The sequence below is a fragment of the Photobacterium sp. ABD4_091 genome (genome assembly GCF_056160145.1).
Genome location: NZ_JBSWWQ010000002.1, coordinates 1,033,102 through 1,090,772, shown reverse-complemented (window position 1 = coordinate 1,090,772; position 57,671 = coordinate 1,033,102). Strand labels below are relative to the sequence as shown.

The window sequence follows — 57,671 nt, the reverse complement described above, 5'->3', positions numbered from 1 at the left end:
TTACCATTCATAATGCGGTGTTCAAGGGTTCGTTTAATTATGACCAGTACAGTTTGATCCCTGAACTGATCCAGAAACGCTACCTTCAGCTTGAAGATGGTGCCGCGAATATCAGCATGCTAAAAGCTGGGGTTGCGTTTGCCGATAAGGTAAATGCTGTAAGCCCGAACTATGCCAAAGAACTGCTGACAGAGCTTGGCTCCCACGGTATGGCGACAGATTTCCAGCACCGTTCTGATGTCCTTTACGGTATCGTGAATGGCTGCGACTATGGGGATTGGAGTCCGGAAACTGACCCGTACATCAAGCAGCACTTCAAGGCCAATAAAGTTAGCCTTGCTCGCGGTAAGAAAGCGTGTAAACGTGATTTGCAGCAGCAGGTAAACCTACCTCAGGATGATGTGCCTGTATACGGTATGGTTTGTCGCTTGACGGAGCAGAAGGGGATCCAGTACCTATTGCCTGTTCTTCGTGACTTCTTGGTTAACGATGTGCAGATTGTATTGGTTGGAAGCGGTGATCCTAAACTGGCTGATGCACTGCGTGAAATCAGTGAGGCGTTTGCAGAAAAGTTTGCGTTCATTGAAGCTTATGACAACCCACTGGCGCACTCTGTTGAAGCTGGCTCAGATTTCTTCTTGATGCCATCTCAGTTTGAACCTTGCGGCTTGAACCAAATCTACAGCCTTGCATACGGTACATTGCCGATTGTTCGCGGAGTAGGTGGCTTGAAGGATACGGTTATCGACTATGATGATACCCCGCAGTTTGCGACAGGTTTCGTGTTTGATACGCCGACACCAGAAGCACTGCTAATCAAGATGCAGCGCAGCTTGTTGCTATACTGCCAGCGCCCTCAAGAGTTTAAACGCCTTCAGCAAAATGCGATGGCATGCCGCTTTGAGTGGAAAGATGCTGCGGAGCAATACCTGCGCATGTATGCCGGTGAAGAAGAGTCTGTATTGGAAAAAAAGCAGATTGAGTGTGCCTAAACACTTCAATTAGGTATGCTGAAAAATAGACAAAGCCCTCAAGTTGAGGGCTTTTTTTTGGATACTACTTTGGGTTGTTATTTGGGGGTTGTTATTTTTGCTCCGCAATTTCTTCGGGAGCTTCCTCATCAACACAACATTCGTCTTTTAGGAAACCGATAACGCAGTCAAGCTGCTCGTATTCAGCTACGCAGTAAAGGGTACGACCCTCACGGCGTTGGGAAAGAAGACCAGCTGACACTAGGCTGGATATATGATGAGAAAGCGTAGACCCCGGTATGCCAAGCTTCTCCTGCAAGCTTCCGACAGGTGTACCTTGATAGCCTGCACGGACAACAGCTTTATAAATGCTTAGACGGGTAGGGTGGCCCAGCTCTTTGAGCGCCTTTGCGACAACTTCGATATTCATGATTGGTCATCCAAAAAGAATCTTAATTCGATATTACTGGAACAATACTCTGTCCGCCACCCTGACGTTATGAAATCTTACCTGTGCCGGGTGGTTTTTCGCCACACAGGTTCAAGGGTGTAGGTAAACCCACCATTGAGCTCTGAGTGATTTGCCTGCAAACAGCGAATAATATGCTGAGAAATCGTTGCTAATGGCTGTCGGAATGTTGTTAGCTGATAAGCCTCCCAGCTCGCTTGGTTAATATCATCAAAGCCAATGATGACAGTGTGTTGAGGGATCTTTATACCTTGTTGCTTTAAGCCGTCAATAAAACCACAGGCGAGTAGATCGGTAACGCAAAAGACACCATCAGGTATCTCTTTAAGGTTCTTAGCAATATGTTTCCCCGACTCATAAGATGTATCACCAAAACGGGCCACATTCACTGACAACCCGGCTTTGTTCGCGGCCTCAACAAACCCTTTTTCCCTTGCCACTAGCCCGGGAGAGCCAATATCAGAATTAACCAGCAAGAGATTTTTACATCCTTGTTGCTGGAGGATTGCCAATGCCTCAAAGGCGGCGGCATGGTTGTCTAGTCGAATGTTATAGGCATTGTCGTGAATTTGATTACGGTTAACCAGGATGACATGCTGACCATTGGCTATACATTTATCGATAAGGTCTTTATGTGGTTGGCCGGAAAGAACAATAGAGGCCTCGGCCCTGAAATTGAGCGTTTGTGTTAGCGCTGTATCGACATCCTCATCGCTGCCCTTGGTATTGACCACAAGCGCAATTTTATTAATTTTTTGCAATTGCTGGGTCAGTTCATCAATAAAGGCAGATTGGAATGGGCTACTGATATCCGTGGTGATCAGGCTGACAATATTGCTGGTGTCGTGAAGGCCACGGGCTAAGTGATTCACGTGATAACCGAGTTCCTTCGCTGCCGCTAGCACCTTTTCCTTGGTCTTAGGGGAAACACTGGCCCCTTCGGTAAACGTCCTTGAGACGGCTGAGCGTGAAACGCCAGCAAATTCGGCGACTTGTTGTGCACTAACAAAACGGTTTCCAGTACCAGCCATAAATATCTGTCCTGTTTATTCCTAAATCGGTAATGCCTGCAAGCGCAGGCATTGTATAACAAGGTAGTTAAGCGTATTGACTTAATGCAGCCAAGGTTCAGCCAAAGCCATGCTCTTCAAGTAGATTAAGCATCTGGTTCGCTTTTTCTATTGCTTCAATCAAGCTTGGCTTAGGCGTTTCAAACCATTCGTCAGGGCGAAGATCTCGTCTCTCACGAACGGCATCAATCGCAGCTTGCAGTGTTGGATACTGCTCTGGTTGCTTGCGGTGCATATATAGCGAAGCAATCGCTACAGAACGGCTACGTCCACCACGGCAGTGGATCAGCACATTGCCACGGTCGCGGTTAGGGTAGCTTGGCTTTTCAGGCAGTTGCTGGGTAAATGCGCCTTCGAGAAGGTAATAGCCAGCCAAGATCATATGGTGTGGGTTACCCGGGCCGTCTATTAAACCCATTTTATAAGTACGAATAACGCCACTGCCGCCAGATAGCTTATCACCCTCTTCAACAAGGTATGGATCGGTGACGTAGTTGATATCCAGGTTTACCGCACAGTTAACCAAAGTTGTAATGCCTAACTGCTTTTGTAGGCCCTGGTCGCGTGCAGAGTCGTATCCACCAAGGTAAAGGTCTTGGCCTTCTGGGCCAATATTGGTCGCAACAAGGTGGGCTGGGTCACGTTCGTAAACAGGTGCAATCTTCATGGTGTTCCTTGCTTGAAAATGTTTGAGTCTTAATTGATTTTAATTTCGGTTATATCGGCAATTGTTCTAGCAAATTGCGGGGTGCTAGCAAGTACGGCCCCGCCTTGTGGCCAGTTAGAATCAGAGGTAAACGGGTTGCTGACTCCCCCTGCTTCACTAACAAGGAGCAAGCCTGCTAGGCAATCCCACGGGTTCATATGGTGCTCGACATACCCATCAGTCCGACCAACAGCAACGTATGCCAAGGCTAGTGCGCCACAGGCGCTTCTGCGAACATTGGCGCCAAGCTCAAAAAAGCCTTGTAATGAAGTGAAGTAGCGCTCATTCGGCACACGTTGGCTCCAACCCAATTCGAGGTTGGCGGCAGCGAATGAAGATGTGCTGGCGACGTTAATTGCCTTGTCGTTCAATGTTGCCCCTTTGCCATCCTGCGCGACATATAGCTCGTTATGGCAAGGGTCATAAATGATTCCAATACGGGTTCTGTTCTGGCTGACAAATCCCAGCACAATACAAAAGTGGGGGATCCCTCGGGCAAAATTGGCAGTGCCGTCAATGGGGTCAATGATCCACGTATTCTCTTGTAGGGCACCACCGGCTTCTTCACCTAATATTCCGTCTTCAGGAAAAGCGTCACTCAAGCGTTTGCGGATCAATGTTTCCACTTCAAGATCGGTTTCCGTCAGGAAGTCTTGCGGCCCTTTGAAGGCAATTTTTTCAGGCGTCATTGCATTAAATGCGGTTAAGGCAATGTCTCCAGCTTCACGGACGATCTCAAGTGCAGTTTCTAATCGATTGTCTAGACAAGTTTCAGTAAGTAATGTCATAGGTCATTGTTAAAATTGGTTATAAACGCCAGCAACCGCTGGCGTTTAATGAAAGTGTTATCGTGAGAAATTAATGCGCCACAGATCGGCCCAGTCTTGGCGGTGATCGAAGTCATCAAGGCCGGTTTCAGCGTTGTACTGCAGAACATGCTTGTAGATCTTCTGCACACCAGAGGCTTCCTTCGGATGAGGAGCAATGGCTTGGTTACCAGAGACTTTACCGTCAACGGTCTGGTTGCTGATCCCTTCTTCCGTCATCAAGAAGTGCAGGAACAATTTCGCCGCATTCGGACTTTCTGTCTTGGTAGACATTACACCGTAACCCGGAGTTGACCAGCCAACAAACGGTTCTAGACCCTCACAGATTGCTAGGTGGACTTTGCCGCTGGCAACATCACGGTACTTGGCTGTCGACATCAAGCCCATGAAAGTGTCTTTTTGGCCTGGTGCGCCAACAGCGTCACCGGCTGCAGAATCAGAATCGGTTGGAAGCGGGGAGTTTTGTGCCAATGCTTTCACCCATGCCGCTGTCGCTGATGCTTCATCCGTTTCTAGAGGCTTGCCGTAATGCGCTTCATAGGCTTCAGCCACAGCCTCATCATGGTGTGCGGCAAGTTGGTTGAACCAATCTAGGTAAGCCGCTTTGTTAAGAGGATCTGGAATAGCGACTTTTCGCTGCCAGTTCTCATCTGTCAGTTCCCAGATGTTTGATACTGGACAAGTGTCATGTACTTCAGAGTTGTAGGTCCAAACCGCTGGGTCACCGTAAACAATTAGTGGGTTCTTGGCATTTTTAGGAATAGACTCTGCAACGACAGGCGATACCCAGCTTTCTACCACGCCCATCGGGACAAGTTGGGCCATTGTTGCCGATGCATCACCAGTGATCACAACGTCACCACGGATATTGCTGGCGCGGTATTCACGGATCAGCATTTCAACCTGCGCCGAGCTGCTTACCTTGTTACCTGTCGCTTTTACACCGTATTTTTCGGTGAAGTTGTTTGCTGTTTCGACAATCTTGCCAGACGGAGCATAAACAGTAATAGGCGCTTCCTGGCGAGCCGCTTCAATCAGTGCATTTAGGTCAAAATCATTGCTGTCGGCCGCTTGTACAGCACCGGTTAGCGTCAATGCCAGAGTGGCAGCTAAAGTTGTCGTTTTCATGGTGGTCCTTTTCACAATTAACTCCGAGTGAGCGGTTATTTTTGAAACTGTTGTTGAGGTGCTGATGACATGCACGGCATATCAATCGCTAAACCTTGGTTATCGAACAGGTGTAAATTGTCATTGCTGATAACCAATGAAAGTGACTCTCCCTCTTTGTAATGGGGTGGAGTCTGAGTGTTTACATGTAAGCGGTGATCCGCCACGCTGAATTCCAAAATCCAACTGCCACCTGTTGGCAAAATACCTTCTAGTTTCGCGTGAAGCCTGAACGCTTCACGGTTATCGATCTCAGCATCTGCCGCTGCGACTGACATACGCTCCGGGCGAAGGCCAATGGACCCGCCAGGGATATCGTGACCGACATAAGATCGAACGTGGTTGCGGGCAAGCTCGCTACACAGCGAGGCTTCGTCCAGCTCGATAATGTTGATAGGTGGAGTACCGACGAACTCAGCAACGAAGCGGTTGGCTGGGCGGTCGTAGATGTCGTTTGGTGTACCGACTTGCTGCAGCTCGCCGTCTTTCATGACCGCAATCTTGGTTGCCAATGCCATTGCTTCCCATTGGTCATGAGTAACAAATACGATAGTGGTTTTGAATGTATTGTGGATACGCTTCAACTCAGTACGCATTTCAAGACGCAGGCGGGCATCCAGGTTTGAAAGCGGCTCGTCCATCAGCAGGATCTCAGGTTGAACAGCCAGCATTCGGGCCAAAGCGACACGCTGTTGCTGTCCACCAGAGAGCTGTGAAGGGTAGCGGTGACGGTATTTTTCGATTCCAAGTGTTTCCATCACAGTGTGAATTGTTTTCTCGCGTTCGGCTTTTTCAACCTTACGTAGCTTCAGGCCGAAGTCGATGTTCTTCTCGACCGTGAGGTGTGGCCACAACGCATAGCTTTGGAAAACCAAACCGAGGTTACGTTTTTCAGGCGGAACAAAAACGCCATCTTGTTTCGAATCAACTAATTGGTCACCAAGGATTAATTGGCCGTCCGAGATGTTTTCAAGGCCTGCAATCATTCTCAGCGTTGTGGTCTTGCCACAACCAGAAGGGCCAAGAAGACACATGAATTCACCGTCATTGATCTCAAGGTCAACGGCATTAACGGCAGGGGCCGCGCCTTTTTCGTATTGTTTGCTGACGTTGTTTAGATGAATATTTGGCATTAGCTTCCTAGTCCTTCTGCAAGGTTAGTTTTGGTCATTTTTTGTGTGATATAAGTGCCGACAAAAGCAATAAGGCAGATAATCAGTACGACAGCGTTAGAGGCTTGGGTGTAGTTGTAATCAATAAGCCTTAGCGCATAGGTGGTTAATACATCCGTAGACGGTACAGCGAGGATGACAAACAGGCTCAGGCCGTTAATCCCAGAAATGAAAGGCAACAGAATACCGGTAACCAGCGAGCCTTTTTGAATAGGCATGACTATTTGGTGCATGCGGGTAAACCAACCAGCGCCTGCCATTTGTGCTGCTTCTTCAGGGTCTTTACCTAACTGCATCATGGCGGATATACCGGCGCGAGAAGCATATGGCATTTCATCGGCAATCAAGGCCAGGATAAGCAAAGTGACCGTACCGTACAGCGCAGGCATCGGGCCGCGTGGGACTGCGAACAGAGAGAGGTAAGCAGCGGCAAAGGCAACACCCGGCACCAAGTATGGGAAGAAGGTGATCTGGCGCAGCATACTACCCAGCGGACGAAGCGGGCTACGTACCACCACATAGCCGACTAGCAAACCAAGAATGCCCGAACAAATTGAAGCGATACCGACAATCCACAAGGTATTCCACACCGCACTCCACAGGTTGCTGCTTAGCAGGATACCGTTACTTTCTGCGATGGTTTCAAGGCCGGAGCCAATCCAGTAATCCAGTGTGAAGTTGCTGAGGCTGAAGTTGCCAGGCACTTTCATAATGGTCGAAAGGAACAGCACCAGCATTGGCATCACAACCGAAATCAGGAACACACCGCCAGCCAGCATAGTGGCAGGCATGCGCCATTTGCCTAAATCGTTAGTGCGGTGCATAACGCCTTTGCTGCCAACTGTGACAAACTTCCTGGCTTCTTTTAGCAAGGTGGCGTCAATCAGCAACGAAATGATGCCGAAGAACATGATGGCACCGGCCAGTACGGCAGCGACACCGGTCTGGCGTGACTCAATGCTGCGGTATAGCGAGGTGGATAACACTTCGTAGTTAACCGGTAGGCCAAGGATGTACGAAACACCAAACTCACCGAGAACCTTGGCGAAGATAAGCACACAGGCAGACATCAACGCCGGTAGCATCAGTGGCATGATGATTTTGAAAGTGATGGTGCGGCTAGGGGCGCCAAGGATCCGCGCCGAGTCTTCAAGTTGGGTGTCAAACGAGCGCAGCGCATTGCCCAGCAACAGAATCACGAAAGGAATATAGTTAAGCGACAGGATGATAATGATCGGCAGTTCGCCGTATGCCAACCAATCGGCAGGTTGTACTCCGATGCTTTCCAACCAGCCTTGCTGCCCGCCTGTTGAGCGGTTCTTGAAGATGGTTGTCCATGCCATGGCAAAAGTCCAAGCCGGCAGCATGTAAGGCACAATCAGCGCAGTAGCAAACCACTTTTTGCCAAACATGTTACTGCGACTTACTAGCCAAGCCAGCACACTACCCAGCGAAAGTGAGATAACGATAACACCCAATGCAACGCGCATGGTGTGTGAAAGGGGCTGCCAGAATAGTGACTGTGAAATAGGGGACAGCAGCGCACGGTTTATGTAGTAATCCGTCCAGCTTCCGGTGACATCTCCAATCCGCCTTTCATCGCCGAACTGTACTTGGAAAGCATCCAGCAGCAATGAAAAAACCGGTACAGCGATGAAATAGGCAAAAATCACCGCAAGTACAACACCAATTAGCGTTGTCGGTGTCTGCATCATTAACTGTAAGTGATAACGCAGGGCAAGCCAGCGTGAATATTGATTGGAAACAACCGTCCCTGTGGGCAAAGAGTTCAAAATACACCTCGTTCATTTATTTTGCACAGCTGTGCAATGGCGAAGAATACTAGGAGGGATTTATGTTGTTTTGATAGAAGAACGATGACATTGCAATGAAAAGCTGAACGGTTGCTGAATGTGCGCAGGCTGTCATCTAATTGAAAAATACCTTTTCCGAGGGGCTATTCATTTATAAAAGTTCTGTTATTATTTGCACTGCATTGACCAAAACAATAGGAGATAAAGATGATTGTATTACGCACCCACTCGGCAAAGATTGCGAAGCAAACACAATAAGCGTATTTGAGCTGATATTAACTGAATAAGCATCAGCGACACTGAACTAACCGCTTTACGACTTCCTTTCTCTTGCCCGGTGTTATTCAACCCGGGGTCTATCTATATTTATTTGACCCTAAATTCTCATTGATACGCATTATCAGAGCCAAAACTGATTAGTGGCTTGTGCGTGGGGAAAATAATGAATTCTACTATTACACTTAGCCAGCTTGGTTGGCAGCCAGTTTTTCAACAGCAACTAACACTTGAAGATTACGAACAAGCAAAAATTGCCCGTATTTTAGCGCATCACCGAAATGGCTACGCCTTGCAGACAGAGGAGGGTTCGGTCACGCTTAATATCCATCACTCGTTACCGGTAATGACGGTAGGGGACTGGGTACTGATTGACAGTGACAACCGCTTTGTTCGTTTGTTAGAGCGAGTATCGCTCTTTCGCCGTAAGGCCGCTGGAGCTAAAGTAGCAGAACAGTTTATTGCAGCTAATGTCGATACTTTGTTTGTGGTGTGCTCTTTGAATCAAGATTTCAATCTAAGTCGTATTGAGCGTTATCTAGCGATAGCAAGAGAAGCCAATGTCGAACCGGTTATAGTGTTAACCAAAGCCGATTTATGTGATGACAGTGACGACAAGCGTGAACTAGTACAAGCACTTGATCCCATGCTAATGGTTGAAGTAATCAATGCCCTTGATTCTTCATCGTATACGGCACTGGAAGCATGGTGTCGTGCGGGTAAAACTATTGCGTTCATGGGCTCGTCTGGTGTGGGTAAATCCACCCTTGTGAATGCACTCATGGGTGGCTCGGTTCAGCAAACCGGTTCAATCCGAGAGGATGATAGCAAGGGGCGTCATACGACCACATCGCGTTCACTGCACTTCATGCCGTCTGGCGCCGTGTTGATCGACACGCCAGGAATGCGAGAACTGCAATTGACTGATTGCGAAAGCGGGGTTTCTGAAACATTTGCTGATATAGAAGCATTAAGCCAGCAATGTCGCTTTAGTGATTGTCAGCATCAGTCTGAACCTGGCTGCGCTATTCAAGATGCACTGGAAACTGGTGAGGTAGATGAGCGTCGTTTGCAGAACTACTTCAAGCTACTGAGAGAGCAGGCCAGAAATACGGCAACCTTGAACCAGCTTAGAGACAAAGATAAGCAGTTGGGGAAAATGTATCGTTCTGTACAAAGCCAGAGTCGGCAGCGTAAGAAAGGCTACTGATCTGAGCTTAGAGATATCATGATGTTGTAACTTAAAGCCTTGCTAAGTTGTTTAGCAGGGCTTTTTATCAATTTTAAGGGCTACTGATGATAAACGTAGATGAGTCTACTATCTTTAATTCGATTAATACTATCTTCTAGGTCGTCAAACGGAATAGCAAAACACCCTTCGCTCCTACCTAGCGTGCCATTTTGGTTTATAAAAGCTTCGCTAACGTATTCAGCCCCGTGAACCACAATAAAGCGGCTCCGGGTATTGTCATTGATACCAGTTTCAAGACCATCAATACGAAGAGAGTAGCCGTTTATACCAAAATACGTTTCCCCTGTTTTAAAAAGGCCAAGAGAAGATTGGTTAGAGCCATTTATATTCGAGAAACTTGTTGGCAAGCGGTATCCCGATTGCTTGGCATGGGCGACTAAGCTTTGGTGCGTAATTCGACTAGATTCGATATCTACAATGAAAAGCCGCTCTATTTCAGATGGTAGGCTGTAGTCGATAATTGTTATTTTTGAAGGTGTCTCGCCGTGATTGACCGAGCTTGATAATGCCTTTTCAATCAATAGTGGTTTGAAATAAGAATGCTCTGATATTGGGACTCCATGTTGAAGGGGAGCAGTACAACCAGATACGAAAAGAATAATGGCAAGCCTTCTAGCAAGATTTACGGTATTCACATCTTACTCGTAATATTATTGATAAGTCCTATTGGGTTTAAACGACAATAATTTGGCATTTTTTAATAAAACTTAAGTTTGGTCAGCTGTGTGGGAGGTTGTAAAGGCCGTCAATCTTATAAGAAGGATTAGGCGCAGTACCGTTAGGCACTACGCCACTAAAGTTAACAAGCAGTCGATGCCTTCGCTTGTTTATCTTGTTTGCTGGCCCAGTAACCCGCTAATAGTGAACCCGAGATATTGTGCCATACCGAGAAAATGGTACCGGCAATGGCAGAGGCTGGAGAGAAGAATTTCATTGCCAGTGCGGTTGCCAGCCCAGAGTTCTGAAGGCCAACTTCAAAGGCAATTGTGCGACATGTTGATTCGTTGAAGCCTAGAAGGCGGCAACAGTAGTAGCCAGCCGTTAAGCCGAAGCCATTGTGAAGTATCACGGCCAGTGCAACCATCGGACCCACTTGGCTTAGATTTTCGGCGTTTAAAGCGACAACAATCGCGATAATCAATACGATGGCGATCATTGATACAAGTGGCAGTAAAGCATTCACCTTGGCAACAGCTTTATGGGCAAAAGTGTTGATGACAACCCCAAGCCCAACAGGAAAGAGAACTATTTTTACCAAGCTCATCAACATTGCAGATACCGGTACATCGACACTTTCGCCGACCAGCAACTCCACCAACAGAGGGGTCAGGATCACGCCAAGTAGCGTTGATATAGCAGTCATTGAGATGGAAAGCGCGACATTGCCTTTGGCAAGAAAAGCCATAACATTTGATGACGTTCCCCCAGCAACGCTTCCTACCAGTACCATACCGACGGTCAGTTCGGTGCTAAATCCTAATAGAAAGCTGATAAGCAAAGCTGTCAGGGGCATGATGATAAATTGCAACACCACACCGACACCCACAGCTTTTTTGTGCTGGGCAACATTGAGAAAGTCCCTTGCAGATAAGCTGATGCCCATCGCAAGCATGATGATTGTCAGCAAGGGAACGATTTGGGTTTTTAACCCGACAAATAAGCCGGGGGATATATAGGCTAATACGGCAAAGAGTATGGCCCATACGGGAAATAACTGGGTGATCCTTCCCATCATTACAACTTCCTTTTCAAAAAACAGTGCGGTTATTTTTTATGTGTGACAATTATATTTTCATAAAGCTTATTGATAAAAAAGACGAAAAAGGAATACGGTTATAGATTCTATCCTTGTTGTCACTTGGTTCTGTAAATGCCGTATTTTTCGGATGTTGGTAGAGATATATTTAATGTACACCCAATAAGTGCAGTGGTTAATTTTGCAGAGGCTAAAGATGGGGCGGGAAAGTGCCACTGTTTAGTGGCACTATGACTGGTTTAGATTGACTGTGATTAGATCTTGATACCCATGTTTTTATCGATGATCTTATCTAGCTGACCGCTTTTCTCTAGCTGAGATAATACTTCATTAATACGGGCCTTTAGCTCGTCGTCTTTTGGCATCATGGTAGCAATGGTGGATTCTGTAAACTCAAATCCAGGCATTGAACGGCACAGCTCATCATGGTGACGGGCACGGTAGTCCGCTTCCACTGAATCAGGGATCATCAAATCAACGGTGCCATCGAGAATACGGTCATACACATATTTGTTGGTTGGCTCGACATGCAGTTTGGCTTGTTTCAAGTTTGCACGTGCGAATATAGCGTTAGTACCACCTTCGTTAATGATCACTGTTGTTGCCGGTTGGTCAATTTCTTCTAACGAGTCAAATTTCTCAACGTCTTCACAACGTGTGATCGGCGTTTTACCGTAGTTGTAGTAACTAGTAGAAAAGTATGCGTACTCTTTACGTGCATCGGTAACAGAAATGCCGCTCATGCCAACATCATATTTCCCTGCTTGGAAATCTTCCATCAGCGTAGGCCAGCTGGTTGGAACGAGAGTGAGTTTTACGCCTAGCTCATCGGCAATAACGGCGGCAAGATCATGTTCGATACCGACATAGCTACCGTTACTGAGTTTTTCAGAAAATGGCATATAGTCACCCGTTACACCGATACGAATCTCCTGATTTTGTTTAATTCGATCAAGTGTTTCGCCCGCAAAAGCAGAAGAGGTAGCAAGGGCAAGTGCACTGAGCAGCGCAGTAGTAAGTAATCTTGGCTTCATGTTCGGTATCTTATGTTGTGTGATGTCAGTTCATATAAAAGATATAGCTGGGCCGTGGTGAGCCTCTGTTTGTTTTCCAGAACAACATAATCGAGCTGGATTCTCAGCGCAAGACAAAATGTCAATATTGCTGCTGTTTTTTGGTTTTTTGTCTTATGTAAAATATTATTTACAGTCTTCTGGTGGTATGTAGCTAAATTCCGCCTCTGAATGTTACCTGCATCAATGTTTATATATGTAAGCAAGAGAATGACATTTTTATTCGTTGATTCTATTGATAAATTTATGTTGTGTCAGAATGTGCTTGGCTAAATATTTGCGGGGATGGAATCGATGGGCGTGGCTGTGATTATGGTGGTAGGGCTGTTTGGAGCTTTTTCTGCTAGCTTCCTCAATCTACCGATGGGAGAGCTGTTTGGGGCCACCCTCATTGTGATTGCATGCTTAAAAATTACCGGTAAAACAGTCAGGTTACCTGGATGTGTTATTTTGCTCGTCCAAATCATCTTGGGCGTGAGTATTGGGATTACCGTACAGTTAAACCAATTAGTTGCAGCCTTTTCACCCATGCTGTTTATAGGTTTGGTGCTCTGTATGTTGTCCCAAACCATGGTGAGCTACCTGTGGTTGAATAAACGAGAAGGTTGGCGGCCTTTTGAGTCTCTATTGGGTGCTATTCCTGGTGCGCTAGGGGCGATTTTGGTTTTAAACGAGGAGCAGGAAAAGCCATCGTCTAAGGTCATTGTCTCTCATACCATGCGGCTGTTGATGTTGGTGGTATTAGCTGGCTACATTGCTTCACAGGGTGCAGAAGTCATTGCGAAAGATAGTGTGTTTCCCATGAGTTGGGCACTTCATTTGATCGCGATTGGCGCAATGAGCTTTTTACTTGGCAAGTTGACGGGCTTTCTTGGACTGCCGGCACCCTTTATGGTGATGGGGCTGTTTGTCAGCTTGGCTTATAACAATTGGCTACTTGGCGGCGCAATTGCGTTTGTTCCTAAAGAGCTAATTTTGTTTGCAACCTCGATGCTTGGGGTGTTGATTGGTGTGAGGCTAGGGGAGACGACACTGCGTGAAGCATTACGTTATTCTAGAGCCGGCCTAATTATAACCACCATGGGGATAGCGATCACTATTGGTTATGCCATCCTGTTTAGCTTTATAACGGCAAAAGAATGGGAGGTGTTACTGTTGGCATGGCTACCCGGTAGTGTTGAAGCTATGACCGCAGTAGCAATACTCATCGGCCTCGAACCTGCTTTTGTCGCCATTAATCATGTGATGCGATTGAGCCTGCTATATATGCTACCTAGTGTGTGTAAAACACCGCTGCAACAGTTGAGTAAGCGGTGAGCTTTCTAAGCTTCTATACCGCGTTATTGTTTCTTGATTTAGAGCCACTAGACCTTCAAAACAAAGCCTTGCCTTGCCTTGCCTATAAGCTTATAAACTCTCGTTGAACCAGCATCTTGAAGTAGCTTGGGTATATAGGCTTTTATTTTAGTCAGAACCGTGAAAGTAGGATTTTAGCAGCCGCTACTCAATACTGTATCAATCACCTACCTATCGAATTATCTATAATGTTGTGTCATTCTAGTGCGACTTATCAATACCTTTGTTGCATGGAACATGACCAGAACGATTTTTTTTCCCTTTCTTGCTCTTATTTTTTCAGCTTCCGCTGTTTCTGCCCCGAACAATTTCAGCCATGCCAAAGTGTTAGCGAAAGAACACGTCTACTTTGACCAAACAGAGAACGGTACGTTCTACTGCGGTTGTAACTATACCTTCATGGGGAGAAGTGGGGGGCGTGTTGATTTAGACAGCTGTGGATACGAAGTGCGCAAAAACCAAAACCGTGCCCAGCGGATCGAATGGGAGCATATTGTTCCTGCTTCTAACTTTGGCCGAGCGAGGCAGTGCTGGCAGGAAGGCGGGCGTAAAAACTGCGTAAAGAATGACCCTGTTTTTGCTGTTATGGAAGCAGATATGCACAACCTTACGCCTTCTATCGGAGAGGTAAATGGTGACCGTTCAAATTTCAATTTCAGCCAGTTCAATGCGCCCGCTAGCCAATACGGTCAATGTGATTTCAAAGTGGATTTCAAGAGCCGACTGGCAGAGCCGAGAGATGAAGTTAAAGGTCAAGTTGCCCGAACTTACTTCTACATGTTTGACCGCTATAATTTGTCGATGTCTACCCAGCAGCAGCGAATCCTTGTGGCCTGGGACCGACAGTACCCAGTATCGCAGTGGGAGTTAGAGCGTAACCAACGCATTGCCAAACAAATGGGACACGATAACCCGTTCGTAACCGGAAAGGCAGTTTGGAATGTAGGCCACAAAAACAGTGGTGCAGGGACAAACACAGACTTGAGCGCCAAACAGGCCAATAATAGTTCGGAGGCCATGAGCTTCATTAGGGGGAATAAGAATAGCAAGGTATATCACTTGCCTGCAGGGTGCCCGAGTTATGATCGTGTTAGCCCAAAGAACATTGTCAATTTCCATTCAGAGCAAGAAGCTTTATCTGCAGGTTATCGCAAAGCGGGTAACTGTTCATAATCCTATTTGTAAATCTGGCTGAGCGTGCTTGCTCAGCCAATCCTCCACCCAGTCCAACCCTTTCATGTGAATAACTGTAAATTCATCGTATTATATTCTTCAAAATAGAGAAATGAGATTCCATAATTTGCAGTTGTTGGCTATCTAACAGTGATAAGTGCTAAGTTGGCTGGGTGTTTCTAAATGTAATTATATATTTATCTGTGTATCCAGTTATTCGTATTGCAAAACTCTGACTGTTTTATATGCCGCTGCTGCACACCGCAATTATCAGCTTTTCGATAAGTATTCCTGATGGTAGTTTTAAATTTGTTTAGATTTGCTGATTCAGGTGAGTATGAAAAGTTTAGTGGTAATCATAGCGGCAATTTTATGGACGGCTGGGCGCTATAGGATCCATACTCCTGAGCAGTGGCGGTCTAAGCATTGGTTTATCAAAGGTCTTGCCATTACTTTGTCACTCTTCCCTGCAGTACTCTTCTTCTATTGGGATGATGTTGTAACTTCTGCTGCGTTTTTGTCAAAAAATCAGATCATCGCCTGTGAAATATCACTACGCCTCTTTCTTATTGTGATGGGAATTCAAAGTATGATGGGTATCGTGTTTATCGTGAGCTCATTGAAGAACAAAAATAAGTAATCCAAGCGCAGCCTTGGATTACTGTCAGGTTTTTACTCAGGATCAGATTCGGATGTTGATGGAATATTGATTAGGCCAGTACCAGCATCCCGGATTAGGTTAACAGGGGAAAGAAGTACACCTTTGACCGCACCCTGTGTCGCCTGCTGAGTTAACTGTTCGCTTTTCTCTACAATCTCATCTGTTTTTGCGAGGATAATAGGTACGTCTTGTCGTATTTTTTCAGACTCAGCAATCACTGCTGGTATTGTTTTCTGCCTATAAGCCTCAGTTTCAACCAATACTCCAGGTATAACTTCTGTCCGATACTGCTTTATTTCATCGAGTACAACAGGAAGTGTAGTACTGTTTACCGTGTCTACGGTTTTAAGTACAGCGGGTATGGTTTCACTGCGTATCGCATGGACTTCATCCAATAAGCGTGGCACTTTCTGATCAACGGAGGCTACCGTTTGGTTTACTTCCTCTATGGTCGTTTGTAGGTCATTCGCTAGCAAAAGCGCTTGTGGCGTCAGTTCTTCAAATGTTTTGGCCAATAACAACCACTGCTCAATTTCGAGTTTGTCAGCTGTTGAATTGATATCTGCCATCATCTGAGGGTAGGTATCAACGACTTTATTAATCGTGTTGGTGAACGAATAAATGGTGTATCCCAAGTAAAAGATCGCAACAGCCAATAAGAGTTGAATCGCTGAACTTAAACGGTTTTGCATGCCTATATCCGTATTTAGATGCTTATCTTCTCGAATTATATACTTGCGATGAGGCTTTAGAAGGAAAAAAAGCAGTAAGTGAGATACCTATTAGGCGTACTTTTCAAGTTACGGGTTTCCCAATTCACTGAATAGCTTGTTTGGCCCTATACGTAGGCGTAGGTCGGTGATGATAGCGGTGTTGATAGATAAACTGTGCAGCAAAGAGCTGCACAATTTAATCAAAGGAGCATTTGAGTAGGGGATTAGTGCTTATACCTAAAGGTATTACTATCATCGATAATTTCAATTTTGACCGGCGCTAAGCCTTTTTTGATGTCACCGATTTGTTCGAATGATGCTTGGGAAAGGTCAATAACTCGGCCTCTTGCAAAAGGACCTCGGTCGTTGATCTTCACGTTTACCTTTTTGTTATTGGTTGTATTGGTAACCCTCACGATAGTCCCAAAAGGCAATGTTTTATGAGCCGCTGTATAGGCTTTCACATCAAACCGCTCGCCACTTGCAGTGCGCTTTCCATGGTAATGTTTACCGTACCATGAAGCTTGACCTACAAGCGCATGGGACTTGGCGTATGTTCTTGTTTTTCCATTATCAACTGCTGTGGTTGACGAGCAGCCAGCAAGTAAAGTAAAGGTGAGAGCAGTAACAACGAGCTTTAATTTTCTGCTATTTGGATTGTTTATTATCTTCATGCCATGTTTGTCTGTTGATGAATTATACGGGTTATAAAAATTGCTCATTTTCTCATGAACCATATTCCGTTTGGTCAGGGGTAAGAAAGATTTTGGATGAGTAAGTTATGTTGAACACATAAAAAGCGGGAGCCATAATGGCTCCCGCTATCATATCTATTTACAGAAAGGCTTCTGTTGAATAATTGCAATGAATTACTCTTCAGGCTGCCTCATGCGTAATGTCCAGAAGTCGTTATTTACTAAAATGACCCAAGTACCATTAACTGCGTAGAGTTGGCCACTAGTTGGTATACCCCACATCTCTTCGTCTATGATCCATTCACCATCTTTATTAACTATCATTTGTGAATTACCATCCCCAGCTATCAACAATACCTCGCCTTCGAAATTTGGATTTACCAAAAATTTATCTTGGGCATCCATGTTGAGGTGTCTCGTCCTACCATACATAACCGAGCTATTAGAACCAGTTATCTGCAATGACTTCAGTGATGGGGCTTCGATATGTTTATGTTCATACTGATGAGTATTTAAATCAATGGTGGCGACAAAAGTATCTTCTTGTACGGGGTTAGTTCGCCTTCCTAGACCCATACTGACAAACAAAGTATCGCCGTATTTGTGGAAACTTACTGGTTGTGCTTGATTTTGTGAGTAACCTTCCGGCCAAGGTAAGTTAATCGGAAAATCTTCGCTGTGTGGCCAAACCATATTTTGATCATGGTCTTTTTCATTGCAACTGAAGATATAAGAACCTTCCTCCATCATCGACATACTGTAGTTGTATGTGTACGAGTGTAACGTGTCACGTTGACATTCGCGTGTCCCATTGACCAAGAAGTTATCAGACTGAACTGATTTTCCGGTATGTTTGTCAACAAGATAAGTTATTTCTGTTGCACCTTCTACATGGCCAGCTTCAATGGCTACGAAGTAGTCGCTGTGTCGTGTTTCAGCTATGTGTAAGTTGTTCTTGTTATGATTTGTTGCTGCTATCGTCGCAACGTGATTCCATGAGTCAGTACTGTAAGAATATTTGTGTGTATTAATTTGATAACGGTTTGTAGCTCCTTGGTGGGACCTATGCTTCATGACAATGATGTCACCGTTTTCTGTCACCCAGCTAACTTGATCACGATAACGGCTCGGCTCAAACATATTCCCATCGCCCCTATCGAGTGGTTCATAGATAGGTAAAGTTCTTAGCTCAGCTTTTTCGAAGTTGTATAAGAAGTTGTCGTATCCGTAAGTAGGGCTTCCTGCAGCGAATAAGAGATGCCCATTACCGCCCCCACTAAGAGAAGGGACAACTAGCGGTTGCCGATCGCTAAGATAGCTGACCTTTCGTGAAGTAACCTCTCCTGCAGGGGTACGTTCTGCCAGCCAGTATTCTGCCTCTCCGTTCGGACCTGAGCTGTTCATTCTATTAAGAACAAAAACCGAGTCATCTTGGACAAAGCGCTTCAGTAAAGTCTGAGAACTAGAACTAGGCATCTCAGCAGTGACTTTATCCCAACGGTATTGCGTTAAATCTACCTGTGAAGTGATATCAAGCTGGGCATAATTACCATACCGGGAATCGTTGGTTTTGATGATGTGAATGCCTAGAGACTCTAGATCAGGAACCAGCTCGTCAGGGATGTATGTCATTCTCGCGGTCGATTCACCTGAACGAAGGGCGCGAAGCTGGCATTCATTATCAACAAGGATACGCAGCCCTGACTCATCTTGCCCAATGCCTGCGTTTTTTAAACAACTGTCAGCGACTAAAACTTGAGAGCCATCAGAGTAGGTGAGGGTCATAGCCCCAGCGACGTATTCCCCTTCTCTAAGCGTTAGGTCATTGCCAGTAATATCAGGGGACACGGTGACAAGTTCAGGCTCGCCGACAATGAACGTACGTAGTGTACTGATACCGTTCCATGTTGCTATAACTGAAACGCTACCTACTCCTACAGCTTCCAGGTGGCCATTGTCGATAACGGCAATAGTTTCATCTGTAGATGACCAGTCTGCGTACTCTGTGACGTCACGATCTTCAATATCACTGCCATAATCTGCATAGAGGCGAATTTGTCGTGTATCGCCTTTACGGATACCAGCAAAGTTGCCTTCAAAGTAAACGCGGTCTGGAACAGGGTAGGTTATTGTGAGGTCTGTTTCTGCACGGTAGCCAAAATAGCGGGCTGAAATGGTGACCTGACCTGCGTTCTTGGCAACAATCTCATCCTGTTCAATAGCGGCTATATTGCTATCGGACGATGACCAATTGAGGTTATCTGTGATTTCCTCACGGCTCTCGTCTGCAAAGACACTGTAGGCCTTAGCCGCTTGCCTCTCGCCAATTTCCATTGAGCCAGAATCGAGGCTGATTTCAATATGGGTTGGGGATGGCGCATTGACGGTGACAGTGACGTTATGTTCAAACTCCCCATATGATGCAATTACAGAAGCTGTGCCCTGTGCAATGGCGGTGACTACTCCCGTCGAAACATTGATAACTGAATTGTCATTAGTGCTCCAGTTTACTAAGTCGGTGTAATCTAACTTTTGGCCATTATCGAAGTAGCCAAAGGCGTTAAAGCGCCATGCACCACCAATTGGCTGTGGGACGTTTTTGCCTTCGATTCTGATTGAGGTTAGTTCCGGTTCGGGCAGGTAAGCTTTAACTGTTACGTAGTTGCTAACACCGTCATAGGTTGCGCTGATATCCGCTGTACCCTCGTCATGAGTGTACACAAGGCCATTTCTTACTGTGGCAACAGAAGGGTTTGATGTCGTCCATACGGCGTTGTTGCGTAAGTTAACGGTACTGCCATTATCAAACCCAACCATGGCGTCTAACTGCCAGGTCTCACCAACTAGCTTGGGGCCATCGTAGCCTTGAACATCCATCGAGATGGCATCAGGTACTTCTTCATCCATTTCAGCCACCGTGATACGCACACTTTGGCTAAAACCATCAAGCATGGCTGAGATATCGGCATAGCCTGCGCTTAAAGCGAGTACACGCCCTTCAGTCACGCGGGCGACTTGGGTATTGGAGCTACCCCACGATGCCATATGGGTAGCATCACGTTTTTCACCATCACTGTAATGGGCTTGGGCAGAAAGCTCCCAGACGCCACCAGCTTCTTTAGGTAGAAGATCACCGTGGATCACCAAGAAATCAAGGGTTGGTGCTTCATCTGGCACTGACTTGACGTTCAAGTAAGCCACTGCGTCTTTGTCTTGATATGTGAAAGTGACTGAGACGTCACCTGCGGTATGTGCCATGACTCGGTTGTGGGAAAAGCTAGCTACACTATCATTGCTAGATGTCCATGCGCCTAAGTGATCGATACGCGTCATGGTGCCGTCAGACCAGAGACCGAGAGCTTTGACTTCTAGAGATTCACCCTCGTATAGCCATTCTGGCAAGGTGGCAATAACAACATCATTTAATTCAACGTCAGTATCTTCATTAACCACTGTCACATCAAAAGAATCAAAGCAAAGCTGCTCATGCTGAATGGCTTGCGCTGACAAGGTCCCTGAGCCAGGTGACTTAAGAAGTGCCACTCCTGACTGGTTGATATCGATGACATCAGGTTTATTCGTTGCCCAGCTTACGTCCCAGTCAACCGGGATACCCGTAGCTGCGTCAAAAACAGATGCTCGTAGTGCCCAGGTATCACCAACTTTACCGCGCCCAGACTCACTGCCATCGTTATGGATGATAGAAATAAAGCATGAATTTGTGTTTTCATCTAGGATCTCATCTGACTTATCATGCCAGTCGACCAGATCACTTTCACTGTTTGCAAGATCGAGCGCACGTTCAACTTCCAGTGCCATATCACCGACGAACAGGCTATCCCATGAGGAAGCAACTTCTTGCTCATTGTTTTCCAGCCACTGGTTCCAATTACGGTTGTCTTTAAGCTGGTTAAGCCACAGAGCATCTCCATCAACGATTGAGTTTCTTGCCTTTGAGCCTGAAATCAAATGATGCTGTAGAGCAGTAGCTAACTGCATAAGAGTGACATCAGATAACTCAGGTGAGCGGTACTCTAGATAGGCCTGCCACTTGTCAAAGTCTACCAAGCCCTTATCATCGGTATCAGCAAGGGAATATTCCGCTGAACTTAATGGGGAGAGTAAAATTTCGCTGAGTTCGTTATCAACAAAGTTAGACAGTTGTTGATTGGTGAAATGGCTCAATTCTGAACCATTAGATAACTTAGCCCGCACCGTAATAGGGAGATGACTAATAGGTTTGTACTGCTGATCTGATAGTTCAAAAGAAACCTGATATTCACTACCAGTTAATTCCAAATCTGTTTGGATTGTTTCAGAGCCAATAATTACATTTATATTGTTAGCAGAAATTGAGTTTGAAAGTAAATCTCCTGAAATAGCGAAGCTATATTTTACATCCGGTGTTGGGGGAGGTGGTGAATTATCACTACCACTATCAAAGCACCCCGTCAAAAACATGACCATAGGAATGCCTATCCATTTGAATTTCATAATTACCTCTAATGAATCACAATGCGTCGCGATGGTAACAGAAGAAAAAATCTATTTATATCATTGATTTAAAATTTAATCTTAAAGTAGTCAAACATAAACAAAATATAATGCAGTGACATACATGGAAACAATAAAGCTCAAGAAACGAGCTAAATTATTGAGGCTTAATTTATTTTGTTTTTATTTCTGTAACTTTTAATCTAAATCTCAAATAAATTTCCGTAAGAATGTTGTGATTATTAAAGACTAGTATTCTTACAGCCATATTGGCTTACCTAAAAGCACATACCTGCAATGACTGCAAAAAAATGATTTATTATGCTCAAGCAATTTATGGCTTCTGTTAATTCCAATAATTTCCTTTTGGTTATCTATATAAAAGCGGAATATTGACTTTTCAATTGGTAATCTGACGCTATTTAAGTAACGACTTCATAGCTAGATAAGACGCATAACTGACTATACGGTTTCGTACTAGAGCCAACCTTAAATCACTCTTAGTACTACGAGAAAAGCGAACTGATATTACAGCTGAAAAGGTATGCGTTAGCGCAACAATGCACTAGCCTAATGCTTACTAGGGGTGACGGTGTAACGGCATCGCTCTCTCAATACAGTCACTCACAATCTTCATGTTCTAAATATCCTATTTCCCAACCCGTTATCACTATCTAGGTATTCAGCTTTAGCGTTATATACTTTACTATATAACGGTGTTTTTGCTCGTAGGATCTGAAGATGAAGAGCTGGAAAGCGGCCATTGCTGCTGTTGTTATATCTGTATCGTCTTTTTCAACGGTTGCCGCTGAAAAGGTGACCGTATTTGCCGCGTCGTCATTGACCAATGCAATGAACGATGTAGTGTCTGCTTATCAGCAGAAAACTGGCGAGAAACCAACGGTTTCCTATGCATCTTCTTCGGCATTAGCACGTCAGATTGCCCAAGGTGCACCCGCTAATATTTATGTTTCTGCCAATGAAAAATGGATGGATTATCTTTCCGAGCAAGGTGTGATTGTACCGTCAACGAGAAAGCCCCTCCTTCACAACAGTTTAGTGATGGTGGCGCCTAATGATTACCCGCAGCAACATATCACCTTGGATGACTCATTCGATTTCAGCAAAGCTTTAGATGGCACACGTTTAGCCGTTGGTGATCCTAACCATGTTCCAGCAGGGATCTACACCCAAGAGGCTTTGGAAAATCTCGGCTTGTGGATTCAAGCGGAGCGCTTACTCGCAAGGGCAAATAATGTACGTGGTGCATTGTTGCTGGTTGAAAGACAAGAAGCATTACTGGGCGTGGTGTATAAAACCGACGCGCTGATCTCCAAAAAGGTAAAAATCGTTAGTCAATTCCCTGTAGAAAGCCATACCGCGATCAGCTACCCAGTGGCGATGGTTGAAGGGCAGCAAAACGAGAGTGCCAAAGCGTTCTATGATTTCCTTAGTTCTAAAGACGCTGCGGCCATTTTCTCTGAGTATGGCTTCGAAGACATTAACTCCGACGACATAAACTCCGAAGATATTAACGTCGAGGACGTGAACCTCGAGGAAGTGAAATAGTGCTAACCGAGTATGAAGTTCAAGCACTGTTGCTTAGCTTGAAAATTGCCAGTGTCGCTGTCGTTATTAGCCTGCCTTTTGGTATCATTTGCGCTTGGTTGCTGGCGCGCTGTCAGTTTGTCGGTAAGTCGCTATTAGATGGCCTAGTGCATTTACCTTTGGTTTTGCCCCCGGTTGTGATTGGTTATTTATTGTTGGTTGTCATGGGGCGACAGGGTGCAGTAGGCAAGCTGTTGTATGACTGGTTTGGCCTGACATTTAGTTTTAGTTGGCGTGGCGCTGTGCTGGCTGTGGCTGTAGTTTCTTTCCCGCTTATGGTGCGCTCGATCCGGTTGGCGCTAGAAAGTGTCGACTACAAGCTTGAGCAGGCTGCCCGCACATTAGGGGCGAGCCCGCTTAAGGTGTTTTTTACTATTACTTTGCCGCTGACGCTCCCGGGGGTGTTAACTGGGGCTATTTTGGCCTTTGCCCGAGCTTTGGGGGAATTTGGTGCCACCATTACGTTTGTTTCTAATATTCCGGGTGAAACGCAAACTATTCCCTTGGCGATGTATTCATTTATTGAAACACCAGGTGCAGAACAGCAAGCTGCACGGTTGTGTGTTATCGCCATCGTGATTGCGCTTGCGTCGATATTGGCTTCAGAGTGGTTGTCGCGCGCAGCTAGGCAGCGTTTGGAGGCGAGATGATAGAGATTGATGTTAAACAAAAGCTGGGTGATTTGGATATGGATATCCAGCTTCAGTTGCCCATGCAAGGCATCACCGCCATTTTCGGCCGCTCTGGTGCGGGCAAGACGTCATTGATTAATGTATTGAGTGGATTAGCAACACCTGATTCTGGTTCTATCTCACTTGGGCAGCATGTCCTATATAACCAGCAGGCAGGGATAAATTTGCCGCCTGAGAAGCGTCGAATCGGTTATGTATTCCAAGATGCCAGGCTTTTTCCTCATTATACAGTCGCAGGTAACCTAAACTACGGCTGTAAGGCGGAAGATGCTGAGCAGTTCCATTCAGTGACTCAGCTTTTGGGGATTGAACATTTACTAAAGCGCTATCCAGCCTCTTTATCCGGGGGGGAAAAACAGAGGGTGGCAATTGGCAGGGCATTGCTTTCCAATCCTTCAATGCTACTGATGGATGAGCCTCTCGCTTCGCTTGATCTCCCCCGTAAGCAGGAACTGATGCCTTATCTAGAGCGATTGGCTAAAGAGGTACAAATACCTATTGTCTACGTCACTCATAGCCTTGATGAGATCCTACGCCTCGCAGATCATATGGCAATGATCAACCAAGGCAAAGTGGTGGTGTCAGGGCACATTAATAGTGTATGGGGCTCACCCGAGATGCGGCCTTGGCTGCCAGCCAAAGAGCAGAGTTCACTATTGAGTGCGCGAGTTAATCACCACCACCCACACTATGCACTAACACAGGTGATGCTTAACCACGACTCGTATTTATGGGTAAACAGGTTGCAAAGCCTTCGTGGTGAGTGGGTTCGGGTGCGCGTGCACTCCAACGATGTTTCAATCACCAAGGTGAAATCTGAGCAAACCAGTATCCGAAATATTTTGGCCGCAAAGGTTGATAAGATTCACCCGGTTGATGAGCAAGAACGTATCGAAGTGCGTTTGAGAGTGGGGGAGGCGCAATTATGGGCCAATATTACGAAGTGGGCAGCTGACGAGTTGTGTTTGTCGATTGGTGATAAGGTTTTTGCTCAAATTAAAGGTGTCAGTGTGACCCAAGAAGATTTAGCTACAATGTAATACTACACCGGCTATATTTATTATACCCAAGTACCATGAGGTTACTTGGGTGTAATAAGTACCATTTTAAAATGGTACTTATTTTATTTTTATCTGTCGATTTTTAAAGATAAAAAAATAACATCTATAACTATTTTGTCTTTCAAAATAGTCTGTGAAATATACAGTCACTTATTTTTCCTGCCTAAATTTCTTTCAAAGATTAATATTGAATGAATAATGGTACACAAGAGTAAGAAAAACATTACATATCCAATTTCTCGTGTGATTATGATTAAGTTTAATTTTTTCATTATCTTAAATGAGTTTGACGGTTTTAAATAATACCTTTGCAATGTTAATTGTTTGTCAGGTCATTGAGAATATCAGCGTTGCATATTGAATCGTTAAGCATCGAGTCAGTATAGTGTGTCCCGTAAAAAGCGATTAGCAAAATTATTTATTGTGTTTTATTAAGCTAAATAAATACTACTTTTATTATATTATTTAGCGTAATATAGCACACCTAATGCAAACAAGGTCTGTTATGAAAGCTTTACCCGTATTTATGTTATCTGCGCTGTTGTTGGTTGGTTGTGGTTCTGGTGGTTCGTCATCAGGTGATGGCACGGGCTCTACGCTCCCAGATGGTGGTAATGGTTCTGGCGGTGATAACGGCTCCGGGGATGATAACAACTCGGGTGGTGATAACGGTTCCGGCGGTGATAACGGCTCAGGCGGTGGTGACGATGGAAACACTGAACCAGCACCAGGCCCAGGGGATACTTTCGCTGAGCAAATGCTATATGCAGTGAACCAAGCGCGTTCACAAGAGCAAAACTGTGGTGGACAAATCATGCCTGCAGTACCTGCACTGACTTGGGACTATGATCTAGAATCAGCTGCGTTCACGCATTCAAGCGATATGGCCAATAACAACTTTATGAGTCACACTGGCTCTGATGGTAGCTCACCAGAAGACCGAATTAATGCGACCGGCTATTCATGGTCTACATGGGCAGAAAACGTTGCTGCGGGCCAGAAAGATATCGATGCAGTAATGGCAGCATGGATGAGCAGTGCTGGCCACTGTAGAAATATTATGAATGGTACTGTTACTGAAATGGGTGCTTCCTACGTTGAGAACTCTTCAACACAGTACGGTATTTACTGGACTCAGGTGTTTGCTAAACCACGTTAATTCAGACACTCATTTAAAGCAAATTAAGCCGCCATTATTGGCGGCTTAGTCATATGCGTTGAATGATGGCAATATTCCCATCACTGAAGTAATGGTTAGATTTAGAGTAAGCGACGGGTTCTCCCAGCCTTTTTAATTGGGTTCTCCATCCTAATTTTTCAGCATTTATCAATAGTGTATCTCGCTCATTATCGATATCAGGGTCAATGCCATGCAAGATGGTAATTAACCCCTTATAGTGAGCTAACTTTAATCTGTCATCATAACTGATTGAAGCAAGCCAAATATCCTGATTTTTTTCTTCAGACTTACCTACGTACCACCATCGAATATGTCTTCGGTTAATCAAATCCCCTTTGATTTGATAGGCTAATAATTGCGGTTGTTGATTCCAATACAAGTCTGAAATTGGCGGCTGTTGATCTGCCATTAATTCAAGGTATTGAGATAAATCCAATTTATCGCGGGAAAAGGTTTTATTTTCAACCCAGCCTAACTCTGTCATCAACGCGCTAGGATGAGCCCCATACAGGATGATATTGATCGGCTGCGCTTTGTACACAGGTGATAACCCAGGGTAAACAGAGTAATCGAGCTTGCTCAGAGATACATTTTCCAACGCTGTTGCCTGGGGCGCTGCGGCTTGCGCCTGAGTGATCCACTCAATGCTATAGGCTTCACTGTGGAAGAAATGGTAGTAGTTGGCGGTGGTCATTGCCATTATCCAGCAGCTAGCCATAAGTAACCATTTTTTCCAGCGATAGATCCGGTAAAGGATCACCGATACAATCAGTGATACTAGGCAGGCGATGAGTAGCACACTGTGTTCTTGGAAAAATAGCCCGACAGACTGCCAGCTTGGCAGTATTTCAATCCCCTTGCCGATAAAGAATCCAGCCAGGGTAAATTGACCAACGCCAAGGAACAAACCAATGCTTGAGTACAAAGTAAATGTTGTCCAGCGCATGGTATAGCTACCAGCGAGAAAGGGCATTATCCAAGCAACAGGTCCTAGTAAACGTGAGGCTGTGACAATCCAAGGCCCCTTTCTATGTAAGATCAGACGCGTCTTGGCGATTGGACGTTTAGTTTTGCTGAACTTGCACATTAATAAACGACGCCCCTTCGGCCCGCATCGGCGACCAATCAAGAAGCTGATTTGATCGCCAATAAATCCACCGGCAAGCACGGCGAGTAAGCCGTATATGGCACCACTGCTTAGCAGATAGCCGGCAGCAAGCAGGAACGGCTCTCCTGGGAAAAATAAGTTAGGTCCAATCAGGGCATCAAGGAAGCTCCCTCCGAAATACCACCACCAAGCAACGTCATGCATGAATTACTTTGCATCCTTGTAATGATCAAATTGGTATTCCATTTCGTTGTTTCGCATTTCACCGAGGAAGAAGCGGCGAACATTGGCTTTAAGGTAGGTAAGCCCCATTTTGATAAAGCCTTCCTGCTCCAAGCGGCGCGGATCAAACCCAAAGCTCACAGGGATCATGCGATAGCGCCAGGTCTTGGCTGCACGTTTGGCATAGTCGCAGTCCTCACATAGCACTATGGTCTGGTCAAAGCCGCCGATTTCATTGTGGGCTCGCTTGGTTGAAAACATGCAGGCGCCAACAGCGGTTGGAAAGAAAAACGACGTGGTGAACAAGCCAGCGTTAAACAACCCATAACCCATTTTGTAGCCAATGGATAAGTCTTTGGCCGCCATATAGGCACCTGCAACTTCTAATTTGCGGTTGTCTAACTCATAGAGTGCATTGGTTAGGAACGTCGGGCTGAGCCTTACATCGGCATCAAGGAACAACAATCTTTCATGCTTGGCGAGTTGTGCGCCCGTATTGCGGCCAAGGCTCGTACCACGGTCATTCATTTTGTGAACGGTTAAGCTTGGTAGCGCTTGCTCAAAGCCTTTTGCCACTTCACAGGTGTTGTCTTCACTGTTTGAGTCGACAACGATGACTTCAAATTGCTGGTGGCTCTGTTTACTAAGGTCGTCCAGTAGGCGGCCGATACGTTTTTCTTCATTTAATGTGATGATCACAATGCTTACAGGTGTCATAACTATCTCCGGTTTTTGTCTTAACTGAGGATAGTTTGCAACCCTGTGATTGAATTAATGCTGAGAGCTTAATTCATATTGTATTCATGTTCTTGTAACGAGACTGTCTGGCGGTGAAAGAAAAGCTGTATTTTATCTAATAGCCAATTGGGGGCATCTGAGGGAAGATCATGCCCGGCATCGGGGTGGAGCATTAATGGGATATGCCAAGCAGATGCCAGTGCTTTGCTGCATGAAATATCAACCAGAGCATCATTTTGGCTGCCAATTAACAACGTTGTCGCAGAAGGCTTAGCATCATAACGAAATCGACTGGCTGCATAAAGTTGGCGCAGGGCATTTGTTGCTGATACAGGATTGGATAACCGCCACTCAAGCCACTTGTTTTTCACGTTGGGCTGAGTCTTTTTCGTTGTCATTTCAAATATGATGGATTCACGTTGCTTATCGGAGGCGAAGAAGTAACGCACAATATTAGGGTATTGCTGCCACTTGAGCCTTTTATAAAAAGGGGAGTAGTTGCTGAGGCTTGAGTTGATCAATATGGACGAATGAATATCTTGCGGGTATTTTCGCATCCACTCCATGGCGATCATCCCTCCCATTGAAATCGCAATAATATCAACCTTAAGCGAATCACCTGAAGAGTGGGTAAGATCCCATTGAGCTTGGTGAGTAGCTAGTTGGGATTTCAAGTCATCAACCATTTCAGTGATAGCTGTAGATGATTTTTCAAGGTAACGGACGCCATTACCTGCAATGTCATAGGCGATGACTTGTCGATTAGGAAAAGCGGCCTGTAGCTTTACGGCAAAGTCACCCCAGTGACGAGTTTCTCGTAGCAACCCTCTGATTAAGAGGATAGGGCGGTGGGGTCTGTCGGCTAATTGGGGTCTATGGGTTTCAGACTTCATATTACTTTTTGGCGCTATCATCGAGATCATTCGGATACCACAGTGATTTGGCTTGTTGAGCAAGCACTTGGTTTTGTTCACTCAAATACCAGTTTCTATAAGAATAGGTGGCATTCATCAGAAACTCTGTGAGCGTAAGGTGTGTGCGCAGGACGCGCTGTATTCTATGGGGTTTTACAGGGTGAAAGAGTCCTATACGATCCATGAGTTGCAGCGGGTTTTTTCTTACCCATCGCCACGAACCCATCTCTAACGTGATAGGAAGTAGATGACGCTGATGCTTTTCTGCTTGGTCGTAAAGGTAGTCCCATAAGTCTCCATGGCAGGTGTAGTGTTTGGTTTGGGGCTCGAATAAGTAATTTTGGTGCGGGAAAGCGTTAAAAAAAAGCTCTCTCAGGTGATATAAAGCGCCAATCTGAGAGATAGGCTGGAGTTTGCTTTTTGCATAGGGAAACCATAGGCGGTCTTTGGTTCCAAAGCCTGAGTGGCAGTCAAGGGCAAGGGTAAACGGGCTAGACTCAGCCACCTTTAGTACTTCACTGGTTAAAGCCTTAGCTTCGATTTCCATCGCTTGCTCTGCTATCCCTCGGTACCAGGGGATATATTTCGAGACGCGATGCCCCCCGACTAGCCAGGCCGTGGGCTCTGTACTGTCAATGGGAGCATTCCGCATCAAATCAACATGATTACCGTTGGAGCGGTATCGCTTTGCCATTCCAACAGGGTTCAGCAAAGGCATAAATACAAGCTTAACTCGGCTTAGCTTTTGATGAAGGGACTCATCCCAATGTAGCCGTTGGCATAAGCTATCCAAGAGGGAGATAACGACTTGGCTGCCAATGCGCTCTAAGCCGTGGACGCCTCCGACAAAAAACAAACAAGGGGAGTGTTTATCAATCGCACCGATACTGATTTTATAGATGGGGAGAGGGATATTATCGAGCTCGGCATAGCTCACCACTTCTGTAGTGGTATTGATATGGCTAAGGGTTGGTAATGAATGGTTGATTAATGCTTCAAGCTGCATGAGCTCGGGTAATCGTTGGTAAAGGTTTTCTTTGAACAACGCGCTGCACTCCTTCGCCATACTCTATGTGCCAACGGGTCTACTGGCTATTCAGCATACTATCTATTTGGTATGACAGGCGAATGTCAGTATAAACCCTGAACACAGTGTTGATCGCAGGGATGAGCACAGGGTTGAGTATAGAGGGGGAGGAAGCAATCGCTACAAGCTAGGTGGAGAGCATTGTAGCAATTGCGGAGTGCATTAGTGGGATTGACTGTATTTTTTAGCTGACTCTAATTGATACGCTTCAACATCGTGTACCCATTGGGGGCGATTGATAAATCTTGCGATAACGAAGCCCGGTAATACAAAGAGAAAAAGCGGTAATGCTTCATGTAAATACGCATTGGCCAACACCTCTTCATGTGTAATGAAGTTTAAGGCAGCGAGAACACTAAAGATAAAGCCAAGTACAACCAGAATTGCTGAGATCACCAAGCCTATGCCCAATAAATCCCTAAGATAAAGCCTAGAAGCATTCATATCCATTTCCTCATACAAATACGAGGATAAATATACTCTCATTCATCACGGCTGTTGTGATATTGGTCACATATACCCAAGCTACTTCAAGGTGCAGGATTCAGAGGGTTGTCAGAGCATTCAATGCAAGGCGAAGGTTTGCAGGAATGGCATTCCCTTTCAAAAAGCTTCAACGAAGGAGTGAATGGGCTGACACCCTCCCGAAGGGCGAGTTTTCTATGCTTCTATACTGCGTTATTGTTTCTCGATTTAGAGCAACTAGATCTTCAAAACAATGCCTTGTCTATAAGCTTAGAAATTCTCGCTGAACCTGCATCTTGAAGTAGCTTGGGTATATGGTTATGCCAAAACATACTTATTCGTTTATTGATATAAGGCAAATTTTGAGCAAATCAGTGCGTTCTAGAACGTGTAACGTACGCCTAGCTGATAGCTGGTCATTGAATACTTATCAATGGTTGAATATGAAAAGTTAGCTTCTATTTTCATGTAATTAGAGACATTAAATACATTGCCTACTCGGTACTCATTGAATGTATCTTTTAGCTGGTCGCTACGGAATGACGGCTCAATCATCCACGTATCAATAGGTTGGAAACGTAACCCTATTTCAGCACTAGCCCCCGATTCACTGTATTTTTGATCCTTGTGCCCGATAATTTCACCTTGCTCAAGGTCTAGGTGGGCTAAACCCAATGTTGTATACAGGGAAAGAGAGGTTGTTAAAGGGTGATAAAAGCCTACCCCCGCAACTTGGTGTGATAGGGAGACTTGATTACGCTTGGATAGATTAATTTTACCTGTTAGGTAGAGTTGATGAGTGAAGTTCCAACTGCCTGCTAGATAAGCGCCAGCCATACCGTCAGCAATGGTCGTTTTCTCGTTGTCATTATAGAAATAATGAGAGCTCGTGAACTCATGACTTAACCCGGTGTACTGGAAGCCGCCGCTGATATAGTTGAATTCAGTTGTCGCTTGATCGGCATTGGCAAGCGGAGAGCTTAGAAATAGTGCAGTTACCGTGAGCGTACGGAGTGTTTTTTTCATGAGGGTGTGTGTATGGCAGCTAGTGGGTGTTGCTGCGTATCATACAAGTATAAAAACATTGTTCAATAATATATTGAACAATGTTCGTATTAATTTGTAACGAGTAGTATGGTTTGGGTGTTAATTAACCTGTTTTGCTAAAGCGCCCACTTAAAAGCGTTATGGAAGAAGGCTTTGCCATCCGTTTCAATATTATGACCGTGAGATAAGATGATTCGGTCGAATGGCCAGGTAAGAATTTCTTGCAGCGACTGCCTGAGTCTTGTTTTGTTCTGGAACGTCCTCCTCCAGTAAAAGGGCATCGCAGGGTGCTGGTAACAACCGTTGGCGAGTGCTAACGCCATCGTGAAGATATTGGATGAAGGACGAAACCATGCAAGTGTATCGCCGACGATCAAGGTGTTAGAGTGTGGATCGCAAAAGATCACTTCTTCCATCCGGTCGCTACCTCTTAACAGAGTTTGATATAGCTGGTGCTGCCAAATCTCAGGGCTTTTAGCACTCAACGCATCATCAAAGGCAAGGTCGGTTCGTTTAGTCTGTAGCCCAGGAGGCGCGAAAAAGTACGCTTCAGGGTAGGCGAGCCACCATTCAGACAAAAACAAATGGTGGTTCATGTTGGGGGTGACAATAGCTTGGATAGAGCCTAGCTGGCTCAGCTCGAGCTGGAGCGCTGTGGTTAACTGAATAGGGGAGTGGATCAGAAGTTTGTCATTCTCTAGCCTGATAACCGTCATCCTTGCACCAACAGGAATGCCATTCAGTTTGAATGGCATATCCCGAGTCCAGAGCCGATCCTTGCTCCATTCTTCCATAGTGGTCATCCTTAACCAGTAGTCTTGGGGCTTAGAAGCCCATTAGCTTCAGTAAATTTTCCGCTGTTTCAATGGCCTGCTGACGGTTGGCGATATTCAATTTTTGATACAGGTTGCGAATGTGCGTTTTGATGGTCGTTGAAGCGACATCAAGTTCTGATGCAATTTGCTCGTTACTGTACCCGGTATAGATTAATCCCAGTACCTGCCATTCACGTTGGGTGAGTGGGCTGGTACGGATGAGCTCAGGGACGTCCGGTAGGTTAAGCAGCTTCTCGACAAAGTTTTCATCAAAATGAACCGAACGGTTACGTTCTTTGCTCGTCATTTCTCTCAGTAGTTGGCGGGCTCGGTGAAGTTCTAGCTCATTCAGTGCCTTGGTATCGACCAACTCTTGGATCAGATCACAAATCTGGCTACCGTCACAAAGGAAGATACCAACCATGCCTGTACTATTTGTTAATTCAAGCGCTTGCTTCATTTGAGCCAAAGCGAGCTCTCTACGCCCCTGGCGCTTGCTTAGTACTGCTTGCACCACAAGGTTACGGTTCTTGTCTGTGATCAGATTGTGCTTATCACAGCTCTCATCGAGCATATTGAAAATACTCTCAGCACGCTCATAGTCACCAATGTTAACGCATGCACGGCCAATATTACGCCATTGAAGCTGCTGGAAGTGGTTACAAGCCGCTTCAGGTTGCTCTGCGTGGATTAACCACTGCTGGATGCTGTCTATGTCACCTGTGATTTGCCAGTAAAGTAGATTGGCCAAGTCGGTATTAGCACGCCAGTCGATATGATAGATCGAACGGCTCATTAAGCTGTTGCAAAGGTCGAGATAACGGCATGCTTTGTCTTGCTCTCCACGTGTAATGGCAATGCGAGCCAGCATTGAGTACGCATGGAGTGATTTGGTCTCGTCATAAGGTGCCAGCACTTCCAAACTTTTTAATGCCGACTCTTCCGCTTCTTCCAGACGGTTCCAACACCAAAGGATCTGAGCACGGAGGCGTAGTAGGAATTCGTGCAAAGGTACTTGCTGCAAATGCTGCTCTTTGACAAGTTTGAAAGCCTGCTCAAGCAATTCATAGGCATTTTGAACATAGCCCTGTGCCAATAAAATCTCGGCTTGTTGAAGCAGTGCCCATAACGCCTGGTGATAAACATGGTATTGGCGTGCCATCTTTTCCGTCTGCTGCATCATAGGCAACGCACGGCTTAGGTTACCTAAGCAGTGGTGCACTTCACCGACAACGGATGTTGCAACAATACGGCTACGGTAGGTCGTAGACGGGAGTTGTCCCAGCGCTTGCTCAGACAAAATCAAAGCATCGTCGGGTTTACCTTGGTTGATGGCCACTTGCGCACGAAGGGCATTGAACTCACCTTGCAGGGCGTCATCAAGCTCGATATCACGTTTTGCAAACTCGGTCTCTGTCTCTACAATCATGTCACCCACATCGTTGTACAGGTGCTGGCTTTGTAGCAGCCACATGTGGAGCAGGTTTAGGCGAGGCTGGCTATAGAGCTCTTCGGCATCGATGTGTTTCAAAGCATCTTGTAATAGTTTCATCTCACCGTGATGGAACATTTCCCAACCGAAATCACACAGGATATTGATTACCAGTGCAGTATCTTCACACTTTTGCGCGTGGAGTAGGGCTTGTTGAGGTGAATTCTGTTTCAGCCATGCTTTGGCGGCTAAGGCGTGTAATTCAGCCCTCTGCTGTGGGATCTGGGAGTAGCGCTGGTGGCGCAGGAACTCGGCAAACAGGTTATGGAAGCGGTACCAGTTGCTGTCACCTTCAAGTGTATTGAGGAATAAGCCAAAACGGTTGAGGGATTCAAGAACGGCTAACGCGTCACTACGCCCCGTGAGGTCAGTCACCAATTGCGCATTGAACATATCCAATACCGAGCACTGCAATAGGAATTGCTGCGTTTCACCATCAAGCAGGTCAAACACTTCTTCTGCTAGGTAATCCCATAGGTGGCCACGGTTAAAGTTTGCCATAGATTCAGCAGACTCAACCAGATTGTGTGGCTTTTGCTGGGCGTGCAAGGCGATCAACTGTAGTGCTGAGGGCCAGCCTTCCACTTGGTGGTGGAGTGTTCTTAACACGTTTTCTTCGATGCTCTCACCAATACGCTTGTCGAAAAAGCGGGTGGTCTCTTCTTCATCAAAGGCCAGCAGGTCATTATCAACCTCAATCAGCAAATCTCGTATACGAAGGTTCGCAGTACCAAGCGGTGGTAATGTCCGGCTGGTAACAACCAAGGTTAGGTTATCCGGCATATGCTTGAGGAAGAAGCGCAGGCCATCGTGGATATCATCGTTGTTGATGAGGTGGTAGTCGTCGAGGACTACGTAGGTCTGCTCATGGTAATCCGCTAATTCACCAAACAGTTCACTAAACAGAGTAGAAAGGCAAGCAAACTGGCGGCGCTCAGCCATGGCTTGGGTTTTCAAGCAAGCGTTATTCGTCGCTTTGTTGATGGTTTGCAGTAAGTAATTGGCAAAGCGGAAGGTATCGTTGTCATTCTCATCGATGTTGAACCAACCGGTATGCGGGTGCTCATTCAACCATTGGGCTGCCATGGTCGTTTTGCCATAGCCCGCAGGTGATCGAAACAGCACAAGACGGTAAAACGGGGCCTGCTCTAGCGTTTCCAGCAATCGGGGACGCAGTATTGCATTATGAAGGCGTGCCGGACGAGTTAATTTAGATGGTATCCACATAGTCTTGCTATCTTATTGTAAGGTTTCAGTTCCATTGTCGCTCAGGAGCATTGCTCTGACTAAAATATGTTATCTGAGCATTTATGCCGTGTAATCCTGCTAATCATTTCAAAAAATTGCAGAGAGGCATTTGATCTAGTTAATAACTTTGACAGCGCATTAGGTTGAATTCAGCAAAAGTTGTCAACTCATCCCTATATTTATGACACAGTTCACATATCTCTGATTTTTCATCATCTTGTATCTATTCAATTGCACATGAAACGTTAGTCTGTATTTGTGACTTTAAATGCATATGGATGGGCGTTTAAGTCTTTCTACACCCCAGAATTTTGCATTGTGTCACATAAAGTGGGGGAGATTCGTAACTACGCCCCTCCCACTCATCCCTACTCCTCCCTAGTTCGGGAGGATGTTAGCGCTGATAAATACAGGCAATATTGTCAGCAGTTGGAAATAATCCTAGAGCGAGATTGAACCATGCCTAAGAATGGTCAGACACAACAATTTGATAAAGCCGCTTTCCAAGCAGCAGTAGAAAAACACCTCACAACAACTTACGCATCTACAGTAGAAACTGCGACTGAACGCAGTTGGTATCTAGCAATGGGTAAAGCGCTGGCTGAAATCAGCACTGGCAACCTATTAGCTACAGAAAAGAATCTTGCTGAGCAGAAAGCTCGCAGTGTTAACTACCTTTCACTGGAATTTCTGATCGGCCGCCTAACAGGCAACAACCTAATCAGCATGGGTCTATACGAAAACGTTGCTGACGCCATGGAAGAAATGGGTCAAAATCTAACAGATCTGCTTGAAGAAGAGCGTGACCCTGCACTGGGTAACGGTGGTCTAGGTCGACTAGCCGCTTGTTTCATGGACTCACTAGCCGCTCAGGAATACCCTGCAGTAGGTTACGGCCTGCATTATGAGTACGGTCTGTTCCGTCAGTCTTTTGTTGATGGCCGTCAGGTTGAAGCACCAGACGCATGGCGTGGTATCGAAGGGTACCCATGGGAAGTTCTTCGCCCTGAACTAAACCAACAAGTAAACCTTTACGGTCACGTTGAAGGTTACACCGATGAAAACGGTGTTGAGTGCCGCCGTTGGGTACCGGCTATGTCAGTTGAAGGTGTTGCTTGGGACCTACCAATTGTCGGTTACGACAACAAGAGTGTTTACCCGCTACGTCTATGGGAATGTCGCTCGAACGCACCGTTCAACCTAGCGCGTTTCAACGACGGTGACTACGTAGGTGCGCAGTACTCTGCACTAGAAGCAGGTAACGTCACCAAGGTTCTTTACCCGAACGATAATCATGACCAAGGTAAAGCACTTCGCCTAATGCAGCAGTACTTCCACTGTGCTTGTTCGGTTGCAGATATCCTGCGCCGTCACGAAGCTGCGGGCAACTCAATCGAATCACTATCTGAGTTGGAAACCATCCAGCTTAACGATACTCACCCAACTATCGCTATCCCTGAGCTAATGCGCATCCTTCTTGATGAGTACAAGCTAGGCTGGGACAAGGCGTGGGAAATCTCTTCGAAGACCTTTGCTTACACCAACCACACCTTGCTTCCAGAAGCTCTGGAAACGTGGAGCGAAGCATTGATCCAGCAGATGCTACCGCGTCACATGGAAATCATCTTCGAAATCAACCACCGCTTCATGAAGCAGGTTGAGCAAACTTGGCCGGGCAACAACGAAGTGAAGCGCAAGCTTTCTATTATCCAGGAAGGCCCACAGCGCATGGTACGCATGGCGAACCTATGTGTTGTCAGTACATACGCTGTAAACGGTGTAGCGGCGCTTCACTCTGAATTGGTTAAGCGCGACCTATTCCCAGAGTTCAACGAGCTGTTCCCAGGCCGTTTGACCAACGTCACTAACGGTGTAACGCCTCGTCGTTGGATTAAATACTGTAACCCAGGCCTTTCTGCGCTGATCAGCGAGAAAGTAGGGGATGACTGGCCAGCAAACCTTGAGAAAATTGCAGGTCTAGAGAAGTTCGCTGACGATGCAGCCTTCCAGAAGCGCTACATGGCAGTGAAGAAAGAAAACAAACAGCGCCTGGCTGACTGGGTAGAAGAAAACATGGGTATCGAGCTGGATACTGATGCGATCTTCGATATTCAAATCAAGCGTCTGCACGAATACAAGCGTCAGCACCTAAACTTGCTGAACATCCTGGCGCTGTACCACCGCCTATTGAACGACCCAACGTTTGATATGCACCCACGTGTGTTCTTCTTCGGTGCGAAAGCGGCACCGGGTTACGCACTGGCGAAAGACATCATCTTTGCCATCAACAAAGTGGCAGAGAAAGTGAACAACGACCCACGTCTTGGCGGCAAGCTGAAAGTGGTATTCATTCCTGACTACCGCGTAAGCCTGGCTGAAATCCTGTTCCCAGCGGCTGATGTCTCTGAGCAGATTTCAACTGCAGGTAAAGAAGCATCTGGTACGGGTAACATGAAGTTTGCCATGAACGGCGCTCTGACTATCGGAACGATGGACGGCGCAAACGTAGAGATGCGCGAAGAAGTGGGCGACGAAAATATCTTCATCTTCGGCCTATTGGTTGATGAAGTACAGAAACTGAAGCAGGAGGGTTACGACCCTTACCGTTACTACCATGCTGATAGCCTTCTACGCGCAGCACTGGATTTGTTAGAGACCGATGAATTCACACCAGGCAACCCTGGCCAGTTGGCGGCAATTCGCCACAACCTGCTGGACGGTGGTGACCCTTACCTGGTACTGGCTGACTTTGCCGATTACGTGAAGACGCAAGAGAAAATCGATGCGGAATACCGTGACCAGAAGACATGGGCTCGCAAGGCCATTCTGAATACGGCACTGATGAGCAAATTCAGCTCAGACCGTAGTATTCGAGACTACGCTAACAACATCTGGAATCTAGAGTCAGTTTCACTGTAACTGCTCTAGGATGCAAAAAAAGTACGAATTGATATCAGCAAAACTTTAAACATCGTAGCGGCCGCAAGGCCGCTAACGGAGAGAACGATGAAAGACGATCAAGTATTAAAACAAGTGGCAGACATGGTCGGCATTGCCGATAACTATGTCAGTGCTTGGGGGGATGAAGCGCAAGTTGACAGCGATACAATCCGTCGCCTGTTGGCAGCGCTAGGTTACGACACCAAAAGCGATGAAGCTTTGCTGGAATCGGCAAACAAGAAGCTTCGCCCTGATGTGCTAGCACCTGTAAAGGTTGTTCGCAGTGGTGAGCCAATGCACATTGAAATGCATTTGGGCCAAAGCGCACGTATCAGCGATTTCAGCTGGCGCTTGGAAACCGAGCAGGGTGATGTGCTGGAAGGTTGGCTGCAATCACAGCTTGTTTCCGACGAGCGCACAGACGGCGGGACGTTGGTTTTCGCATTGCCAGATGATCTGGAATGGGGTTACCACAAGCTTGAGGTGTTCCGTAAGCGCCGTAAATCTCCTTTTGAAATGACTTTGATCGTGACTCCGACTGCTTGTTTTAAGCAGGAAGACTTGCTGAATAACAAGAAGCTTTGGGGTACCAGCGTTCAGCTGTATTCAATTCGTACCAACCACAACTGGGGTATTGGTGACTTCGGCGACCTGAAGCAACTGGTTGCTGATGTTGCTGCCCGTGGTGGTGACTTTGTGGGTTTGAACCCAATCCACTCCTTATTCCCAGCGAACCCTGAAGGTGCGAGCCCATACAGCCCATCTTCACGCCGTTGGCTGAACCTGATGTACATTGATGTTAGCTCAGTCACTGAGTTTGCCCAGTGTGATGAAGCACAACAGCTTGTCGGTAGCCCTGAGTTCCAGCAGCGCCTGATTGAAGCGCGTGATGCGAACTGGGTAAACTATAGTGAAGTGTCTTGTCTGAAAATGGCTGTTTTGCCTCTGTTGTTCAAAACGTTCAGCGAGCGCCATCTTGAGAAAAACACTGCGCGAGCGCAGAAGTTCCAGCAGTTTGTTGAAGACGGTGGCGAGAGCCTGCTGCACCAAGCGGCATTCGATGCGCTACATGCTGAGCTGAAGAAAGAAGACGATAACACTTGGGGATGGCCTGTATTCCCTGAGCAGTACCGCCACTTCGATAACGCGGCCGTACAGACGTTTATCAAGAAAAACTACTCACAAGTACAGCTATTCATGTACCTGCAATGGCTGGCTGATACCCAGTTGGCAGAGGTGAATGAGCTGGCTGAAGAGAAAGGCATGACCATTGGTCTGTACCGTGACCTTGCAGTTGGTGTTTGTGATTCAGGCTCAGAGACGTGGGCTGACCACGGTGCGCTTTGCCAGGACGTCAGTGTGGGCGCGCCGCCAGATATTCTTGGTCCTCTAGGCCAGAACTGGGGTCTACCTCCGCTAAACCCTGAAGTGCTAAAAGAGCGTTCATACGAGCCGTTTATCCAGCTTCTTCGCGCGAATATGCGTAGCTGTGGTGCATTGCGTATCGACCACGTTCTTGGCCTGTTGCGCCTATGGTGGATCCCGAAAGGCGAATCGGCACAAAACGGTGCTTACATGTACTACCCAGTTGAAGACATGATGTCGATTCTGGCACTTGAGAGCCATCGCTACCAGTGTACAGTTATCGGTGAAGACTTGGGTACAGTACCTGATGAAATCGTTGATAAGCTAGCGACAGCCGGTATTCACTCATACAAAGTATTCTTCTTCGAGACAGCGGAAGACGGCGGTTTCTACTCACCGAAACACTATGCTGACCAGTCAATGTCTGCTCTGTGTACGCATGACATGCCAACACTTCGCGGTTTCTGGCATTGCGATGACCTTAAGATGGGCGAAGAGCTCGGCTTGTACCCGAACAAAGAGCAGTTGGAAGGTTTGTTTGATAGTCGTGCCGAAAGCAAACAAAAAATCCTTGATAGTTTAGCTTGGCATGGTTATCTTCCTGAAGGGGTTGGGCATGATGCTGCATATGTGCCGATGGATCAGCAATTGAGCGAAGCCATGCAACTCCACCTAGCTGCCGGCTCTAGTGCTTTGTTGAGCCTACAGCTGGAAGACTGGCTAGAAATGGACAAGCCAGTCAACATTCCGGGTACCGTTGATGAATACCCGAACTGGCGTCGTAAGCTATCGACCACATTGGATGATATCTTCACCCGCCAGAATATTGTTGACTTGACTCGTCGTTTAACCGACACACGAGCAGAAGCATCAAACAATAAGTAATATCAGGAGTAATGCGTTGGACACACTTACAGTGACCCGCAGTGATAAGGAATACATGCAGCTCGAGAGAGCTGCATTTTCAGACCCATTTTCATTTTTAGGCCCTCAATATCAGTCGACTGACATTGCACTTCGTGTGTACATGCCGGGTGCTGATTCTATTGAAGCAATAACTGAAAACGGTGAACGTTTTACCCTCGCACGCGAAGCTGATAGCGGTTTTGTGCTCGAGGGTGATTTCGATTTTACCACTGCACTATATCAACTTGTCGTTAACTGGCCGCAAGGCGCACAAACGATTTACGACCCTTACCAATTCCACAATCTGATTCAGTCAAGTGAAGCACTGGCAGACCCATCACTGATGCACAGTGAAATGGGAGCCCAGCTTGTCACTTTGAATCGAGGCAGTTCTTCTATCTCCGGCGTACGTTTTCTTGTATTTGCGCCGAATGCCTCAGCAGTAAGTGTCGTTGGCCACTTTAATGCGTGGGATGGCCGCCGTCACCCGATGCAACGCCTTGATGATGGTCTATGGGGGCTATTCATTCCTGAACTTGAGGAAGGCACCCTATATAAATTTGAGCTGAAAGACAGTGCAGGTGAGGGACTACCTCACAAAGCTGACCCATGGGGCTATCAATCGGAGCAACACCCGTCGTTTGCCTCTAAAGTCTTCGATCAGGCGAAATATGATTGGCAAGATAGCGCATGGCAAAACCGCCCGGTAACAGCTAAGCACCAGCAGGCGTTGTCATTCTATGAGCTGCACGCTGGTTCATGGCGCAAGAACGATCAGGGTGAGTTCCTGAACTACCGCGAGCTTGCCGATGAGCTAATCCCTTATCTAAGCGATATGGGTTACACCCACGTAGAGCTGATGCCGGTTTCTGAGCACCCGTTCTATGGTTCATGGGGTTACCAGCCAATCGGCCTGTTTGCACCAACCAGTCGTTTCGGTTCACCGGATGACTTTAAGTATTTCGTTGATCAGTGTCACCAGGCTAACATTGGTGTTGTCTTGGACTGGGTTCCTGCCCACTTCCCGTCAGACGATCATGGTTTGGCGAATTTCGACGGTACGGCACTCTTTAATGACCCTGACCCACGCCGCGGTTGGCACCAGGACTGGCAGAGCTACATTTATGACTACGGTCGTGACCATGTACGCCGTTTCCTAGTGTCGAATGCTCTGTTCTGGTTTGAGCACTACCACATTGATGGCCTGCGCGTTGATGCGGTCGCGTCAATGCTCTACTTGGATTACTCCCGTGAGCACGACCAGTGGATCCCGAACCATGAAGGCGGCAACGTAAACTTTGATGCTGTCAGCCTGCTGCGTTGGGTGAATGAAGAAGTATACCGTCACTACCCGAATGCGATGACCATCGCTGAAGAATCAACGGCCTTCCCGGGCGTGACTAAGCCAACCGATATGGGTGGCTTGGGTTTCGGCTTCAAGTGGAATATGGGATGGATGCACGATAGCCTTTCTTACATCAAGGAAGAGCCAATTCACCGCAGCTATCACCACAACACCATTACTTTCCCTATGGTGTACGCATTCAGCGAAAACTACGTATTGTCACTTTCCCATGACGAAGTGGTTTACGGCAAAGGTTCAATGCTCGACAAGATGCCGGGTGATGAGTGGCAGAAAACTGCTAACCTACGTGCTTACATGGGTTACATGTATGGCCAGCCGGGTAAGAAGCTTAACTTCATGGGCGCTGAAATCGCCCAGAGCGCTGAGTGGAACCACGATGGACAGCTAGAGTGGCACTGGTTGCAGTACCCGCGCCACAGCGGCATGCAGTCATTGGTTAAAGACTTGAACACGCTCTACACCTCAGAGCCTGCAATGCATGAGCAAGACTGTGATCCTGCTGGCTTTGAATGGCGAGTTCAGGATGATGCCGAAAACAGTATTTTGGCCCATGAACGTATTGCGCTCAATGGTGTAAAAGTGCTTGTTGTCAGCAACTTTACGCCGGTACCGCGCGAAGGTTACTTACTTGGTGTTCCAGCAGAAGGTGAGTACGAGTTGCTTGTGAACACCGATGATGAGAAATACTGGGGTGGTAACGCACCAGTGAAGACATCTATCGCGACAGAAGAAGTGCCGAGCCATGGCTTAGCGCAGTCTATCGCAATCGATCTTCCGCCACTGGCAACGGTGTTCTACCGCTTCAAGTGTTAATTACCCGTTAGCCTGTTGCTTAAAATAAACCCATCACTGATAAAGTGGTGGGTTTTTTCTTTTTCGTCACTTTCAAAATTTCTCCAGCTTATTCTTGGTGATTCAGACACGAAATCACTTTTAACTAGAAAGCTTAATGTAAACTTCAAAAAGACAACTAAGAATTCGAGGCTAAGGGAGTTAGCGATGAATAACACTCTATTTGCGGCCAAGGCTCATCATTTCGCTGCATTATTTATGTTGATGACTTTATACGGGTGTTCAACTATCAATCAATATAATGGCCTTACCGCGGTTGATATCTCTATGGTTCCAAACGCAGAGGCTGCGGAAGCTGGTCAATTAAGTGCGAGCAAAAATGATAAGCCCAAGCTAGCTATCGCTTTTGGTGGAGGTGCATCTCGCGGCATGATGCATCTTGGTGTTATGAAGGCATTAGAAGAAGCGGGGATCAAGGCTGATATCGTGACAGGCACATCAGTGGGCTCCATTGCTGCAGCGTTATACAGCAGCAATGAATATTTTGACGTCCAGCGCAAGATGTTTGAATTTTCTGAACATGAGATAGTCGATATTAACCTATCACGGAAAGGGTTGATAAAAGGGAAAGCATTGGCGAAGTGGGTAAATAAACACACTGGGTATGACGATATCAGAGACCTGCCTATCACAACAGGTATTGTTGCTACCAACCTGACTCAGCAGAAGGCTGTAATGTTTACTGCTGGGGATATTGGTGAAGCTGTACAGACATCAGCAAGTGTACCTGGTGTGTTTGTGCCTGTTTATCACAATGCAGATATTCTTGTTGATGGAGGGGTGTTGTCTCTGGTGCCAGTGTATGCAGCCCGTCAACTCGGGGCCGATATTGTCATTGGGGTCGATGTATTCTGTAGTTTGCCACCACCGCTTAAATATACCGCAATTGATACCATGGCTAATACTTTCTGGTTGCAGAGTTGTATTGTGACTAAAAAAGAAAACGATAGCGCGGACATTGCACTCGCTCTAGTATCACCAGATCCGAGTCTTGTGAATTTTGGAAGCCCATTAGAGCGAACCGCAGCCATGGATGCTGGCTATAAAGCCATGAAGCAGGCACTTCCTGAACTAAAGGTTATGTTGGGTATGCCAAATTAAATAATGCTCGTAGCTGTCTTTTCCTGCTTTGTGTAGCAGGTACCGAAAGGGTGAAAATTGATTTGCCCTCGTTTTGTTTCTTTAGTGTCAGATAGTTAATTAATATAAATCAATTTGATTAATTGGAATAAATGTCACAATAAGGTGATGTGAGAAGCGGTAATTTGCTCGCTTTAGCCTCATTTAAACCGGAATAAAAATAATAAGTGACAATAATGACAGCGGAAAACACACATTTTGCGAATACTCCACACCAAGGAAGGGAAGTCGAGTATTCAGCCTCATTGAATCTGATTTCAACGACTGACCCAAGCAGTACGATTACTTATGCCAATAGCACGTTTTGCGATGTAGCAGGCTACAGTAGCGAAGAGCTGATTGATAACCCCCATAACCTAGTTAGGCATCCAGATATGCCTAAAGCGGCTTTTGCGCAACTTTGGCAGTACGTCAAAGCAGGTAAAAGCTGGATGGGGTTGGTAAAAAACAAATGTAAAGATGGCAATTACTATTGGGTTTCTGCTTTTGTTACCCCGATAGTAAACAGCAATGGTCAGGTTGTTGAATACCAATCTGTCCGTAGCCGTCCTTCTAAAGATGAAGTCAAGCGTGCGGAAGCGGCTTACCAAGCATTAAATGAGGGAAAGCCAGGAACTGGCCGCTTCCGCCTAAAGTATGGTGCCTTGTTGAATGCCATTTTGGCACTTACCGCTTTAGCAGCCATGGCTAACACGGCAGTGGCAACGTCTGGGCTTTCGATAGCTATCTTGATGGCAACTATCCTGGGTTTGTTAGTCAACGTAATTGCCCAGAAACGTCTGAATGAGGTAACTCAACTCGCCCTTCAGGCGTATGATAATGCCATGATGGAAAAGATTTATACTGGTAAATACGATGACTACTCCGGGGTAGAGCTTGCGCTTAGAATGCGGCAGGCAGAATTGCGAGCCATAGTTGGTAGGGCTAGTGAAACATCATCAGATATCCTTATATCGGCCGAGGATGAATTTGCTAATACTCAACAGGTGAAAACCAATTTACAACAGCAAGCTTTGGCGACAGAGCTAGTTGGGGTGGCGATTGATCAAATGGCATCTACGGTCAAAGAGGTCGCTGAGAATGCGACTAATGCCTCTGAGATGACAGTAAAAGCACAGCAGGTTGCTAACAACGGGCAAGAAAGGGTTGAAGAAACGATTACGTCGGTTAACGCCCTACATAAAGAGCTTGATGATTCTAAACGGGTAATCAACGCATTATCTGAAAGCAGCCGGCAGATCGAAGGGATCCTCGATGTGATTGGCACAATTGCAGATCAAACCAATTTACTGGCTCTTAATGCAGCGATTGAAGCGGCGAGGGCGGGAGAAGCCGGTAGAGGCTTTGCTGTGGTCGCCGATGAAGTGAGATCGCTAGCCCAGAAGACACAATCATCTACCGGTGAAATTCACCAGATGATCTCTCAGCTTCAAGACATTGCCGGACAAGCAGTCGCTGCGGTTGAAAGAGGTGGTGAGCAGTCAGAGCATTGCCGCCAGCAAGCGTTGGCAATGGGCGAACAGCTCAAGGAAATTAATCAAGTATTAGATATAGTGACAGACAGTAGCCATCAGATAGCTGCAGCCGTTGAGCAACAAGCGGGAGTGAGTGTTGATATTGCCGAGCACATCCAAAAGATAAATATATTGGGCAATGAAACAGAAAAATCGAGTGACACTTCGGTAGAGAGTACTCGCATGCTGGTTGAGCGTTTGGAGGGGCTAGAAAGATTAATGAGCCAATTCCAGCGTTAAGAGGTTTCCCCTTTCGATGACTAGTTTAAAGACAACCTGTTAGTTTCGTTCTACTACGAAACTGACAGGTTGCCTTAAATTACTGAATTATATCAGTCCATCCGGGTAATAAAGGTTTGCTCGTCATCCACAAACGCGACAAAGCCGTCATGATAGATAAACACTCGGCCACGCCCCTCCACTAGGCAGGCAAGCTGTGGGTTCAAATCTTCTTCGTTATCCTGGCTTTGAAAAGTGCCGGTATCAGTGATTACTCCGCTGAGTGTCGGCAAATATCCATAAGTGCGCTTGGCTTGATCAATCAGGCTCAATTCGCTGGCGGTAGAGAAGCACAAGGGGATCTCACCGGCATCTTCGATAAATATCGTTTTCAGTTCTTCAAAAGCTGTTATCACCAGCCAGTCGATGCCGTTAACATGATGGATAAACATTAGAGTTTCTCGTTAATTCTGATGCGGAGATTTTATCACTATCAGTGGGTAGAGCGTAGTCGAGATTTAGTTGCTAAAGGCGGTAATTCTGTGCCATTTCCAGACATTCACTAGGTTAACTTGAAGCAAGTTTTGCCCCAAAGTCATTTTGAACGAAAGCTCATTCACTGGTTGTTAATGTTGTTTCACAATGCATTACCTTATACCACTAGAGTTCGTACTTATATGGATGAAATACATCACTAATCTCTGGGGAACTAGTGAGCGGGGAGCAGGCCACGGGGATCCGGCCAGATTCAACTTTTTCAATTCAAATTAACGACCTATTACAAGTTGGTAGCACCAGCTTAATCTGATCAACATACCTGTAACGCACTTCTCATTATCAATATTTTATATATGAGATAGTTATTGGTGGTACCAATAATTTGTGGGGGTGATTTAGATGTTGAAATTGAAGATTATAGATGCGCATGTCCATTGGTGGGATCTAGATAACCACCTTTATCCTTGGCTCAACGGTGATAACCAAGCAAGAGATCAACAAGAAGCACAAAGACTAGCCAATAATTATTTACCGGAAGATCTGGTTAGTGATGCGAAAAGGTATGAGCTAAGCGGCGCTGTACATATTGAAGCAGGATATGACCCTGCGAAGCCAACATCAGAAACCCGTTGGCTCGATTCTCTTGAGACCACTTTTCCTTTCGTGATTCTTGGCGCAGCTAATCTGGCTAATGAAAATCTGACTTGTTTATTGAATGAGCATAAGCGCTCTCCTCGTTTTAGGGGAGTGAGGCATATGCTTAACTATGTCGAAGGAAGACCAGAACTCTGCTGGGCAGACCAAAATTATCTAGATAACCCTGTGTGGAAAAGTAATTATCCACTCCTTGGAAAACATGGATTGATATTCGAACTCATGTGCTTTGGACATCAGATGGAAGATTTTGCTAGATTGGCTAATGCCCACCCTGAAATACCCGTTGTTCTTGAACATACTGGTATGCCATCAACAGATGAGGCAAGCCTAGAACAATGGCGAAATGGTATTAAAGTGCTTTCACAGTGTGAGCATGTCCATTGTAAGTTAGGTGGTCTTGGAACAATGATCCCTGATTGGAATGAAGAGATAGCGTTTAATGTATTTGATTGGGTTTTGGAGTGCTTTGGTCCAGAAAGAATCATGTTTGCGAGCAACTTCCCAACGGATAGTCAATTTACCAGTTACGACTATATGATGGGCATTATCATCTCTTGGGCAGAGTCGCGTTTAAGCCATAAGCAACAAAATGCGTTTTGGGCTAACAATGCACTCACTTTTTATCAGTTCTAAAATTGACTTTTTGCTAATAAAATAGCGGTTTTAAACGACCGCTTTTTACTACTCTTCTTCGAAAGGTTTCTTTGATTCTACAAAGAATCGATCTACCGCTTTCACTACCTCTTCTCGATTACGCGATCGGAATGCAGCGATGATATCTTTTCGAAGGCTTATACTGCGTTCAGAACTACCTTCCTGTACTAGAAGTCTCTCTACTGTTTTTCTGCGCAAAGCTACCATGGTTTCAATAAGGTTGATGAACAATGGATTGCGAGTAGTACGCGCCATTACTTTGTCACAATGGTCAAGAGCGTCAGCATAAGCAGTGATATCTTTAGGGTTGATCAGGGTTAGCTGTTCATAAGCCTTTTCGATCTTCTCAAAATCTAGTCCATTGCACTGTTCAAAGGCTTTGATATACATTGCCTTTTCCAAGACTTCGCGTACCTCGAATAATTCGATAAATGTTGTATGTGGTGGGTGCAGTAGCCAAGACATCACATCACCAGTGACTCGGTCACTGTATTCTTTTACAAAAGAACCTTGATTGCTACGAATTTCAATCAGGCCAGCGGTTGATAAGCCTCTTAGTGCTTCACGGATGCGACCTCGGGAAACACCGTATTGTTCAGCAAGGTCACGTTCGTTAGGAAGTTTATCTTTCGGATGATACTTCTTGTTGATAATTTGCTCTGCAATATCTTGGATGATTTCATCAGCTGCAGTTAGCTTTTTTTCCATATTTTTCAGACCCTAATTTCTATTTTGCTAAATTCTAACAGAAAATAGCATTGGTATTAATGTCTTCTAATACCAATGCTATCTTGTTTATTCGACGGCTTTGCCGTCGACTCTAGTCAACGCTTTGCATTGTAGAGTTTTATCCCAAAACCTTACATTGTCACAAAATTACCATATGCAACAATTAAAACTGAGAAGGTTAATACAGCTAAGCCATTGTATAGATTGCGCTTCACAGGCTTTGGTGATGATTTCCATTCTTTGAAATAGATACCCCAAAGTTGAGCAAAGATAATCAGCATAATCATGTGGATTGCCCATGATGCGACTGAGAAGTCTTCCATAAAGTGCTCAGCGATGCCGTAGAAGAAGAATTGGAAGTACCACGCTGCGCCACCAGCAATCGCAAGGATGTAGTTGCGCCTCAGTGCTTTGTTTTCTTTATCGAAGAACTGTTTAAAGTTGTTTTCGCGACGAATCAAGAAGTAGCAAATGATCAAGTTTGAAATTAAAGCGCCACTATTAGCCAATACAAAGATTACGTTTACTCGAAGCAGTGGGTTTGCTCCCATATCAACAGCTTGTGCTGCCATTGGCTCGCCAGCATGTAAGGCAAATCCATAACAAGCAGATAGAAAGCCAGCACCAAGAGCAACGAAAATACCTTTCACGATTTTGCTGTCTTTAGCTGATGTTACGTCTCCTGATTGTTGATTCTCGTGCAGTTCACGCCCGTAACCCGCTTTACCCACCAGGAACATACCTACGATTGCGATCAGTAGTGCCGAGAAAATATAGACACCTTGTGTGGTGTGTAGAAGTTTGTGAAGTTGCTCACCCCCCATTACTAGAGGTGGAATAATGGTTCCTACAGTCGCACTGAAACCGATGGATATTGCGTAGGTCATTGAAAAACCTAGCATTCTACATGCCAGCCCAAAGCCGTATCCACCGAAGCCATAGATGAAACCAAGTCCAACTGTCAGCAATATCGTCTTGGTGTCGGCCGCAGCGATGATCATGCGAACTTCTGGTATCGTAAGGCTAGCGACAATAATTGGAAGGAAGAACAAGGAAACCAGAGCAAAGCCAACCCAGTAGACATCCCATTGCCAACCTTTTACAAATTTACCCGGTACAATACTGCTTGCCGATGATGCGGCACCGACAGCATGTAATGCTATCCCTGTTAATGCTGTAATCATAACAATATCTCCATTCTATGCTGTTGGATTACTCTTGGAAAAATACACTTTTCATACCTGCCCACCATTCACCTTCTTCTCTATCCTCGAAGGGAATGTGCATTGGCTTACATATATCCCACCATTTAATGACGGTCTCGTTCTCTGACATACGCTTCATATCAGTTTCAAAATCTTGCCCCCAATATTCCACGTAACTAAATAGGTAGTTTTTCCCGTCTGGCAGTTTGCGAAGAAAGATGCTGTAGTTTCTAAGGTTACTGTCACTGTTCTGAGCCAGTACTTCAGGCCAGGTATCCGCATGTAGTCGGCAATACTCGTCGATGCACTCTGGTCGAATCTGTACGACTGAGCCTAGTCGTTGAGGTTGATTCATTTCTTGCTCCTTATATCTCTTCTAGATAAACGGGACGATTTTCGTTGATTGATTTGACCGCTGCTTCCACCATGCGGATAGTGTCGATTCCATCTTCGATGGAGTTATTAGCTTGGGTATCGTTGTCGATGGCTAGCATGAGCTCACCCATAGTCCCCATAAATGCGTGTGGGAACCAACGACCTTCCAGTTTTGGTTTGTGCCAGACCTTTTCCTCACAATTTAGGAAGGCAATTTCATCTTCTTTACCGTGGGGGTAGTTATGAAGGGCACCATTGGTAGCGTTGATGACGCCTTTACTACCCTCGACTCTGAAACCCGCTTTCCAATCTTCCATTGGGTATCGATTGTCATGATTTACATCAACTTGGGCTTTGAGTTTATTGCCGAAATCTAGGAAGGAGTAATCCTTGATGTGGTCTTCGCCAACCCCTCGTTCAAAACCTGAGGTAGCTTGGGTATAGATGAAAGTGGGTGTTTTATCGAGTAAGTAACGGAGGGTGTCAAAATAATGAATAGTGTGGCCCCACATATTGTAGTTTGGAGTGTTGTGCCAAAATGTCCATTCTTCCCATGGTTGCCTGACATTCACATCGATACTTAGGTGGCTCAACTCGCCTAATTCACCTCGCTGGATCAGATCCCTCGCTGCATTGACAGACGGTGAGTAGCGCATCTGATGATTAACTGCACCTTTTAGGTTGCACTCCTTAAGCATGGTATCCATCAATCTTGCTTGAGCGACATCCAAGGCTAATGGTTTTTGGCAAAGTACGTGCTTTGAGTGGATGCAGGCCAACTCTACTATGCTCGGAGTCACTTCAGCGGGTGTCGCAATATCTATGATGTCGACACAATCCAAAGCCGCTAACTCTGCTGAGGTTTTGCATACATTGGGTATACCAAATTCCTCTGCGAGCCTTTTCGCTTTTTCATGGTCAAGGTCAGAAATGGCTGTTACTTCAAAGTTAGCCATCTTGTACGCAGGCAAATGGCAGTACTTTACGATTTCACCAGCACCAACGATACCTATCTTCTGTTTTGCCTGAGTTGGGTAGCGAGGCTTGTAATTCATCTTCATTAGAGAACCCTTCCTTGTCTGTGGTATCACCAGTTATACATCCACCTCTGGTTTTAGTTAAGTTTTTTACTCGTATTTTGTGAGCTATATTCTGGTGTGGAAAATTGCTCTTATTTAAATTATTGATTTGTTTAGTTTAATTTTTTTGATTTGTTTTTTTGAATTAGATTGGTTGTTTATTTGTCGATTTTTGGTTTATGGTAGTACCACGGGAATTGATTGAGGATGTGAAGGATGAACTTGCCCCTGAAAGGAATGTTAGTGTTGGACTTTAGTCAGTTTTTGGCTGGTCCCTCTGCAGCGCTTCGTCTTGCTGACTTAGGCGCGCGAGTAATCAAGATAGAGCGACCAAATGTGGGAGATCTGTGCCGAAAGCTCACCATATCTAACCTGAAAATTGATCAGGAGAGCGTGGTATTCCAAACCATAAATCGAAACAAGGAGAGTTATACCGCTGACCTAAAAAATGAAGCTGACAAGCAACAGGTAATCAATCTGATTAAGCAGGCTGATGTAATGATCCAAAACTTTCGTCCTGGAATTATTGAGCGGTTAGGTTTGGACTACCAGTCTGTCAAAGAGCTTAACCCTAGGATTGTTTATGGCTCAGTCTCTGGTTATGGAACGCAAGGGCCGTGGGTGGATAAGCCGGGCCAAGATCTCTTGGTGCAATCGATGAGCGGGCTGGTTCACCTCAATGGTAATGCGACAGATGCGCCTATGCCTTTTGGCTTAGCAATCGCAGACATGATTACAGGTGCACACTTAGTACAAGGGATACTCGCATGCTTAGTACGCCGTGGTATTACCAGTAAAGGTGGTCATGTAGAAGTAAGTTTGCTCGAGTCGACGTTAGACTTCCAATTTGAAGTGCTTACTACTCACTTGAATGATGGTGGCAAGCTTCCGCAAAGAAGCAGCATCAATAACGCGCACGCTTATTTAGGCGCGCCATATGGGATCTACAAAACTAAAGATGGTTTCCTTGCATTAGCCATGGGCTCAGTGGTTGAGCTAGGCGAGCTCCTTCAATGCCAGCCGCTAACTGAATATACCAACGAAGATGACTGGTTCGATAAGCGAGATGAAATCAAAGGCATCCTAGTTTCACATCTTGAGAGTAGTTCGACTCAATGTTGGTTGGATCAGTTAGAGCCTGCTGATTATTGGTGTGCGGATGTCATGACATGGGATCGTTTACTGAAGCATGAGGGTTTCACTTGCTTAGAGATGATTCAAACCGTCCAGCATCCAAGTGGCTCTGAAGTAAATACCACTCGCTGTCCTATCTCTATTGATGGCTCTCGACTCTACAGCGAAAAAGCGGCGCCGAGGCTGGGTGAAGACACCGCGCGTATTCAAGACGAATACCAGTTGTAAGGATCTGACTATGCGACCATTGCAAGGTATCAAAGTTGTTGACTTTAGTCAGTTTTTGGCAGGGCCCGCTTGTAGCCTTCGACTAGCAGACCTCGGTGCTGAGGTGATTAAAGTGGAAAGGCCTGGCGTGGGAGATATCTGCCGCCAGCTTTATGTGGCTAAACAGAAAGTCGGTAATGAAAGCACTATTTTTCATGCCATTAACCGCAACAAGAAATCCGTCGCCATTAACCTAAAGTCGAAGTCTGGTTATCAGGATGCATTGCAATTGGTCGCGGGCGCTGATGTGGTGATTCAAAACTTCAGACCCGGCGTAGCCAAGAAACTCGGTATAGATTGGACAACCTTACGAGAGGTTAACCCAAAGCTTGTTTATGGTTCTGTCTCAGGCTATAGCCCTGATTCAACGACCTGGAAAGATAAACCTGGCCAGGATCTTTTGGCGCAGAGCCTATCCGGTTTAGTGTGGTCAAACGGTGATGGTCAAGATCCCCAGCCTATGGGCTTAGCTATTGCAGATCTAACCGCAGCCTATGAGTTAGCTCAAGGCATTCTTGCTCTATTGGTTCGCCGAGGACTAACCGGCGAAGGAGGATTAACAGAGGTTAGTCTAGTTGAATCACTCATTTCGCTGCAATCAATTGCGCTTTTTGAACATTTAAACCATGGGGTGACCTTAGGCGAAGTTAGCAAAGATGCTCAAGGTATTTATCAAACTCTCGATGGGTATTTAGCGATTGGCTCTGTCGACTCCAGAGCTGTGTCAAAGGCCCTTTCCTTGGATGCCAATAAGGCTTTAAGCCTTGGAAAATACATCTCAAAACAACCCAAACGACTATTGCTTGAGGCATTGAAGTCTAACAACATTCCAGCGTGCCCAGTGCTCGATTGGCATGAGCTCAGAGAGTCTGACCATTACAAGTCTCTCAATTTTGAGCAGGGCGTATTCAACAAGCAGCAACAGATCCTTCATACCACTCGCTGTCCTATCACCATTGATGGCGAACGATTTATTTCTCCTATCGGCGCACCTGAAGTAGGGGAGCACACACATTTATTTATAGGAAATTCAACATGTTTATAGACAAATATTTTGAGGATTTCGAGCTTGGTGAAGCCCGAGAAACTATAGGTAGAACTATTACTGAGTCAGATATCGTTCTTCATGCAGGTCAGACGGGTGATTTCTATCCCCACCATATGGATGCAGAATGGTGTAAGACTCAACCATTTGAAAAGCGTATCGCACACGGTACTTTGACCTTTTCTGTTGCTGTGGGTATGACCGCAGGTCTTATCAACAATCGAGCCATGACCTATGGCTATGAAAAGCTTCGTTTTACTAACCCTGTTTACATCGGCGATACCATTAAGGTGCACGTCACGATCACTGAGAAGCGTCCCCACCCAAGAAAAGAGAACTATGGCATCGTTTCAGAAAAACTGGAGGTGCTCAATCAACAGGGCAAGTCCGTGATGGCTACAGAACATCTGCTGCTGGTGGAGAAACGCGATGATTAAGTTAAGGGGAATGACGTGGGATCATGATCGCGGCTATAACCCACTTGTTGCTGCGTCAGAAGTGTTTAATTTTCGATACCCAGAGGTAACGATTGAGTGGGATAAGCGTTCATTGCAAGCTTTTGCCGATAGACCTTTGGATGTGATTGCTGAAGAGTATGATTTCATGATCATCGACCATCCACACATAGGGGAGGCTTCTCAGCAAGGTTCGATCATTGCGCTCAATGATGAGAAATATGTGGATGCGTTGGCGGAATTAAATGCTAACAGTGTAGGGCCATCTCATAAAAGCTATGAGTTGGATGGAAAAAACTGGGCTCTTGCGGTTGATGCTGCCTGTCAGGTGGCTTGTTACAGGCCTGATTTATTGGAATCGCCACCGTCAAACTGGGATGAAGTCTTCGAGTTAGCAAAACAAGGCAAAGTACTGTGGCCACTCAAGCCGGTAGATGCTGTCGATAGTTTTTTTACTCTGTGTGCCAATCTAGGTAAACCGGTGGCAACAACAGAGCATGAGTTCGTTGATAAGGGGGTGGCGAAACAAGCGCTTGAGCTGATGGCAATGTTCGCCCCATACCTGCCTGAAGAAAACCTGGTTCACAATCCAATTGATGTTTTAGAGATCATGTCTACCAGTGATCAATACGTTTACTGCCCACTCCTGTTTGGTTATACCAACTATGCAAGAACAGGCTACCGCACCAACACCATCTGCTTTACTGATATGCCGACCTTCGCAGACAAGGAAATCGGCGGCTCTATCATCGGCGGTACAGGGATCGCTATTTCTTCCAAATGTGCTCACCCAGAACTGGCCAAAGAGTTTGCATTTTCACTTGCGGGTGAAGAGCTACAAAAAAGTATCTATTTTGAGCGAGACGGACAGCCGGCACACAAAGCCGCATGGCTGGATGAAAGCGTAAACAAAGCTTCGAATCAGTTCTTTAAAGACACACTAACGACTATCGAGAATAGCTGGCTACGCCCGAGGTATAACGGATTTTTGTATTTAGCGGATGTCGGTGGTGATTTAGTCAATGAGTTTTTAGAGGGAAAACACAGCGTTGAAGACGTTATTCAAGGGCTTGAGGAGGCGTACCAGAAGAGCCTTCTAGGCGAAAAAGAAAGAAAATACGACTAGTAAGGAAGAGACATGAAACAGACATACAATTTCGAAAAGCGGGTTGTTATTGTGACTGGTGGTGCACGAGGCCTTGGACTGGCGCAAGCGAAGGCGTTTCTCAATGCGAATGCGTCCGTAGTGATCACTGATATTGATCCGAACGCATTGGAAAGTGCACGTGTGGAGTTGAACTCCGAAGATGTTCATACCTATATGCACAATATTAAAGACTTCGACACCACTGCAAACCTCGTTGAGCGCATCGAGCAGGAAGTGGGTGATATTGAATATCTGGTGAACAACGCTGGCGTGCATCTTAAGAAACCTATTTGGGATGTGTCTACGGAAGAGTGGCAAAACATCAACGATATCAACGTGACTGGTTTGTTTGTTATGTCACGTGAGGTGATTCGCAAGATGAAGCAAAGAGAGCGTGGCGCTATCGTAAACGTTTCCTCAATGGGCGGTTTGATGGCGTTGCCAAGCGCTGCAGGCTATGTAACCACTAAAACAGCTGTAGTGGGTTTAACGCGAAGTATCGCGGTGGATTGTGGTGCGTTTAATGTCCGTTGTAACGCAGTGTGTCCTGGATTCATAGACACTGAAATGACCCGCAAAGTACTGGCTGGCGATCCGGCTCGCGCGGCAAAAATTGAAGGCCGTATTCCAATGCCACGCCTGGGTTTGGGTGAGGATATTGCCGCCGCTACTGTGTATCTATGCTCAGAAAGTGCGTCTTATGTAAATGGTCAATTGTTACCGATTGACGGTGGCTACAGTGTCGGATTTTAGGAGGAAGTTATGGTTGATACATACAAAGCTTTGGTTCTGACCGATGCTAAAACAACTCGAGTCGAGCAACGTAAGCCAAGAAGCCTTGATTCAAAAGAGGTGCGAGTGCAATTAGGCTCGGCGGGTATCTGCGGTACCGACCTTCACTATTATCAAGATTTTGCCAATGCGGGTTTCTTACTCCAAAACCCTCTGGTTCTAGGGCATGAAGCCTCGGGCACTATTGTTGAGATAGGCTCAGACGTTAATGATTTAAAAGTCGGTGAGAAAGTTGCTATAACCCCAGTGATGAACTGTGGCGAGTGTGATAACTGCCGAAGTGGAAACAGCAATACCTGTACTAACAAACGTTTTCCTGGCTCAGCCACAACCATTCCACACATAGATGGCTTCTTTCGAGAGTATTTTGAGGTCGAAGCGCGCTGTTGCAGAAAGCTACCCCAGAATGCTGAACTGGATAAGATTGCTTTTGTTGAGCCAGCGGCATGCGCGTTACACGGTGTAGAGCGAGCAGGTGATCTTATCGGTCGTCGAGTATTAGTGACAGGTGCAGGCCCTATCGGTACTTTGGCTGCTGCTATGGCAAAAGTCAGTGGTGCTGCTGAAGTAGTGGTTTCCGATCTAACTGATGAGTCTTTAGCAATCGCTTCTCAGATGGGGGCGGATAAGGTGATTAATATTCGTCATACGTCAGTTGAGGACTTCATTACAGAGAGCGGCGAGTTTGATGTGGCTATTGAGGCCAGTGGGGCAACTTCTGCATACGTATCTTGTCTGACTGGTGTTAAAAAGCAGGGCACGGTAGTCCAGCTATCCGTCCTGGCTGAAAAAGAGCCTAATCTTCCAGCCAACCTGATCATGCTAAAAGAGTTGACACTAAAAGGTGCATTTCAGTTTAACGGTGAGTTTGATAGGGCGCTAGCGCTTATCTCCTCAGGGCGTATAGACCTAACCCCAATGCTCTCTGGTCAGTTTAAATTTGAAGAGGCTAGTAAAGCCTTTGAGATTGCAAAAGACCGAAGCAAATCAATGAAGGTTCAATTTGTGGCTTAGCTATAGCAGACTCTTTGAAAAATCGAGCTATCTAGCCAAGCTGATACGTTAAGGGGTTCTGAGTCAGTCAGATCCCCCATTTCCTGTTGTCTAGGTCGATTCCGATAATATGTGTGTTATTCATTTGGCACTTTCCTTTAAAGACTAAACCCGCTCAAGTTTAGCTGTAGGGAGGGACGTACCATATCATTAAATGTGTTTAAAAAGGTATGGAATCTATTACTCTGTATTAGTTCCGACTAGATCTGACACTTCAATTGAAATGAAGAGAGTTACCCACTTTGATTAAAGGTGCTGAATCCGTAATCAAAGACAATAAGAGGTAACTCTCATGCTTCATACTAGCAATCCAATCATCAAACACAAAGCTGGGCTTCTCAATCTTGCAGAAGAACTCGGTAATGTATCAAAAGCTTGTAAAGTCATGGGTGTCTCAAGAGACACTTTCTATCGTTATCAAGAGTTGGTAGAAACAGGTGGTATCGATGCTCTGATTAATCAAAGCCGCAGAACACCAAACTTAAAGAATCGTGTCGATAGTGAGACTGAGCAGGCTGTGCTCAAATACGCCATCGACTTCCCTGCGCATGGACAAGTCAGAACAAGCAATGAACTGCGTAAACTAGGCGTGTTTATCTCTCCAAGTGGCGTACGCTCAATCTGGCTCCGCAATGACCTAGAAAACTTCAAGAAACGTCTTATCGCACTGGAAAAACAGGTCGCAGAGGACGGTATAATCCTAACGGACGAGCAAGTCGCTGCCCTTGAGCGCAAGAAGCATGATGATGAGGCCTGTGGTGAGATAGAAACTGCACACCCAGGTTATCTCGGCTCTCAAGACACGTTCTATGTTGGCAATCTGAAAGGTGTTGGACGCATCTATCAGCAGACGTTCGTTGATACCTATAGCAAAGTTGCTTTCGCTAAGCTCTATACGACAAAAACACCTATCACCGCAGCAGATATGTTGAATGACAAGGTTCTACCGTTCTTCGA

At 45.8% G+C, this 57,671-nt stretch carries 48 protein-coding genes and 1 pseudogene (2 of these 49 only partly in view); 23 read left to right on the top strand and 26 right to left on the bottom strand.

What is annotated here, in order from left to right; genetic code table 11:
- Positions 1 to 992, top strand: the 3' portion of a protein-coding gene (gene glgA, locus ACXAGQ_RS19345) for a glycogen synthase GlgA (RefSeq protein WP_475256026.1). Its footprint begins 526 nt before the window's first position; 992 of the gene's 1,518 nt are visible here — the last part of the coding sequence; its start codon lies beyond the left edge, outside the window; the stop codon is at positions 990 to 992.
- Between the two features lie 91 nt (positions 993 to 1,083).
- On the opposite strand, the gene ACXAGQ_RS19340 is transcribed toward glgA, so the two are convergent.
- The 7 genes from ACXAGQ_RS19340 to ACXAGQ_RS19310 all read right to left on the bottom strand — a co-directional run bounded on the left by ACXAGQ_RS19340 (position 1,084) and on the right by ACXAGQ_RS19310 (position 8,175).
- The gene (locus tag ACXAGQ_RS19340) at positions 1,084 to 1,401 is read right to left on the bottom strand and encodes an ArsR/SmtB family transcription factor (protein WP_475256024.1); all 318 of its coding nucleotides are present in this window, start codon (positions 1,399 to 1,401) and stop codon (positions 1,084 to 1,086) included.
- Positions 1,402 to 1,478: 77 nt separating this feature from the next.
- On the bottom strand, positions 1,479 to 2,471 hold the full coding sequence (locus tag ACXAGQ_RS19335; RefSeq protein WP_475256022.1) for a LacI family DNA-binding transcriptional regulator: 993 nt from the start codon (positions 2,469 to 2,471) through the stop codon (positions 1,479 to 1,481).
- 97 nt (positions 2,472 to 2,568) lie between these two features.
- The gene (locus ACXAGQ_RS19330) at positions 2,569 to 3,177 is read right to left on the bottom strand and encodes a dual specificity protein phosphatase family protein (RefSeq protein ID WP_475256020.1); all 609 of its coding nucleotides are present in this window, start codon (positions 3,175 to 3,177) and stop codon (positions 2,569 to 2,571) included.
- Positions 3,178 to 3,206: 29 nt separating this feature from the next.
- Complete coding sequence (locus ACXAGQ_RS19325; protein ID WP_475256018.1) at positions 3,207 to 4,004, bottom strand: inositol monophosphatase family protein; 798 nt, start codon at positions 4,002 to 4,004, stop codon at positions 3,207 to 3,209.
- Positions 4,005 to 4,061: 57 nt separating this feature from the next.
- A complete protein-coding gene (locus ACXAGQ_RS19320; RefSeq protein ID WP_475256016.1) occupies positions 4,062 to 5,171 on the bottom strand; it encodes an ABC transporter substrate-binding protein in 1,110 nt (369 codons plus the stop codon).
- A gap of 35 nt (positions 5,172 to 5,206) precedes the next feature.
- Positions 5,207 to 6,343, bottom strand: coding sequence for an ABC transporter ATP-binding protein (locus ACXAGQ_RS19315; protein WP_475256014.1), 1,137 nt, complete (start codon positions 6,341 to 6,343; stop codon positions 5,207 to 5,209).
- Positions 6,343 to 8,175, bottom strand: coding sequence for an ABC transporter permease (locus ACXAGQ_RS19310; protein WP_475256012.1), 1,833 nt, complete (start codon positions 8,173 to 8,175; stop codon positions 6,343 to 6,345). Before ACXAGQ_RS19310 ends, ACXAGQ_RS19315 begins: the two co-directional genes overlap by 1 nt.
- A 463-nt stretch (positions 8,176 to 8,638) precedes the next feature.
- Here ACXAGQ_RS19310 and rsgA point away from each other — a divergent pair, with 463 nt between their 5' ends.
- Positions 8,639 to 9,682 carry a ribosome small subunit-dependent GTPase A gene (gene rsgA, locus ACXAGQ_RS19305; protein WP_475256010.1) on the top strand — a complete coding sequence of 348 codons (1,044 nt, stop codon included), beginning with the start codon at positions 8,639 to 8,641 and terminating at the stop codon, positions 9,680 to 9,682.
- A gap of 80 nt (positions 9,683 to 9,762) precedes the next feature.
- On the opposite strand, the gene ACXAGQ_RS19300 is transcribed toward rsgA, so the two are convergent.
- From ACXAGQ_RS19300 to ACXAGQ_RS19290, 3 genes are all read right to left on the bottom strand, one after another.
- Positions 9,763 to 10,359 (bottom strand): murein L,D-transpeptidase catalytic domain family protein, encoded by a 597-nt coding sequence (locus ACXAGQ_RS19300; protein ID WP_475256009.1) that lies wholly within the window; start codon positions 10,357 to 10,359, stop codon positions 9,763 to 9,765.
- A gap of 164 nt (positions 10,360 to 10,523) precedes the next feature.
- On the bottom strand, positions 10,524 to 11,459 hold the full coding sequence (locus ACXAGQ_RS19295) for a bile acid:sodium symporter family protein (RefSeq protein WP_475256008.1): 936 nt from the start codon (positions 11,457 to 11,459) through the stop codon (positions 10,524 to 10,526).
- 275 nt (positions 11,460 to 11,734) lie between these two features.
- A complete protein-coding gene (locus ACXAGQ_RS19290; protein WP_475256006.1) occupies positions 11,735 to 12,514 on the bottom strand; it encodes a transporter substrate-binding domain-containing protein in 780 nt (259 codons plus the stop codon).
- 324 nt (positions 12,515 to 12,838) lie between these two features.
- Between ACXAGQ_RS19290 and ACXAGQ_RS19285 the strand changes: the two genes are divergently transcribed.
- The 4 genes and pseudogenes from ACXAGQ_RS19285 to ACXAGQ_RS19270 all read left to right on the top strand — a co-directional run bounded on the left by ACXAGQ_RS19285 (position 12,839) and on the right by ACXAGQ_RS19270 (position 15,722).
- Positions 12,839 to 13,870 carry an AbrB family transcriptional regulator gene (locus tag ACXAGQ_RS19285; protein WP_475256005.1) on the top strand — a complete coding sequence of 344 codons (1,032 nt, stop codon included), beginning with the start codon at positions 12,839 to 12,841 and terminating at the stop codon, positions 13,868 to 13,870.
- Between the two features lie 276 nt (positions 13,871 to 14,146).
- A pseudogene (locus ACXAGQ_RS19280) lies at positions 14,147 to 14,830 on the top strand (endonuclease); the annotation flags it as partial.
- A complete protein-coding gene (locus tag ACXAGQ_RS19275; RefSeq protein WP_475256640.1) occupies positions 14,807 to 15,082 on the top strand; it encodes a sunset domain-containing protein in 276 nt (91 codons plus the stop codon). The pseudogene ACXAGQ_RS19280 and the gene ACXAGQ_RS19275, both read left to right, overlap by 24 nt.
- A gap of 337 nt (positions 15,083 to 15,419) precedes the next feature.
- On the top strand, positions 15,420 to 15,722 hold the full coding sequence (locus tag ACXAGQ_RS19270) for a hypothetical protein (RefSeq protein WP_475256004.1): 303 nt from the start codon (positions 15,420 to 15,422) through the stop codon (positions 15,720 to 15,722).
- A 32-nt stretch (positions 15,723 to 15,754) separates the two neighbouring features.
- Here ACXAGQ_RS19270 and ACXAGQ_RS19265 read toward each other — a convergent pair whose 3' ends face one another.
- The 3 genes from ACXAGQ_RS19265 to ACXAGQ_RS19255 form a co-directional block, all read right to left on the bottom strand.
- Complete coding sequence (locus tag ACXAGQ_RS19265) at positions 15,755 to 16,435, bottom strand: hypothetical protein (RefSeq protein WP_475256002.1); 681 nt, start codon at positions 16,433 to 16,435, stop codon at positions 15,755 to 15,757.
- Between the two features lie 245 nt (positions 16,436 to 16,680).
- Positions 16,681 to 17,130, bottom strand: coding sequence for a septal ring lytic transglycosylase RlpA family protein (locus ACXAGQ_RS19260; protein ID WP_475256639.1), 450 nt, complete (start codon positions 17,128 to 17,130; stop codon positions 16,681 to 16,683).
- A gap of 195 nt (positions 17,131 to 17,325) precedes the next feature.
- Positions 17,326 to 21,336 (bottom strand): Ig-like domain-containing protein, encoded by a 4,011-nt coding sequence (locus ACXAGQ_RS19255; protein WP_475256001.1) that lies wholly within the window; start codon positions 21,334 to 21,336, stop codon positions 17,326 to 17,328.
- A 1,050-nt stretch (positions 21,337 to 22,386) separates the two neighbouring features.
- Here ACXAGQ_RS19255 and modA point away from each other — a divergent pair.
- The 4 genes from modA (at position 22,387) to ACXAGQ_RS19235 (ending at position 26,165) form a co-directional block, all read left to right on the top strand.
- Positions 22,387 to 23,214: a molybdate ABC transporter substrate-binding protein gene (gene modA / locus ACXAGQ_RS19250; protein ID WP_475255999.1), complete on the top strand. Its 828-nt coding sequence runs from the start codon at positions 22,387 to 22,389 to the stop codon at positions 23,212 to 23,214.
- Positions 23,214 to 23,903, top strand: a complete 690-nt coding sequence (modB, locus tag ACXAGQ_RS19245; protein WP_475255997.1) for a molybdate ABC transporter permease subunit — start codon at positions 23,214 to 23,216, stop codon at positions 23,901 to 23,903. The genes modA and modB overlap by 1 nt, the downstream gene beginning before the upstream one ends.
- A complete protein-coding gene (gene modC / locus ACXAGQ_RS19240; RefSeq protein WP_475255996.1) occupies positions 23,900 to 24,985 on the top strand; it encodes a molybdenum ABC transporter ATP-binding protein ModC in 1,086 nt (361 codons plus the stop codon). The genes modB and modC overlap by 4 nt, the downstream gene beginning before the upstream one ends.
- Before the next feature lie 526 nt (positions 24,986 to 25,511).
- The gene (locus tag ACXAGQ_RS19235; RefSeq protein WP_475255995.1) at positions 25,512 to 26,165 is read left to right on the top strand and encodes a CAP domain-containing protein; all 654 of its coding nucleotides are present in this window, start codon (positions 25,512 to 25,514) and stop codon (positions 26,163 to 26,165) included.
- Between the two features lie 49 nt (positions 26,166 to 26,214).
- On the opposite strand, the gene ACXAGQ_RS19230 is transcribed toward ACXAGQ_RS19235, so the two are convergent.
- From ACXAGQ_RS19230 to malT, 8 genes are all read right to left on the bottom strand, one after another.
- Positions 26,215 to 27,498, bottom strand: a complete 1,284-nt coding sequence (locus tag ACXAGQ_RS19230; protein ID WP_475255994.1) for an LssY C-terminal domain-containing protein — start codon at positions 27,496 to 27,498, stop codon at positions 26,215 to 26,217.
- A gap of 3 nt (positions 27,499 to 27,501) precedes the next feature.
- The gene (locus tag ACXAGQ_RS19225) at positions 27,502 to 28,233 is read right to left on the bottom strand and encodes a glycosyltransferase (protein ID WP_475255993.1); all 732 of its coding nucleotides are present in this window, start codon (positions 28,231 to 28,233) and stop codon (positions 27,502 to 27,504) included.
- Between the two features lie 68 nt (positions 28,234 to 28,301).
- Positions 28,302 to 29,147, bottom strand: a complete 846-nt coding sequence (locus ACXAGQ_RS19220; RefSeq protein WP_475255992.1) for an alpha/beta fold hydrolase — start codon at positions 29,145 to 29,147, stop codon at positions 28,302 to 28,304.
- A 1-nt stretch (position 29,148) separates the two neighbouring features.
- Positions 29,149 to 30,234: a M14 family zinc carboxypeptidase gene (locus ACXAGQ_RS19215; protein ID WP_475255991.1), complete on the bottom strand. Its 1,086-nt coding sequence runs from the start codon at positions 30,232 to 30,234 to the stop codon at positions 29,149 to 29,151.
- A 183-nt stretch (positions 30,235 to 30,417) separates the two neighbouring features.
- Positions 30,418 to 30,699: a D-fructose-6-phosphate amidotransferase gene (locus ACXAGQ_RS19210; RefSeq protein ID WP_475255989.1), complete on the bottom strand. Its 282-nt coding sequence runs from the start codon at positions 30,697 to 30,699 to the stop codon at positions 30,418 to 30,420.
- Positions 30,700 to 31,101: 402 nt separating this feature from the next.
- On the bottom strand, positions 31,102 to 31,746 hold the full coding sequence (locus ACXAGQ_RS19205) for a hypothetical protein (protein WP_475255988.1): 645 nt from the start codon (positions 31,744 to 31,746) through the stop codon (positions 31,102 to 31,104).
- Between the two features lie 137 nt (positions 31,747 to 31,883).
- Positions 31,884 to 32,561, bottom strand: coding sequence for a DUF4336 domain-containing protein (locus ACXAGQ_RS19200; protein WP_475255987.1), 678 nt, complete (start codon positions 32,559 to 32,561; stop codon positions 31,884 to 31,886).
- Between the two features lie 31 nt (positions 32,562 to 32,592).
- On the bottom strand, positions 32,593 to 35,301 hold the full coding sequence (gene malT, locus ACXAGQ_RS19195) for an HTH-type transcriptional regulator MalT (protein ID WP_475255986.1): 2,709 nt from the start codon (positions 35,299 to 35,301) through the stop codon (positions 32,593 to 32,595).
- Positions 35,302 to 35,781: 480 nt separating this feature from the next.
- Here malT and ACXAGQ_RS19190 point away from each other — a divergent pair, with 480 nt between their 5' ends.
- The 5 genes from ACXAGQ_RS19190 (at position 35,782) to ACXAGQ_RS19170 (ending at position 45,645) form a co-directional block, all read left to right on the top strand.
- Entirely contained in the window at positions 35,782 to 38,241 is a 2,460-nt protein-coding gene (locus tag ACXAGQ_RS19190) for a glycogen/starch/alpha-glucan phosphorylase (protein ID WP_475255985.1), read from the top strand.
- Between the two features lie 87 nt (positions 38,242 to 38,328).
- Positions 38,329 to 40,512 carry a 4-alpha-glucanotransferase gene (malQ, locus tag ACXAGQ_RS19185; protein WP_475255984.1) on the top strand — a complete coding sequence of 728 codons (2,184 nt, stop codon included), beginning with the start codon at positions 38,329 to 38,331 and terminating at the stop codon, positions 40,510 to 40,512.
- Between the two features lie 55 nt (positions 40,513 to 40,567).
- Positions 40,568 to 42,712, top strand: a complete 2,145-nt coding sequence (gene glgB, locus ACXAGQ_RS19180) for a 1,4-alpha-glucan branching protein GlgB (RefSeq protein WP_475256638.1) — start codon at positions 40,568 to 40,570, stop codon at positions 42,710 to 42,712.
- 186 nt (positions 42,713 to 42,898) lie between these two features.
- Entirely contained in the window at positions 42,899 to 43,852 is a 954-nt protein-coding gene (locus ACXAGQ_RS19175) for a patatin-like phospholipase family protein (RefSeq protein ID WP_475255983.1), read from the top strand.
- Positions 43,853 to 44,067: 215 nt separating this feature from the next.
- Positions 44,068 to 45,645: a methyl-accepting chemotaxis protein gene (locus ACXAGQ_RS19170; RefSeq protein WP_475255982.1), complete on the top strand. Its 1,578-nt coding sequence runs from the start codon at positions 44,068 to 44,070 to the stop codon at positions 45,643 to 45,645.
- A 92-nt stretch (positions 45,646 to 45,737) separates the two neighbouring features.
- On the opposite strand, the gene ACXAGQ_RS19165 is transcribed toward ACXAGQ_RS19170, so the two are convergent.
- Positions 45,738 to 46,076 carry a cytosolic protein gene (locus tag ACXAGQ_RS19165; protein WP_475255981.1) on the bottom strand — a complete coding sequence of 113 codons (339 nt, stop codon included), beginning with the start codon at positions 46,074 to 46,076 and terminating at the stop codon, positions 45,738 to 45,740.
- Positions 46,077 to 46,521: 445 nt separating this feature from the next.
- Here ACXAGQ_RS19165 and ACXAGQ_RS19160 point away from each other — a divergent pair, with 445 nt between their 5' ends.
- Entirely contained in the window at positions 46,522 to 47,412 is an 891-nt protein-coding gene (locus ACXAGQ_RS19160) for an amidohydrolase family protein (protein WP_475255980.1), read from the top strand.
- Between the two features lie 48 nt (positions 47,413 to 47,460).
- Here the strand turns inward: ACXAGQ_RS19160 and ACXAGQ_RS19155 are convergent, their stop codons facing one another.
- The 4 genes from ACXAGQ_RS19155 to ACXAGQ_RS19140 all read right to left on the bottom strand — a co-directional run bounded on the left by ACXAGQ_RS19155 (position 47,461) and on the right by ACXAGQ_RS19140 (position 50,803).
- Positions 47,461 to 48,141 (bottom strand): FadR/GntR family transcriptional regulator, encoded by a 681-nt coding sequence (locus ACXAGQ_RS19155; protein ID WP_475255979.1) that lies wholly within the window; start codon positions 48,139 to 48,141, stop codon positions 47,461 to 47,463.
- 152 nt (positions 48,142 to 48,293) lie between these two features.
- Positions 48,294 to 49,346, bottom strand: coding sequence for an L-rhamnose/proton symporter RhaT (locus ACXAGQ_RS19150; RefSeq protein WP_475255978.1), 1,053 nt, complete (start codon positions 49,344 to 49,346; stop codon positions 48,294 to 48,296).
- Positions 49,347 to 49,374: 28 nt separating this feature from the next.
- A complete protein-coding gene (locus tag ACXAGQ_RS19145; protein WP_475255977.1) occupies positions 49,375 to 49,722 on the bottom strand; it encodes an L-rhamnose mutarotase in 348 nt (115 codons plus the stop codon).
- Positions 49,723 to 49,732: 10 nt separating this feature from the next.
- Entirely contained in the window at positions 49,733 to 50,803 is a 1,071-nt protein-coding gene (locus ACXAGQ_RS19140; protein ID WP_475255975.1) for a Gfo/Idh/MocA family protein, read from the bottom strand.
- A gap of 234 nt (positions 50,804 to 51,037) precedes the next feature.
- Here ACXAGQ_RS19140 and ACXAGQ_RS19135 point away from each other — a divergent pair, with 234 nt between their 5' ends.
- The 7 genes from ACXAGQ_RS19135 to ACXAGQ_RS19105 form a co-directional block, all read left to right on the top strand.
- Complete coding sequence (locus ACXAGQ_RS19135) at positions 51,038 to 52,183, top strand: CaiB/BaiF CoA transferase family protein (RefSeq protein ID WP_475255974.1); 1,146 nt, start codon at positions 51,038 to 51,040, stop codon at positions 52,181 to 52,183.
- Between the two features lie 10 nt (positions 52,184 to 52,193).
- Positions 52,194 to 53,267: a CaiB/BaiF CoA transferase family protein gene (locus ACXAGQ_RS19130; RefSeq protein ID WP_475255973.1), complete on the top strand. Its 1,074-nt coding sequence runs from the start codon at positions 52,194 to 52,196 to the stop codon at positions 53,265 to 53,267.
- Entirely contained in the window at positions 53,258 to 53,704 is a 447-nt protein-coding gene (locus ACXAGQ_RS19125; protein ID WP_475255972.1) for a MaoC family dehydratase, read from the top strand. Before ACXAGQ_RS19130 ends, ACXAGQ_RS19125 begins: the two co-directional genes overlap by 10 nt.
- Positions 53,697 to 54,848, top strand: coding sequence for an extracellular solute-binding protein (locus ACXAGQ_RS19120; protein WP_475255971.1), 1,152 nt, complete (start codon positions 53,697 to 53,699; stop codon positions 54,846 to 54,848). Before ACXAGQ_RS19125 ends, ACXAGQ_RS19120 begins: the two co-directional genes overlap by 8 nt.
- Positions 54,849 to 54,860: 12 nt before the next feature.
- On the top strand, positions 54,861 to 55,622 hold the full coding sequence (locus tag ACXAGQ_RS19115; RefSeq protein ID WP_475255970.1) for an SDR family NAD(P)-dependent oxidoreductase: 762 nt from the start codon (positions 54,861 to 54,863) through the stop codon (positions 55,620 to 55,622).
- A 9-nt stretch (positions 55,623 to 55,631) separates the two neighbouring features.
- Positions 55,632 to 56,675, top strand: coding sequence for an L-idonate 5-dehydrogenase (locus tag ACXAGQ_RS19110; RefSeq protein WP_475255969.1), 1,044 nt, complete (start codon positions 55,632 to 55,634; stop codon positions 56,673 to 56,675).
- A 331-nt stretch (positions 56,676 to 57,006) separates the two neighbouring features.
- A protein-coding gene (locus tag ACXAGQ_RS19105) for an IS481 family transposase (RefSeq protein WP_475250925.1) crosses the window boundary here: on the top strand, positions 57,007 to 57,671 show its 5' portion. It continues 376 nt past the right edge of the window; the window shows 665 of its 1,041 coding nt (coding positions 1-665); its start codon is at positions 57,007 to 57,009; the stop codon falls past the right edge of the window.

Excerpts from the sequence above, each read along its gene's own strand:
- ACXAGQ_RS19235 (WP_475255995.1), top strand. The coding sequence starts at position 25,512 with ATGAAAGCTTTACCCGTATTTATGTTATCTGCGCTGTTGTTGGTTGGT.
- ACXAGQ_RS19210 (WP_475255989.1), bottom strand. The coding sequence starts at position 30,699 with ATGAATGCTTCTAGGCTTTATCTTAGGGATTTATTGGGCATAGGCTTG.
- ACXAGQ_RS19225 (WP_475255993.1), bottom strand. The coding sequence starts at position 28,233 with ATGACACCTGTAAGCATTGTGATCATCACATTAAATGAAGAAAAACGT.
- ACXAGQ_RS19170 (WP_475255982.1), top strand. The coding sequence starts at position 44,068 with ATGACAGCGGAAAACACACATTTTGCGAATACTCCACACCAAGGAAGG.
- modA (WP_475255999.1), top strand. The coding sequence starts at position 22,387 with ATGAAGAGCTGGAAAGCGGCCATTGCTGCTGTTGTTATATCTGTATCG.
- ACXAGQ_RS19135 (WP_475255974.1), top strand. The coding sequence starts at position 51,038 with ATGAACTTGCCCCTGAAAGGAATGTTAGTGTTGGACTTTAGTCAGTTT.
- ACXAGQ_RS19340 (WP_475256024.1), bottom strand. The coding sequence starts at position 1,401 with ATGAATATCGAAGTTGTCGCAAAGGCGCTCAAAGAGCTGGGCCACCCT.
- ACXAGQ_RS19295 (WP_475256008.1), bottom strand. The coding sequence starts at position 11,459 with ATGATGGGAAGGATCACCCAGTTATTTCCCGTATGGGCCATACTCTTT.
- ACXAGQ_RS19220 (WP_475255992.1), bottom strand. The coding sequence starts at position 29,147 with ATGAAGTCTGAAACCCATAGACCCCAATTAGCCGACAGACCCCACCGC.
- ACXAGQ_RS19175 (WP_475255983.1), top strand. The coding sequence starts at position 42,899 with ATGAATAACACTCTATTTGCGGCCAAGGCTCATCATTTCGCTGCATTA.
- ACXAGQ_RS19160 (WP_475255980.1), top strand. The coding sequence starts at position 46,522 with ATGTTGAAATTGAAGATTATAGATGCGCATGTCCATTGGTGGGATCTA.
- ACXAGQ_RS19325 (WP_475256018.1), bottom strand. The coding sequence starts at position 4,004 with ATGACATTACTTACTGAAACTTGTCTAGACAATCGATTAGAAACTGCA.
- ACXAGQ_RS19285 (WP_475256005.1), top strand. The coding sequence starts at position 12,839 with ATGGAATCGATGGGCGTGGCTGTGATTATGGTGGTAGGGCTGTTTGGA.
- ACXAGQ_RS19190 (WP_475255985.1), top strand. The coding sequence starts at position 35,782 with ATGCCTAAGAATGGTCAGACACAACAATTTGATAAAGCCGCTTTCCAA.
- ACXAGQ_RS19205 (WP_475255988.1), bottom strand. The coding sequence starts at position 31,746 with ATGAAAAAAACACTCCGTACGCTCACGGTAACTGCACTATTTCTAAGC.
- ACXAGQ_RS19315 (WP_475256014.1), bottom strand. The coding sequence starts at position 6,343 with ATGCCAAATATTCATCTAAACAACGTCAGCAAACAATACGAAAAAGGC.
- ACXAGQ_RS19265 (WP_475256002.1), bottom strand. The coding sequence starts at position 16,435 with ATGCAAAACCGTTTAAGTTCAGCGATTCAACTCTTATTGGCTGTTGCG.
- ACXAGQ_RS19145 (WP_475255977.1), bottom strand. The coding sequence starts at position 49,722 with ATGAATCAACCTCAACGACTAGGCTCAGTCGTACAGATTCGACCAGAG.
- ACXAGQ_RS19260 (WP_475256639.1), bottom strand. The coding sequence starts at position 17,130 with ATGAAGATAATAAACAATCCAAATAGCAGAAAATTAAAGCTCGTTGTT.
- ACXAGQ_RS19330 (WP_475256020.1), bottom strand. The coding sequence starts at position 3,177 with ATGAAGATTGCACCTGTTTACGAACGTGACCCAGCCCACCTTGTTGCG.
- ACXAGQ_RS19115 (WP_475255970.1), top strand. The coding sequence starts at position 54,861 with ATGAAACAGACATACAATTTCGAAAAGCGGGTTGTTATTGTGACTGGT.
- ACXAGQ_RS19110 (WP_475255969.1), top strand. The coding sequence starts at position 55,632 with ATGGTTGATACATACAAAGCTTTGGTTCTGACCGATGCTAAAACAACT.
- modC (WP_475255996.1), top strand. The coding sequence starts at position 23,900 with ATGATAGAGATTGATGTTAAACAAAAGCTGGGTGATTTGGATATGGAT.
- ACXAGQ_RS19200 (WP_475255987.1), bottom strand. The coding sequence starts at position 32,561 with ATGGAAGAATGGAGCAAGGATCGGCTCTGGACTCGGGATATGCCATTC.
- ACXAGQ_RS19120 (WP_475255971.1), top strand. The coding sequence starts at position 53,697 with ATGATTAAGTTAAGGGGAATGACGTGGGATCATGATCGCGGCTATAAC.
- ACXAGQ_RS19290 (WP_475256006.1), bottom strand. The coding sequence starts at position 12,514 with ATGAAGCCAAGATTACTTACTACTGCGCTGCTCAGTGCACTTGCCCTT.
- ACXAGQ_RS19230 (WP_475255994.1), bottom strand. The coding sequence starts at position 27,498 with ATGCATGACGTTGCTTGGTGGTGGTATTTCGGAGGGAGCTTCCTTGAT.
- ACXAGQ_RS19215 (WP_475255991.1), bottom strand. The coding sequence starts at position 30,234 with ATGGCGAAGGAGTGCAGCGCGTTGTTCAAAGAAAACCTTTACCAACGA.
- rsgA (WP_475256010.1), top strand. The coding sequence starts at position 8,639 with ATGAATTCTACTATTACACTTAGCCAGCTTGGTTGGCAGCCAGTTTTT.
- ACXAGQ_RS19335 (WP_475256022.1), bottom strand. The coding sequence starts at position 2,471 with ATGGCTGGTACTGGAAACCGTTTTGTTAGTGCACAACAAGTCGCCGAA.
- ACXAGQ_RS19125 (WP_475255972.1), top strand. The coding sequence starts at position 53,258 with ATGTTTATAGACAAATATTTTGAGGATTTCGAGCTTGGTGAAGCCCGA.
- ACXAGQ_RS19140 (WP_475255975.1), bottom strand. The coding sequence starts at position 50,803 with ATGAAGATGAATTACAAGCCTCGCTACCCAACTCAGGCAAAACAGAAG.
- ACXAGQ_RS19320 (WP_475256016.1), bottom strand. The coding sequence starts at position 5,171 with ATGAAAACGACAACTTTAGCTGCCACTCTGGCATTGACGCTAACCGGT.
- malQ (WP_475255984.1), top strand. The coding sequence starts at position 38,329 with ATGAAAGACGATCAAGTATTAAAACAAGTGGCAGACATGGTCGGCATT.
- ACXAGQ_RS19275 (WP_475256640.1), top strand. The coding sequence starts at position 14,807 with ATGGGACACGATAACCCGTTCGTAACCGGAAAGGCAGTTTGGAATGTA.
- glgB (WP_475256638.1), top strand. The coding sequence starts at position 40,568 with ATGCAGCTCGAGAGAGCTGCATTTTCAGACCCATTTTCATTTTTAGGC.
- ACXAGQ_RS19130 (WP_475255973.1), top strand. The coding sequence starts at position 52,194 with ATGCGACCATTGCAAGGTATCAAAGTTGTTGACTTTAGTCAGTTTTTG.
- ACXAGQ_RS19270 (WP_475256004.1), top strand. The coding sequence starts at position 15,420 with ATGAAAAGTTTAGTGGTAATCATAGCGGCAATTTTATGGACGGCTGGG.
- ACXAGQ_RS19165 (WP_475255981.1), bottom strand. The coding sequence starts at position 46,076 with ATGTTTATCCATCATGTTAACGGCATCGACTGGCTGGTGATAACAGCT.
- ACXAGQ_RS19150 (WP_475255978.1), bottom strand. The coding sequence starts at position 49,346 with ATGATTACAGCATTAACAGGGATAGCATTACATGCTGTCGGTGCCGCA.
- malT (WP_475255986.1), bottom strand. The coding sequence starts at position 35,301 with ATGTGGATACCATCTAAATTAACTCGTCCGGCACGCCTTCATAATGCA.
- ACXAGQ_RS19155 (WP_475255979.1), bottom strand. The coding sequence starts at position 48,141 with ATGGAAAAAAAGCTAACTGCAGCTGATGAAATCATCCAAGATATTGCA.